At 74.1% G+C, this 57,671-nt stretch carries 46 protein-coding genes and 1 pseudogene (1 of these 47 cut by a window edge); 30 read left to right on the forward strand and 17 right to left on the reverse strand.

The features are described 5' to 3' along the window. The first annotated feature begins 4 nt into the window (after window positions 1-4). The 11 genes from O7599_RS23395 to O7599_RS23445 all read left to right on the forward strand — a co-directional run bounded on the left by O7599_RS23395 (window position 5) and on the right by O7599_RS23445 (window position 12,079). Window positions 5-1,435 (forward strand): extracellular solute-binding protein, encoded by a 1,431-nt coding sequence (locus O7599_RS23395; RefSeq protein WP_281617568.1) that lies wholly within the window; start codon window positions 5-7, stop codon window positions 1,433-1,435. Then, window positions 1,435-2,337, forward strand: a complete 903-nt coding sequence (locus tag O7599_RS23400) for a sugar ABC transporter permease (RefSeq protein ID WP_281617569.1) — start codon at window positions 1,435-1,437, stop codon at window positions 2,335-2,337. The genes O7599_RS23395 and O7599_RS23400 overlap by 1 nt, the downstream gene beginning before the upstream one ends. Next, window positions 2,334-3,158 carry a carbohydrate ABC transporter permease gene (locus tag O7599_RS23405; RefSeq protein WP_281617570.1) on the forward strand — a complete coding sequence of 275 codons (825 nt, stop codon included), beginning with the start codon at window positions 2,334-2,336 and terminating at the stop codon, window positions 3,156-3,158. The genes O7599_RS23400 and O7599_RS23405 overlap by 4 nt, the downstream gene beginning before the upstream one ends. A gap of 8 nt (window positions 3,159-3,166) precedes the next feature. Then, entirely contained in the window at window positions 3,167-4,138 is a 972-nt protein-coding gene (iolC, locus tag O7599_RS23410; RefSeq protein ID WP_281623486.1) for a 5-dehydro-2-deoxygluconokinase, read from the forward strand. A 149-nt stretch (window positions 4,139-4,287) separates the two neighbouring features. Continuing rightward, a complete protein-coding gene (locus O7599_RS23415) occupies window positions 4,288-5,175 on the forward strand; it encodes an aldolase (protein WP_281617571.1) in 888 nt (295 codons plus the stop codon). A gap of 14 nt (window positions 5,176-5,189) precedes the next feature. Continuing rightward, window positions 5,190-6,077: a 5-deoxy-glucuronate isomerase gene (gene iolB, locus O7599_RS23420; RefSeq protein ID WP_281617572.1), complete on the forward strand. Its 888-nt coding sequence runs from the start codon at window positions 5,190-5,192 to the stop codon at window positions 6,075-6,077. After that, window positions 6,074-7,999 carry a 3D-(3,5/4)-trihydroxycyclohexane-1,2-dione acylhydrolase (decyclizing) gene (iolD, locus tag O7599_RS23425; RefSeq protein ID WP_281617573.1) on the forward strand — a complete coding sequence of 642 codons (1,926 nt, stop codon included), beginning with the start codon at window positions 6,074-6,076 and terminating at the stop codon, window positions 7,997-7,999. Before iolB ends, iolD begins: the two co-directional genes overlap by 4 nt. A gap of 40 nt (window positions 8,000-8,039) precedes the next feature. After that, window positions 8,040-9,542: a CoA-acylating methylmalonate-semialdehyde dehydrogenase gene (locus tag O7599_RS23430; RefSeq protein ID WP_281617574.1), complete on the forward strand. Its 1,503-nt coding sequence runs from the start codon at window positions 8,040-8,042 to the stop codon at window positions 9,540-9,542. A gap of 59 nt (window positions 9,543-9,601) precedes the next feature. Continuing rightward, entirely contained in the window at window positions 9,602-10,543 is a 942-nt protein-coding gene (locus tag O7599_RS23435) for a TIM barrel protein (protein ID WP_281617575.1), read from the forward strand. 26 nt (window positions 10,544-10,569) lie between these two features. After that, window positions 10,570-11,586 (forward strand): Gfo/Idh/MocA family oxidoreductase, encoded by a 1,017-nt coding sequence (locus tag O7599_RS23440; RefSeq protein WP_281617576.1) that lies wholly within the window; start codon window positions 10,570-10,572, stop codon window positions 11,584-11,586. A gap of 106 nt (window positions 11,587-11,692) precedes the next feature. Next, window positions 11,693-12,079, forward strand: a complete 387-nt coding sequence (locus O7599_RS23445) for a hypothetical protein (RefSeq protein WP_281617577.1) — start codon at window positions 11,693-11,695, stop codon at window positions 12,077-12,079. Between the two features lie 64 nt (window positions 12,080-12,143). Here O7599_RS23445 and O7599_RS23450 read toward each other — a convergent pair whose 3' ends face one another. Both O7599_RS23450 and O7599_RS23455 read right to left on the reverse strand, forming a co-directional pair. Then, a complete protein-coding gene (locus tag O7599_RS23450; RefSeq protein ID WP_281617578.1) occupies window positions 12,144-13,802 on the reverse strand; it encodes a DNA repair helicase XPB in 1,659 nt (552 codons plus the stop codon). Between the two features lie 136 nt (window positions 13,803-13,938). After that, window positions 13,939-14,415, reverse strand: coding sequence for a DUF1801 domain-containing protein (locus O7599_RS23455; protein ID WP_281617579.1), 477 nt, complete (start codon window positions 14,413-14,415; stop codon window positions 13,939-13,941). A gap of 121 nt (window positions 14,416-14,536) precedes the next feature. Between O7599_RS23455 and O7599_RS23460 the strand changes: the two genes are divergently transcribed. Next, complete coding sequence (locus tag O7599_RS23460; protein WP_281617580.1) at window positions 14,537-15,016, forward strand: SRPBCC family protein; 480 nt, start codon at window positions 14,537-14,539, stop codon at window positions 15,014-15,016. Window positions 15,017-15,101: 85 nt separating this feature from the next. Here the strand turns inward: O7599_RS23460 and O7599_RS23465 are convergent, their stop codons facing one another. Both O7599_RS23465 and O7599_RS23470 read right to left on the reverse strand, forming a co-directional pair. Then, entirely contained in the window at window positions 15,102-18,032 is a 2,931-nt protein-coding gene (locus O7599_RS23465) for a helicase-associated domain-containing protein (protein WP_281617581.1), read from the reverse strand. Window positions 18,033-18,224: 192 nt separating this feature from the next. Continuing rightward, window positions 18,225-19,148: a DUF3027 domain-containing protein gene (locus tag O7599_RS23470; protein ID WP_281617582.1), complete on the reverse strand. Its 924-nt coding sequence runs from the start codon at window positions 19,146-19,148 to the stop codon at window positions 18,225-18,227. A gap of 242 nt (window positions 19,149-19,390) precedes the next feature. Between O7599_RS23470 and O7599_RS23475 the strand changes: the two genes are divergently transcribed. The 4 genes from O7599_RS23475 (at window position 19,391) to O7599_RS23490 (ending at window position 23,599) form a co-directional block, all read left to right on the forward strand. Further along, the gene (locus tag O7599_RS23475; RefSeq protein WP_281617583.1) at window positions 19,391-20,809 is read left to right on the forward strand and encodes an MFS transporter; all 1,419 of its coding nucleotides are present in this window, start codon (window positions 19,391-19,393) and stop codon (window positions 20,807-20,809) included. Window positions 20,810-20,835: 26 nt separating this feature from the next. Further along, window positions 20,836-21,372 carry a hypothetical protein gene (locus O7599_RS23480; protein WP_281617584.1) on the forward strand — a complete coding sequence of 179 codons (537 nt, stop codon included), beginning with the start codon at window positions 20,836-20,838 and terminating at the stop codon, window positions 21,370-21,372. 476 nt (window positions 21,373-21,848) lie between these two features. Beyond that, window positions 21,849-22,622, forward strand: a complete 774-nt coding sequence (locus O7599_RS23485) for a futalosine hydrolase (RefSeq protein WP_281617585.1) — start codon at window positions 21,849-21,851, stop codon at window positions 22,620-22,622. A gap of 89 nt (window positions 22,623-22,711) precedes the next feature. After that, complete coding sequence (locus tag O7599_RS23490) at window positions 22,712-23,599, forward strand: 1,4-dihydroxy-6-naphthoate synthase (RefSeq protein ID WP_281617586.1); 888 nt, start codon at window positions 22,712-22,714, stop codon at window positions 23,597-23,599. Between the two features lie 82 nt (window positions 23,600-23,681). Here the strand turns inward: O7599_RS23490 and O7599_RS23495 are convergent, their stop codons facing one another. After that, on the reverse strand, window positions 23,682-24,065 hold the full coding sequence (locus O7599_RS23495) for a cold-shock protein (RefSeq protein ID WP_027755166.1): 384 nt from the start codon (window positions 24,063-24,065) through the stop codon (window positions 23,682-23,684). 156 nt (window positions 24,066-24,221) lie between these two features. Between O7599_RS23495 and O7599_RS23500 the strand changes: the two genes are divergently transcribed. Then, on the forward strand, window positions 24,222-24,461 hold the full coding sequence (locus O7599_RS23500) for a hypothetical protein (protein ID WP_281617587.1): 240 nt from the start codon (window positions 24,222-24,224) through the stop codon (window positions 24,459-24,461). 5 nt (window positions 24,462-24,466) lie between these two features. Here the strand turns inward: O7599_RS23500 and O7599_RS23505 are convergent, their stop codons facing one another. The 3 genes from O7599_RS23505 to O7599_RS23515 all read right to left on the reverse strand — a co-directional run bounded on the left by O7599_RS23505 (window position 24,467) and on the right by O7599_RS23515 (window position 27,456). Then, the gene (locus tag O7599_RS23505) at window positions 24,467-25,105 is read right to left on the reverse strand and encodes a haloacid dehalogenase-like hydrolase (RefSeq protein ID WP_281617588.1); all 639 of its coding nucleotides are present in this window, start codon (window positions 25,103-25,105) and stop codon (window positions 24,467-24,469) included. Between the two features lie 28 nt (window positions 25,106-25,133). After that, window positions 25,134-26,084 (reverse strand): 2-oxoglutarate and iron-dependent oxygenase domain-containing protein, encoded by a 951-nt coding sequence (locus O7599_RS23510; RefSeq protein ID WP_281617589.1) that lies wholly within the window; start codon window positions 26,082-26,084, stop codon window positions 25,134-25,136. A gap of 130 nt (window positions 26,085-26,214) precedes the next feature. Continuing rightward, a complete protein-coding gene (locus O7599_RS23515; protein WP_281617590.1) occupies window positions 26,215-27,456 on the reverse strand; it encodes a hypothetical protein in 1,242 nt (413 codons plus the stop codon). Between the two features lie 182 nt (window positions 27,457-27,638). Between O7599_RS23515 and O7599_RS23520 the strand changes: the two genes are divergently transcribed. Further along, complete coding sequence (locus tag O7599_RS23520; protein ID WP_281617591.1) at window positions 27,639-30,962, forward strand: molecular chaperone Hsp90; 3,324 nt, start codon at window positions 27,639-27,641, stop codon at window positions 30,960-30,962. A gap of 69 nt (window positions 30,963-31,031) precedes the next feature. On the opposite strand, the gene O7599_RS23525 is transcribed toward O7599_RS23520, so the two are convergent. Together O7599_RS23525 and O7599_RS23530 are read right to left on the reverse strand one after the other, a co-directional pair. Beyond that, entirely contained in the window at window positions 31,032-32,390 is a 1,359-nt protein-coding gene (locus tag O7599_RS23525) for an MFS transporter (protein WP_281617592.1), read from the reverse strand. 27 nt (window positions 32,391-32,417) lie between these two features. Further along, entirely contained in the window at window positions 32,418-32,879 is a 462-nt protein-coding gene (locus O7599_RS23530; protein ID WP_281617593.1) for a MarR family transcriptional regulator, read from the reverse strand. 149 nt (window positions 32,880-33,028) lie between these two features. On the opposite strand from O7599_RS23530, the pseudogene O7599_RS23535 reads away from it, so the two are divergent. After that, window positions 33,029-33,193, forward strand: a pseudogene (locus tag O7599_RS23535) (CopG family antitoxin); the annotation flags it as partial. Window positions 33,194-33,338: 145 nt separating this feature from the next. Here O7599_RS23535 and O7599_RS23540 read toward each other — a convergent pair. The 3 genes from O7599_RS23540 to O7599_RS23550 all read right to left on the reverse strand — a co-directional run bounded on the left by O7599_RS23540 (window position 33,339) and on the right by O7599_RS23550 (window position 37,854). After that, a complete protein-coding gene (locus tag O7599_RS23540; RefSeq protein WP_281617594.1) occupies window positions 33,339-34,628 on the reverse strand; it encodes a hypothetical protein in 1,290 nt (429 codons plus the stop codon). Window positions 34,629-34,812: 184 nt separating this feature from the next. Beyond that, window positions 34,813-36,168: a ricin-type beta-trefoil lectin domain protein gene (locus O7599_RS23545; RefSeq protein ID WP_281617595.1), complete on the reverse strand. Its 1,356-nt coding sequence runs from the start codon at window positions 36,166-36,168 to the stop codon at window positions 34,813-34,815. 216 nt (window positions 36,169-36,384) lie between these two features. Next, window positions 36,385-37,854: an NCS2 family permease gene (locus tag O7599_RS23550; RefSeq protein ID WP_281617596.1), complete on the reverse strand. Its 1,470-nt coding sequence runs from the start codon at window positions 37,852-37,854 to the stop codon at window positions 36,385-36,387. A gap of 82 nt (window positions 37,855-37,936) precedes the next feature. Here O7599_RS23550 and O7599_RS23555 point away from each other — a divergent pair, with 82 nt between their 5' ends. The 3 genes from O7599_RS23555 to thpR all read left to right on the forward strand — a co-directional run bounded on the left by O7599_RS23555 (window position 37,937) and on the right by thpR (window position 41,446). Further along, window positions 37,937-38,203, forward strand: coding sequence for a DUF2530 domain-containing protein (locus O7599_RS23555; protein ID WP_281617597.1), 267 nt, complete (start codon window positions 37,937-37,939; stop codon window positions 38,201-38,203). Between the two features lie 10 nt (window positions 38,204-38,213). Beyond that, complete coding sequence (locus O7599_RS23560) at window positions 38,214-40,766, forward strand: cation-translocating P-type ATPase (protein ID WP_281617598.1); 2,553 nt, start codon at window positions 38,214-38,216, stop codon at window positions 40,764-40,766. 86 nt (window positions 40,767-40,852) lie between these two features. Further along, the gene (gene thpR, locus O7599_RS23565; protein WP_281617599.1) at window positions 40,853-41,446 is read left to right on the forward strand and encodes an RNA 2',3'-cyclic phosphodiesterase; all 594 of its coding nucleotides are present in this window, start codon (window positions 40,853-40,855) and stop codon (window positions 41,444-41,446) included. A gap of 8 nt (window positions 41,447-41,454) precedes the next feature. Here the strand turns inward: thpR and O7599_RS23570 are convergent, their stop codons facing one another. Beyond that, entirely contained in the window at window positions 41,455-42,045 is a 591-nt protein-coding gene (locus O7599_RS23570; protein ID WP_281617600.1) for a Uma2 family endonuclease, read from the reverse strand. Between the two features lie 462 nt (window positions 42,046-42,507). Between O7599_RS23570 and O7599_RS23575 the strand changes: the two genes are divergently transcribed. Continuing rightward, window positions 42,508-43,497, forward strand: coding sequence for an aldo/keto reductase (locus O7599_RS23575; protein WP_281617601.1), 990 nt, complete (start codon window positions 42,508-42,510; stop codon window positions 43,495-43,497). Between the two features lie 225 nt (window positions 43,498-43,722). Continuing rightward, on the forward strand, window positions 43,723-44,736 hold the full coding sequence (locus O7599_RS23580; protein ID WP_281617602.1) for a WD40 repeat domain-containing protein: 1,014 nt from the start codon (window positions 43,723-43,725) through the stop codon (window positions 44,734-44,736). A 27-nt stretch (window positions 44,737-44,763) separates the two neighbouring features. Here O7599_RS23580 and O7599_RS23585 read toward each other — a convergent pair whose 3' ends face one another. After that, window positions 44,764-45,618, reverse strand: a complete 855-nt coding sequence (locus O7599_RS23585) for a TetR/AcrR family transcriptional regulator (RefSeq protein ID WP_281617603.1) — start codon at window positions 45,616-45,618, stop codon at window positions 44,764-44,766. An 85-nt stretch (window positions 45,619-45,703) separates the two neighbouring features. On the opposite strand from O7599_RS23585, the gene O7599_RS23590 reads away from it, so the two are divergent. Together O7599_RS23590 and O7599_RS23595 are read left to right on the forward strand one after the other, a co-directional pair. Beyond that, window positions 45,704-46,753, forward strand: a complete 1,050-nt coding sequence (locus tag O7599_RS23590) for an ATP-binding cassette domain-containing protein (protein ID WP_281617604.1) — start codon at window positions 45,704-45,706, stop codon at window positions 46,751-46,753. Beyond that, window positions 46,750-47,610 carry an ABC transporter permease gene (locus O7599_RS23595; protein WP_281617605.1) on the forward strand — a complete coding sequence of 287 codons (861 nt, stop codon included), beginning with the start codon at window positions 46,750-46,752 and terminating at the stop codon, window positions 47,608-47,610. Before O7599_RS23590 ends, O7599_RS23595 begins: the two co-directional genes overlap by 4 nt. 90 nt (window positions 47,611-47,700) lie before the next feature. Here O7599_RS23595 and serC read toward each other — a convergent pair whose 3' ends face one another. Both serC and O7599_RS23605 read right to left on the reverse strand, forming a co-directional pair. Next, window positions 47,701-48,819, reverse strand: coding sequence for a phosphoserine transaminase (gene serC / locus O7599_RS23600; protein WP_281617606.1), 1,119 nt, complete (start codon window positions 48,817-48,819; stop codon window positions 47,701-47,703). Window positions 48,820-49,014: 195 nt separating this feature from the next. Then, window positions 49,015-50,376 carry an endo-1,4-beta-xylanase gene (locus O7599_RS23605; protein ID WP_281617607.1) on the reverse strand — a complete coding sequence of 454 codons (1,362 nt, stop codon included), beginning with the start codon at window positions 50,374-50,376 and terminating at the stop codon, window positions 49,015-49,017. A 184-nt stretch (window positions 50,377-50,560) separates the two neighbouring features. Between O7599_RS23605 and O7599_RS23610 the strand changes: the two genes are divergently transcribed. The 4 genes from O7599_RS23610 to O7599_RS23625 form a co-directional block, all read left to right on the forward strand. Continuing rightward, window positions 50,561-53,602, forward strand: coding sequence for an FAD-binding and (Fe-S)-binding domain-containing protein (locus O7599_RS23610; RefSeq protein WP_281617608.1), 3,042 nt, complete (start codon window positions 50,561-50,563; stop codon window positions 53,600-53,602). Between the two features lie 149 nt (window positions 53,603-53,751). Further along, the gene (locus tag O7599_RS23615) at window positions 53,752-54,624 is read left to right on the forward strand and encodes a TIGR03084 family metal-binding protein (RefSeq protein ID WP_281617609.1); all 873 of its coding nucleotides are present in this window, start codon (window positions 53,752-53,754) and stop codon (window positions 54,622-54,624) included. Continuing rightward, complete coding sequence (locus O7599_RS23620) at window positions 54,621-56,327, forward strand: acyclic terpene utilization AtuA family protein (RefSeq protein WP_281617610.1); 1,707 nt, start codon at window positions 54,621-54,623, stop codon at window positions 56,325-56,327. Before O7599_RS23615 ends, O7599_RS23620 begins: the two co-directional genes overlap by 4 nt. Beyond that, window positions 56,324-57,671, forward strand: partial view of a carboxyl transferase domain-containing protein gene (locus tag O7599_RS23625; RefSeq protein WP_281617611.1) — the 5' portion only. It continues 251 nt past the right edge of the window; the window shows 1,348 of its 1,599 coding nt (coding positions 1-1,348); it begins with the start codon at window positions 56,324-56,326; its stop codon lies beyond the right edge, outside the window. Before O7599_RS23620 ends, O7599_RS23625 begins: the two co-directional genes overlap by 4 nt.

The raw sequence follows: 57,671 nt of genomic DNA on the forward strand, positions 1-57,671 counted from the left end.
TCTGATGGGATTGCGCAACAAGGGCGGCGGCCGAGGGCGGACCAGGGCACTCGTGCCCGCCGCGCTCGCCGCGGGACTTGCCGTGATAGCGGCCGGCTGCGTGCCCGGCACCGACGGCTCCGGCGCCGTCGAGGGCGGGGGCGCCGGCGGCGCGGGCGGCGTACCGGACCCGTCGAAGGCGGGGAACGTGACGCTGACCGTCTGGGACCAGGAGGTCCGCGGCGGCACCAACGCCGAACTCGAGCAGCTCAACGAGGAGTTCGAGGAGAAGTACCCGAACGTCAAGATCAAGCGGGTCTCCCGGAGCTTCGACGACCTGAAGACGACGCTGAAGCTCGCGCTGTCCGGCAACAAGCCGCCCGACATCGTCCAGGCCAACCAGGGCTACCCCGACATGGTCGCCTTCGTGCAGGCCGGGCTGCTGATGCCGCTCGACAACTACGCGGGCATCTACGACTGGAACACGCGCTATCCCAACACCCTGCTGAACCTCAACCGGGTCTCCGCCGACGGCAAGCAGTTCGGCACCGGCAGGCTCTACGGCATCTCCCAGACCGGTGAGTTCATCGGCGTCTACTACAACAAGGAGAAGCTGGCCGACGCGGGCATCGAGCCGCCGAAGACCTGGAAGGAGTTCACGGACAGCCTCGCCACCCTCAAGGACGAGGGCGAACTGCCCATCCAGTTCGGCAACCTCGACCAGTGGCCCGCCATCCACAACTTCGGCGTGCTCCAGGACCAGCACGGCGCCGCCGAGGCGCGCGACACCGTCCTCGGCCGCGGCGACGGCTTCGACAACGCGTACACGAAGGACGCCGCCGCGGAACTCGCCGACTGGATCGACAAGGGCTACCTGCCCAAGGACGCCAACGGCCGCGGCTACGACGACGCCTACAAGCAGTTCGCCGACGGCCAGGGCGGGTACCTGATCGCCGGCACCTGGCTGCAGGCCGACCTGAAGAAGCCCATGGGCGACAACCTCGGCGTCATGGCGCCGCCGCCGGCCACCGCGGGCGGCAACCCGACCACCACCGGCGGCCAGGGACTCTCGTGGTCCGTCACGTCCAAGTCCGCGCACCCCGAGGTCGCCGCCGCCTACCTCGACTTCATCACGAACGAGCACGCCGCCGACGTGATGACCGAGAACGGCGTGCTGCCCGCCGTGCCCGGCAAGGCCGCCGACGCGGTCGACCCCGACAGCCCCGACGGCCAGATGATCGCCGCCTGGAAGCGGCTGAACGCGGACGACGGCCTGGTCCCGTACCTGGACTACGCCACGCCCACGTTCTACGACACCACCTCCGCGGGGCTCCAGGACCTCATCGCCGGCAAGACGTCGCCCGACGGCTTCGCGAAGAAGCTGCAGGACGACTACGGGGCGTTCATGGAGAAGCAGCGCGGCGACGACGCCGGCGCCGAGCCTGCGGGGTCGTGATGAAGTCCCTCACCGCCGGCTACGGCCGCCGCGCGCCGGGCGAACCGCGCGCGGTCGGATACCTGTACGTCCTGCCCGCGCTGGTCGTCTACGCGCTGTTCCTGCTCGTCCCGTTCGGGCAGTCGGTGTGGCTGTCGTTCCTGCACTGGGACGGCCTGACCCGGGCCACCTCCGCGGGCTTCTCCAACTACACCGACATCTTCACCGACCCGTCCCTGCGCGCCCCCTTCGGGCACGCGCTGGTGCTGCTGATCTTCTACTCGGCGCTCCCGGTCTGCATCGGCCTGCTGCTCGCGGCGGCCATGTCGCGGATACGGGTGCGGGGCATGACGTTCTTCCGCACCGTGCTGTTCCTGCCGCAGGTGCTGGCGATGGTCGTCGTCGGCGTCGCGTGGCAGTCGATACTCGCCCCCGACGGGCTGCTGAACGACGTGCTGCGCGGCGTGGGCCTGGACTCGCTGGCCCGGCCCTGGCTCGGCGACTACGACTGGGCGCTGCCCGCCGTCGGCATCGTCGGCACCTGGGTGATGACCGGTCTGTGTCTCGTGCTGTTCCTCGCCGGTGCCCAGCGCATCCCCAAGGAGCTGTACGAGGCCGCGCGGCTGGACGGCGCGGGCGCGTTCCGCGAGTTCTTCGCCGTCACGCTGCCGGCGCTGCGCGCCGAGATCGCGGTCGCGCTGACTCTGACGATCGTCGCCGGGCTGCGCAACTTCGACCTCATCTACGTCATGACGAGCGGCGGCCCCGGCGAGGCCACCTCCGTACCGGCGTACGAGGTCTACCACCGCGCCTTCGAGCTGAACCAGGTCGGTTCCGCGGCGGCCGTGGGCGTCGCGCTCACCGTGCTGATCTTCACCCTGACCGTCACGGTCTCCCGGCTCGTCGAAGGACGCCGCTCATGAGCACCAGGATCGAACGCACCTTCACCTACGGCATCCTGTCGATATTCGCCGTCATCTCGCTGACGCCGGTCATCGGCATCCTGTCGACCGCCTTCGGCGAGAAGGGCTCCCTCAACACCGGGTTCGCCCTGCCGGAAGGCGGGCTGAACTGGGGCAACTTCTCCGACGCCTGGAGCCAGGGCAACTTCGGCACGTACCTGGGGAACTCGATACTCGTGGCGGTCGTCGTGGTCACGGTCGCGACCGTGCTGTCGATCCTGGCGGCGTACGCCTTCGGCGTGATGCGCTTCCCCGGCTCGAACGTGCTGTTCTACGTGTTCGTCATCGGCCTGACGCTGCCGCAGGAGGCGCTGGTCGTACCGCTCTACTTCGACCTGCGGCACTACGAGATCACCGACACGTACTGGGCGCTGATCCTGCCGCAGACCGCGCAGTCGCTGGCGTTCGGCGTGTTCTGGATGCGGACGTACTTCCGCAACAGCGCGCAGTCGGTCATGGAGGCCGCGCGGGTCGACGGGGCGAACAGCTTCACGACGCTGTGGCGGATCCTCGTCCCGATGGGGCGGCCGGCGATCACCACGATGATCGTCATCACCTTCATGTGGACGTGGAACGAGTTCCTGATGGCGCTGGTGATGATCAGCGAGGAGGGGCTGCGCACCGTGCCGCTGGGGCTGGCCTTCTTCCAGGGGCAGCAGACCTCGGACACCTCGCTGCTCGCCGCGGCGGCCGTGCTGATCGCGCTGCCGGTGGTGGTCGTGTACATAGCGCTGCAGCGGCGGTTCATCGAGGGAATGCTCACCGGAGCGGTCAAGGAGTAGGAGTGCAGATGCCGTACGACGTGGTGACCATGGGGCGGGTCGGGGTGGACATCTATCCGCTGCAGACCGGCGTCGGCCTCGCGGAGGTCAGCACGTTCGGCAAGTACCTCGGCGGGAGCGCCACCAACGTCGCCGTCGCCGCCGCCCGTTACGGGCACGGCGCGGCGGTGATCACCAAGACGGGCGCCGACCCCTTCGGCACCTTCGTCCGCGCCGCGCTGCGCGGATACGGGGTCGGCACCGACTTCGTCGGCACCTCACCGGGGCTGCCCACGCCCGTGACGTTCTGCGAGATCTTCCCGCCGGACGACTTCCCGCTCTACTTCTACCGCTACCCCAAGGCGCCGGACCTGGACCTGGCGGTGGACGAGCTGGACATGGACGCGGTGCGCGCGGCGCGGGTGTTCTGGATGACGGGCACCGGGCTGAGCGAGGAGCCCTCGCGGACGGCGACGCTGGCGGCGCTGGAGGCCCGCGGCCGGGCGGCGCACACCGTCTTCGACCTGGACTGGCGGCCGATGTTCTGGCCCGAGGGCGCGGGGGCGTCGGCCGACGGCCTGGCGCGCGGGCTCTACCAGCGGGCGCTGGCGCACGCGACGGTGGCCGTCGGCAACCTGGAGGAGTGCGAAGTCGCGACGGGGGAGCGGGAACCGCGCGCCGCGGCGCGGGCGCTGCTGGCCACGGGGGTGGAACTGGCCGTCGTCAAGCAGGGCCCGCGGGGGGTGCTGGCCGTGCACCGCGACGGCGCCGAGGCGGAGGTGCCGCCGGTGCCGGTGGAGGTCGTCAACGGCCTCGGCGCGGGCGACGCCTTCGGCGGCGCGCTGATCCACGGGATGCTGGAGGGCTGGGAGCTGGACCGCACGATCGCCTTCGCCAACGCGGCGGGGGCGCACGTGGCGGGGGAGCTGGCGTGTTCGGACGCGATGCCGACGGCGGCGCAGGTGGAGGCCCGGCTGCGGGCGGCGGGAGCGGGGTCGTGACCCGTCCCCCGCGCACCCGCCCAAGGGTAGGCCCGCCCTGTGACAAGTCGCCTACGCGCGGACACAGGCCACCGGTGCGACGATCGAGGTTCGCACCGTGACCGCCGCGACCGCCCCCGCGTACGCGCCCACTCCCCGGAGACCCCCGCATGACCGTTGAGAAGATCGGCGACCTGACCGCCGCCCGCGTCCACAACCCCGAGGCCGTCGCCATCGCGGCGGCGGCCCGCCGTCCCGCCGCGTCGCCGCTCGGCGGCGGCGAGCCGGGCCGGGCCATGATCATCGCCGCCGACCACCCCGCCCGCGGCGCCAACGCCGTCGGCGGCGACGCCCACGCCATGGCCGACCGCGGACTGCTGCTGGAGCGGCTGTGCCTGGCCCTGGAACGGCCCGGCGTCACCGGCGTGCTGGCCACCGCCGACATCCTGGAGGACCTGCTCCTCCTCGGCGTCCTCGACGGCAAGTCCGTCTTCGGCTCCATGAACCGCGGCGGCCTCGCCGGCTCCGCGTTCGAGATAGACGACCGCTTCACCGGCTACGACGCCGAGACCATCGACGCCCTGGGCTTCGACGGCGGCAAGATGCTCACCCGCATCGCCCTCGACGACCCCGCCACCGCCGCCACCCTGGAGTCCAGCGCCCGCGCCGTCGACGCGCTCGCCGACCGGCGGCTCATCGCGATGGTCGAGCCGTTTCTGTCCCGCTGGGAGAACGGCCGGGTACGCAACGACCTCTCCCCGGACGCCGTCGTCACGTCCGTCTCCATCGCCTCCGGGCTCGGCCGGCGCAGCGCGTACACGTGGCTGAAGCTGCCCGTCGTCCCGGAGATGGAGCGCGTCGTCGCCGCCACCACGCTGCCCGTGCTGCTGCTCGGCGGCGACGCCGGCGGCGCGGACGACCAGCGCGCGGTGTTCGACGCCTGGCGCGGGGCGCTGCGGCTGCCCGGGGTACAAGGGCTGGTGGTGGGCCGTTCGCTGCTGTACCCGGCGGACGGCGACGTGAGCGGGGCAGTGGACCGGGCGGTGAGTTTGCTGTGAACGAGGTGAGCGACGTGAGCGACGGGAACGACAGGTTGTACGTACGCGCCGGGGAGTCGGCCGCCGGCCCGTACCGCACGGTCATCAGCCCGCAGTCCGCCGGCTGGGGCTACTCCGGCCTGCGCATCCTCGAACTCGCCCCCGGCGAGAGCCGCACCCTGGCCACCGGCGACGCCGAGCACCTGGTGCTGCCCCTCGCCGGCGGCTGCACCGTCGAGGCCGACGGCGAGCGCTTCGTCCTCGCCGGCCGCCCCGGCGTCTTCGGCGCCCCCACCGACTTCGCGTACGTGCCGCGCGACGCCGAGCTCCGCATCGCCAGCCCCGGCGGCGGCCGGTTCGCGCTGCCCTCCGCGCACTGCGAGCGGCGGCTGCCGGTGCGCTACGGGCCCGCCGCGGACGTGCCCGTGGAGCTGCGCGGCGCCGGCACGTGCAGCCGCGAGGTGCACAACTACTGCCTGCCGCAGACCTTCGACGCCGACCGGCTGCTGGTCTGCGAGGTGCTCACGCCCGGCGGCAACTGGTCCTCCTACCCGCCGCACAAGCACGACGAGGAGCGCGCGGGCGAGGAGAGCGAGCTGGAGGAGATCTACTACTTCGAGGTCGCCGAGGGCCCGGACGGCCGTCCCGGCATGGGCTACCAGCGCGTCTACGGCACGGCGGACCGGCCGCTGGAGGTGCTGGCCGAGGTGCGCAGCGGCGACACCGTGCTCATCCCGCACGGCTGGCACGGCCCGTCGATGGCCGTGCCGGGCTACGACCTGTACTACCTGAACGTCATGGCCGGACCCGGCGCCGAGCGGGCCTGGCTGATCTGCGACGACCCGGCGCACGGCTGGATCCGCAGCACCTGGGACGACCAGGAGACCGACCCGAGGCTGCCGTACGGAGGAGGCACGCGATGACCGACGCGACGAGTACGCGGCACGCGGAGACCGTCAGGCTGACGACCGCGCAGGCGCTGGTGCGCTTCCTGGCGAACCAGTACAGCGAGCGCGACGGAGTCGAACGGCGGCTGATCCCCGGCATGTGGGGCATCTTCGGCCACGGCAACGTGGCCGGCGTCGGCCAGGCGCTGCTCCAGGCGGCCCGGACCGGCGAGGCGGACCTCCCGTACCACCTCGCCCGCAACGAGCAGGCCATGGTCCACTCCGCCACCGCCTACGCCAAGACGGCGAACCGCCTCCAGACCTACGCCTGCACCTCCTCCATCGGCCCCGGCGCCACCAACATGGTCACCGGCGCCGCCCTCGCCACCACCAACCGCCTGCCCGTCCTGCTCCTGCCCGGCGACGTCTTCGCCACCCGCGCCGCCGACCCGGTGCTCCAGCAGCTCGAAGACCCGCGCAACGGCGACGTGTCCGTCAACGACGCGCTCCGTCCCGTCTCGGCCTACTTCGACCGCGTCGACCGCCCCGAGCAGCTCGTCCCCGCCGCGCTCGCCGCGATGCGGGTGCTCACCGACCCCGCCGAGACCGGCGCCGTCACCCTCGCGCTGCCGCAGGACGTGCAGGCCGAGGCGTACGACTGGCCGGTGGCGTTCCTGCGCCGCCGGGTGTGGCACGTGCCCCGCCCCGCGCCCGAGCCCGCGGCGCTGGCCCGCGCCGTCGCTCTGCTGCGCGGCGCCCGCCGGCCGCTGCTCGTCGCCGGCGGCGGCGCCGTGTACTCCGAGGCGTGGGAGGAGCTGCGGGCCTTCGCGCTACGGACCGGCATCCCGGTCGCCGACACCCACGCCGGCAAGGGCGCCGTGCCCTGGGACCATCCCGCGGCCGTCGGCGCGCTCGGCTCCACCGGCACCGCCGCCGCCAACGCGCTGGCCGCCGAGGCGGACGTGGTCCTCGGCGTCGGCACCCGCTACAGCGACTTCACCACCGCCAGCCGCACCGTCTTCGCCCGCCCCGACGTGGCGTTCGTCAACCTCAACGTCGCCCGCCTCGACGCCGTCAAGCACGCCGCGGAGCCGCTGGTCGCGGACGCCCGCGCGGGCCTCGAAGCCCTCGGCGCCGAACTCGCCGGCTGGCAGGTGGACGACGCCCACCGCGCGCGCGTACGCGAACTCGCCGACGCCTGGCGCCGCACCACCGACGCCGTCTACCGCCCCGAGCCCGGCCACGGCCCGCCGCCCGCGCAGACGGAGATCCTCGGCGCGCTCAACGAGCTGACCGACGGCCCCGGCTGCGTTGATGACGTAACCGTCATCAACGCCGCCGGCTCCATGCCCGGCGACCTCCAGGCGCTGTGGCGGACCCGCGACCCGAAGGCGTACCACGTCGAGTACGCCTACTCCACCATGGGCTACGAGATCGCCGCCGGGCTCGGCGTGAAGCTCGCCGCCCCGGACCGCGAGGTCGTCGTCCTCGTCGGCGACGGCTCGTACCTGATGCTCTCCCAGGAGATCGTCACCGCGGTCTCCGAGGGCCTGAAGATGATCGTCGTCCTGGTCGACAACGGCGGCTTCGCGTCCATCGGCGCCCTGTCGGAGTCGCTCGGCTCGCAGCGCTTCGGCACCCGCTACGCGCGCCGCAACCCCGACACCGGCGAACTGGACGGCGGGCCGCTGCCCGTCGACCTGGCCGCGAACGCCGCGAGCCTCGGCGCGGACGTGCTGCGGGCGACGACGGTCGCGGAGTTCCGGGACGCCTTCGTACGGGCCAGGGAGGCGGACCGCACCACCGTGGTGCACGTCGTCACCGACCTGACCGGCCCCAACCCGCCCGGCTCCGCGTGGTGGGACGTGCCCGTGAGCGAGGTCTCGGAGCTGGAGTCCACGCGCAAGGCGTACGAGGAGTACCGCGACGGCAAGCGCGCCCAACGCCCCTACCTCTGACAACTCCTGTTCGTTTCAGCAAGTTAAGCGAGACCCGCACATGCACACGATCGAGCACTGGATCGCCGGCGGCGCTACCGCCGCCGGCTCCACCCGCACCGCCCCCGTCTACGACCCCGCCACCGGCCGCGAGCAGGCCCGCGTCCTGCTCGCCGAGGCCGCCGACGTCGACGCCGCCGTCAGCGCCGCCGCCGAGGCGTTCGACACCTGGCGCGACAGCTCGCTGTCCCAGCGGATGCGCGTGATGTTCGCCTTCCGCGAGCTGCTCGTCCGGCACGAGGACGAGCTGGCCCGGATCATCTCCGCGCAGCACGGCAAGGTCGTCTCCGACGCGCGCGGCGAGATCGTCCGCGGCCGGGAGGTCGTCGAGTACGCCTGCGGGATAGCCGACGCCCTCCAGGGCGGCTACTCCGACCAGTACTCGCGCGGCGTCGACGTCCTGTCCTTCCGCGAGCCGCTGGGGGTGTGCGCGGGCATCACCCCGTTCAACTTCCCCGCGATGGTGCCGCTGTGGATGCACCCCCTCGCCATCGCCACCGGCAACAGCTTCGTGCTCAAGCCCAGCGAGCGCGACCCGTCGGCGTCGAACCTGATCGCCCGGCTCTACGCGGAGGCCGGGCTGCCCGACGGCGTGTTCAACGTCGTCCACGGCGACAGGACCGCCGTCGACGCGATCCTCGACCACCCCGGCATCGCCGCCGTCTCCTTCGTCGGCTCCACGCCCGTCGCCCGGCACGTGCACGAGCGCGCCACCGCCGCCGGCAAGCGGGTCCAGGCCCTCGGCGGCGCGAAGAACCACGCCGTCGTGCTGCCGGACGCGGACCTGGAGTACGCCGCCGACCAGCTCGTCGCCGCCGCCTACGGCTCCGCGGGCGAGCGCTGCATGGCGGTCTCCGTCGCCGTCGCCGTCGGGGACGCGGCGGAGCCGCTGGTCGAGGCGCTGGAGCGGAAGGCGCGCGCGGTGCGCGTCGGGCCCGGCGACGACCCGGCCAGCGAGATGGGGCCGCTCGTCACCCGCGCCGCGCAGGAGCGCGTCGAGGGGGCGGTCGCCTCGGCGGCGGCGCAGGGCGCGACGGTCGTGGTCGACGGCCGGGAGCTGAAGGTCGAGGGGCACGAGGAGGGCTTCTTCACCGGGCCGACGCTGCTCGACCACGTGAGCGCGACGATGGACGCGTACCGGACGGAGATCTTCGGCCCGGTGCTCGCGGTGATCCGCGTCGCCACCCTGGACGAGGCGATCGCGCTCATCAACGCCAACCCCTACGGCAACGGCACCGCGCTGTTCACCGGCGACGGCGGCGCCGCCCGGCGCTTCCAGCGCGGGGTGCGCGTCGGGATGATCGGCATCAACGTGCCCGTGCCGGTGCCGATGGCCGCGTACTCCTTCGGCGGCTGGAAGGACTCGCTCATCGGCGACAGCCCCGTGCACGGCCCGGAGGGCGTGCGCTTCTACACCCGCCCGAAGGTCGTCACCACCCGCTGGCCGGCCGGCGGCAACCCGGCGGCCCGCGGCGCGGCGTTCGCCTTCCCGACCGCCAACTGAGCCGTCTCACCGCCGCGTACACCCCGCTACGAGCCCCACCACCGAGAGGCCGCACCCTCATGACGAACGCACCCGGCGCCCCGCGCCCCGCCGCCGGCAATCTGTGCCTGGGCTCCGCCCCCTGCTCCTGGGGGGTGTGGTTCCCCGAGGAGGAGCACCAGGTCCCGTACACCCGCTTCCTCGACGAACTGGCCGAGACCGGCTACAAGTGGCTGGAGCTGGGCCCGTACGGCTATCTGCCCACCGACCCGCAGCGCCTCGCCGCAGAGCTGGGGGAGCGCGGGCTCCAGGTCTCCGGCGGCACGATCTTCGGAGCCCTGCACCGGCCCGCCGAGTGGGACGAGACGCTGGCGGCCGTCCGCCGCGTCGCCGAGCTGACCGCCGCCGCCGGCGCGCACCACCTCGTGCTCATCCCGCCGCTGTACCGCGACGAGAAGACCGGCGACTTCACCGAGCCGCCGGAGCTGACGGCCACGCAGTGGACGGCGCTCGGCAAGGCCGCCGACGACCTCGGCAAGATCCTCCTCGACGACTACGACGTCCGCCTCGTCGTCCACCCGCACGCCGACAGCCACATCCAGACGCAGCCGGAGATCGAGCGCTTCCTGAACGCCACCGACTCCCGGTACGCCAACCTCTGCCTGGACACCGGCCACGTCGCGTACGGCGGCGGCGACAACCTCGACCTCATCCGCCGCTACGCCGAGCGCATCGGCTACGTCCACATCAAGCAGATGGACCCGGTGATCATCGAGCAGGTCAGGGCCGAGAACCTGTCGTTCAGCGAGGCCGTCGCCCGCGGCGTGGCCGTCGAGCCGCCCGCGGGCGTGCCCAACCCGGGGGACGTCGTCGAGGCGCTGTCCGGCCTGGACGCGGAGCTGTTCGTGGTCGTGGAGCAGGACCTGTGGCCGTGCGAGCCCGAGGTCCCGCTGCCGATCGCGGTCCGTACCCGCGACTACCTGGCGGGCGTCGGCCTGAGCGGCACGCGCCGCCCCCGCTGAGACACGAACCCGAGGAGCAGACAGACATGACCGTACGCATCGGAGTCGTCGGCACCGGCGCCATCGGCCGCGAGCACATCGAGCGCATCAGCCGCGTCATCAGCGGCGCCCGCGTCAGCGCCGTCGCCGACATCGACGCGACGCTGGCCGAGAAGGCCGCGGCGGAGGCGGGCGGCGCGCGGGTCGCCGACGCCGCCGACATCCCGGGGTCGCTGGTCGCCGCCGACGACGTGGACGCCGTGCTCGTCTCGTCCTGGCACGCCGCCCACGCCGGGCACGTGCTCGCCGCCATCGCCGCGGGCAAGCCGGTGCTCTGCGAGAAGCCGCTGGCCACCACGGCGGAGGACGCGCTGCGCGTGCTGGCCGCGGAGGAGGCGTACGGGCGGCGGCTGGTGCAGGTCGGGTTCATGCGCCGCTACGACCCGGGCTACCGGGAGCTGAAGCGCGTCATCTCCGGCGGCGGCATCGGCCGGCCGCTGATGATGCACTGCGCCCACCGCAACAGGTCCGCGCCCGAGCGGTACACCACCGAGATGGCCGCGCAGGACACCGGCGTGCACGAGATCGACGCCGCCCGCTGGCTGCTCGACGACGAGATCGTCTCGGCGCAGGTCATCACGGGGCGCGCCACGGAACACCGCTTCCCGCACCTGAGGGACCCCCAGTTCATGCTCTTCGAGACGGCCGGCGGGGTCCGTATCGACCTGGAGGTCTTCGTCAACTGCCAGTACGGGTACGACATCCAGTGCGAGACGGTCGGCGAGACGGGCCTCGTCCGGCTGCCCGACCCGGCGCGCGCCGAGGTGCGCGCGGCGGCGCGGGTGGGCACGGAGATCGACCAGGAGTGGGGCGGGCGCTTCGCCGAGGCGTTCGACGCCGAGGTGCAGGCGTGGGTCGACTCGGTGGCCGCGGGCGCGGCCACCGGACCCAGCGCCTGGGACGGCTACGCCGCCACGGCCGTCGCGGCGGCGACGGTCGAGGCGCAGCGGACGGGCGCGGTGGTGGACGTGAACCTCGTGGCGCGCCCGGCGTTCTACGCCTGACGACCTCCCGCGGCCCGGCCCCCACCGCGGGGGGAGGGGCCGGGCCGCGGGAACCCCCGGCCCCCTCGGGCGCGTCCTGTCGAGCAGGTGTCCAAGGGGGGTACGGATGTCTCTGGGGGAGCCGCCGCTGCTGAGCCGTCCGCCGTGGGTCGGCGTGACGACGACGCTGGGGCAGATGGCGTACGCGCTGTCGGCGTTACCCGCGGCGCTGATGGCGCTGCTGATCCCGCTGTTCCGCGGCGAGCGGGAGTACTGCTCGCCGCCCGACCACGCCGGGCCGTGCGACCGCGTCCAGGAGATGAGCACCGGTGCCGCCGCCGGGCTGGGCCTGGGGGTCCTCACGCTGCTGGTGGCCGGGGCCCTCGCGCAGTCCGCGGGGCGGCGGATGGCCGAGACGGGACGCGAGCGGCGCGGGGTGGCGCTGGTGCTGGGGGCGCTGGCGGCGCCGGCGGTGACGTACGCGATGCTGGCGTACGGGTACACCGCGGCGTGAGCCCGGCGCCCGTACCCGAACGCCTACCGGACGGTGTGCGGCGGTCCGTCGGTGCGTCGGTCCGTCAGGCGTCGTCCAGGCGTTCGTCGCCGGCCAGGACGTCGTCCGCGTCCACGATCCGGTACGCGTACCCCTGCTCGGCGAGGAACCGCTGCCGGTGCGCGGCGAAGTCCTGGTCTATGGTGTCGCGGGCGACGAGCGAGTAGAACCGCGCCTCGTGCCCGTCCTCCTTCGGCCGCAGCACCCGGCCGAGCCGCTGCGCCTCCTCCTGCCGCGAGCCGAACGTGCCCGAGACCTGGATGGCGACCGTCGCCTCCGGCAGGTCGACCGAGAAGTTCGCGACCTTCGACACCACCAGGACGCCTATCTCGCCGCGCCGGAAGGCGTCGAACAGCTTCTCCCGGCGGGCGTTGGTCGTCTCGCCCTTGATGACGGGCGCGTCCAGATGCTCGCCCAGCTCGTCGAGCTGGTCGATGTACTGCCCGATGACGAGCGTCTGCTCGCCCGCGTGCCGCGCCACGAGCGCCTCGGCGACCTTGCGTTTGGTGTCGGTCGTGGCACAGAAGCGGTACTTCTCCTCCGCCTCCGCCGTGGCGTACGCGAGCCGCTCGGAGTCCGTCAGGTTCACGCGCACCTCGACGCAGTCCGCGGGCGCGATGTAGCCCTGCGCCTCGATCTCCTTCCACGGGGCGTCGAAGCGCTTGGGCCCGATGAGCGAGAACACGTCGGACTCGCGGCCGTCCTCCCGTACGAGCGTGGCCGTCAGCCCGAGCCGGCGGCGCGCCTGGAGGTCGGCGGTGAACTTGAAGACGGGCGCGGGCAGCAGGTGCACCTCGTCGTAGACGATCAGCCCCCAGTCGCGGGAGTCGAACAGCTCCAGGTGCGGGTAGACGCCTTTGCGGCGCGTCGTCAGCACCTGGTACGTGGCGATGGTGACCGGCCGGATCTCCTTGCGGGCGCCGCTGTACTCGCCGATCTCGTGCTCGGTCAGCGACGTCCGGCGCAGCAGCTCGCTCTTCCACTGCCGGGCCGCGACCGTGTTCGTCACGAGGATCAGCGTCGTCGCCTTCGCCTCGGCCATCGCCCCGGCGCCGACGAGCGTCTTGCCCGCGCCGCACGGCAGCACGACGACTCCGGAGCCGCCGTGCCAGAAGCCCTCGACGGCCTGTTTCTGGTACGGGCGCAGCCCCCAGCCGTCCTCGACCAGCGCGATCGGGTGCGCCTCCCCGTCCACGTACCCCGCGAGGTCCTCGGCGGGCCAGCCGAGCTTCAGCAGCGCCTGCTTGATCTGGCCGCGCTCCGACGGGTGCACGGCGACGGTGTCGTCGTCGAGCCGCGCGCCGACCAGCGGCTGGATCCGCTTCGAGCGCAGGATCTCCTCCAGCACCGGCCGGTCGGTGGTGGACAGCACGAGCCCGTGCGCGGGGTCCTTGGTGAGCGTGAGCCGCCCGTAGCGCGCCATGGTCTCGGCGACGTCCACGAGCAGCGCGTGCGGCACGGGATAGCGGGAGTAGGTCACGAGGGCGTCCACGACCTGCTCGGCGTCGTGCCCGGCGGCGCGCGCGTTCCACAGGCCGAGCGGCGTGACGCGGTAGGTGTGGATGTGCTCCGGCGCCCGCTCCAGCTCGGCGAACGGCGCGATGGCGCGCCGGCACTCCTCCGCCTGCTCGTGATCCACTTCCAGCAGGAGCGTCTTGTCCGACTGCACGATCAGACAGGACATGCGGACCTCCTCCCACTGCTGCGGCACCCGGATCGGGACACCCGGGAAAAACCCGGGAAACAGGGAAGTCTACCTCGGGGCGGCAGTGGCGTGGGACGAGCCGGCGGCCGGCGGCGTACGGCCTCGGCTCACGGCTTCAGGTCATGGCCTTCTTCACCAGCTCGGTGACCGTCTTCTCGTGGGCGGGCGTCAGCTCGGTGATCGCGAAGGCGGTCGGCCACATGGTGCCCTCGTCGAGCCTCGCCGCGTCGTTGAAGCCGAGGGTCAGGTACCGCGACTCGAACTTGGCCGCCGCCTGCACGAAACAGACGATCTTCCCGCCCTTGCCCTTCTTGGCGCCCGCGGCGTAGGCGGGCATCCCGTACCACAGCCGCGGCGACAGCTCGGGCGCCGCCTCGGTGATCAGAGTGTGCAGCCTGCCGGCGATGGTCCGGTCGGACTCCGGCATCTCGGCGATCTTCTCCAGCAACTCGGTCACCGGGTCCGTCTTGGCGCCGCCCTTGTCCCGCTTGATCTCCTTCGCGCGGTCCTTCATGGCGGCGACCTCCGCCTCGGAGAAGCCCTCGTAGGATTCGCCGCCGTCGGCCGTGGCTGCCTTCTTCGCGTCCGCCATCGCAGTACCTTTCTCGGGTCCGACCTGGTCCGGGTCTCAGACTACGAAGAATCGGCGGCGACGACTTCTCGAAAACTGACCGCTCGGACGCCCGCTGGAGCGACGTCGAAGGAGGCCCCCGGTGGCGCGCACCCGCCGTCTGATCCTGACCCCGCCCGAGAAGGTCTGGGACCTGCTGAGCGACGGCCACCGCTACGGGGAGTGGGTCACCGGCACCCGGCAGGTCCTCGCCGCCGACCCGCACTGGCCCGGGCTCGGCGCCCGGCTGCGGGTCCGCGTCGGCGTCGGGCCGATGACGCTGGACGACACCTGCGTCGTCCGCGTCTGCGAGCCGGGCCGGCGGCTCGAACTGGAGGCGAAGGCCGACCCGTTCGGGGCCGCCCGGATCGCGATGCGCCTGGAGCCGTGGGGCGGGCACACCCTGTTCTTCCTGGACTGGCACCCGCTGCGCGGACCGGGGACGCGGATGCACGGACTGCCGGTGGACTACCTGGTCACGGTGCGCAACGGGATGATGCTGACGAAGCTGGCGCGCATCGCGGTACGGGAGTACGGGGCCGGGTCCGGGGAGCGGGCGGGCGCGGGGGCCAGCCGCGGGTGACCGGCCCTGGGCGGGGCCTCGGGTGGGGGTGTCCGCCCCGGGTAGGGGTGCTTGTTCCGGTCGGGGCGCCGGTCCGGGCGGTGCCTCATGTGGGGTCGTCGGCGAGTTCCGCGGCGCCGGTGATGCGGTGCAGGGGGTAGGTGCGCACCTCGTCGGCGGTGTGGTCGTACGCGGTGACGTAGCCGCCCTCGACGCGGACGGGGGCGATGACGCGCTGGCTGGCGGCGCCGTCGGCGTTGACGTAGCCGATCCAGACGGCGGCGTTGCCGAGGACGGCGGCCTGGAGGACGGCGAGGGTCTCGGCGGAGGAGGTGCGGGGGAGGCCGCCGGGGGGCGGGGTGCCGGCTCCCGGGGCCGGCGGGGTGTCCGGGGCTTGCGCGGCTTCCCGGGCTTCTTCCCCGGCCTGCGGGGTGCCGGGGCCCGGGCGGAGGGGGGCGGTGGCGGCGCGGTCACCGGCCCGTACGGCGCGGACGGCCGCCGCGAGGAGGGTGGCGTCCGGAACGGGCGGGCCGTCGGGGACGGGCGCCGGCGCCGTCCGGGGCGGGGTGCGGTGCGCGGCGGCGCGGGCGACGAGGACGGCGCCGTCCGGCGACTCGGCCGCGGGGGCGTAGCCCATCTCGCGGAGCCGGGCCAGCAGCACGTCGGGCGGGGTGGGGGAGACGAGGACGGTGGGCGCGAGATGGCGCAGCCGCAGCTCGGCGGAGCGCCGGTCGGCGAGGATCTCGGCGAGGAGCGCGTCGTCGTCGCAGCGCAGGTACGCGCCGGCGGCGCCGATCCGCAGACGGCCGTGCTTGCGGGCGATGTCGTCGATGAGGTAGCTGAGCGGCTGCGGCACGGGGGTGCGGGAGTGGGCGGCGAGGAAGTCGTGCAGCTCGGCGGCTGACCGCCCGGTGTCGAGCGCGCGGCGTACGGAGCCTTGGGTGAAGCGGTAGACGGTGGCGCCGCCCTTCGACTCGACCTCGGCGAGGACGCCGAGCACGTCGGCGAGTTCGCGCTTGAGGGGGCCGGGCGCGATGGCGGTGAGGTCGGCCTGCAGCAGTACGTGGTCGACGGGCGGCGGCAGGTGCGGTGCGAGCGCGCCGGCGGCCCGGAGTGCGGCGGCGTGGGCCTCGGCGGGGGACCCGGCGTCGGCGCTGGTCAGGGGCGGTGGAGCGGCGTGCGTGTCAGTGGGGCGGCCTACCCTTGGGCGGGTGTGAGGGGGACGGGGGGTCGGGGCGTTCGTCGCCGGGGCTGCGGAGTCCGTCTCCGGTGCCTCGGCGGCCGTCTCCGGCGTTTCGGCATCGGTCTCCGGTGCTTTGGCACCGGCCTTCGGCGCTTCGGCGTCGGTCTCCCGTGCCCCTGCGTCCGTCCCTGGGGTCCCTGCGCCCGTCTCCGGGGCCTCTGCATCCGTCCCTGGGGCCCTTGCGCCCGTCTCCGGGGCCTCTGCGTCCGTCCCCCGTGCCCCCGCGCCCGCCTCCGCGGCCCCTGCGTCCGTCCCCCGTGCCCCCGCGCCCGCCTCCGCGGCCCCCGCGCCCGCCTCCGGCGCTTCGGCGTACGTCTTCGGCGGCGGCGTCAGCAGCGCGCGGCCGTGGGCGGCCAGCGCGCCGCGGCCCGTGACGCCCAGCGACTCCGCCTCCTCCAGCGTCCAGCGGGCCAGCCGCGTGCGCAGGTCCTCCTCCTCGCCCTCCGCCGGGCCGCCCCCGCGCGGCGGGCGCTCCCAGCGCAGCCGCGCCACCACCGAGTCCGCCGTCGCCGCCGTGCCCTCCGGCAGCCCCGCGAGGAGCCGCAGCACCGCGCGGCGTACCTCCGGTGCCGCGCCCCGGTCCAGTCCCTCGCCGAGCGCCGACAGCGCCCGGCCCTTACCGTCCCGGCCGCCGACCAGCCCCGCTGTCCGCGTCGCCGCCAGCCACGCCGCCGCCAGCGCCGCCCACCGCTCGGCCGCGGGCAGCGCCAGCCACTCGTCGTACGCCGGCGTCGGCGCGTAGCGCTCGTCCGTCTCCCCGTCCGAGGCCAGCAGGCCCGCCGCGTAGGCCAGTTCCACCCAGAACGCCGCCTGCGGCTCCGCGACGTCCAGCGCCGTCGCCGTCCGCTTCAGGTCCCGTACGGCCAGACCTCCCGCCCGCAGCACCGGCGGGCTCGCGGTCGCCCACTGGCCGAGGAGCTCCTCGACCGTCTCCACCGCCACCGCCGCCTGCCCCGCGGCCGTCGCGTCCACCACCCGCGTCCCGTACGACCCGGCCGCCACCGGCTCCGGCGGCACCGCCGCCACGCTCCGGTGCGCCCGCCCGTCGCGCAGGTACAGCGCGACCTCGCGCGGCAGCAGCACGCTCCCCGGCGCCGTCGGCAGCAACAGCCCCCGGTCCAGCAGCCACCGCACATGCGCCGGCGGCTGCGCCGAGACCGTCCCGTACGGCGGCCCCCACGTCAGCCGTCCCAGGACCGTGACCGCGTCCGGCGGCGCCTGGTCCAGCAGGTCCGCCATCCGCTTCGGGTCGCTGAACAGTGCGGTCAGGGACTCCACCGCGGAGACGGGGTCATGAGTTGCCGGCAGCCCCGCGTTCGCCAGTACTTGCTGCAGCCGCCCCGGCGACATCCCCATGGCCGCCTCCGCCGCGGCCGGCCCCAGGCCGGTCGGCGACCCGGACGCCTGCGGCGTCAGCAACTCCCGCGCCGTACGCACCAGCCGCAGCCGCTGCTCGTCCCCCCACACCAGCGCCTGCGTCCGCAGCTCCGCGACGGCGCGCGGCAGCGCGGCCGCGGTGTCGGGCTCGTCGCCCATCAGCCCGGCCAGCGCGTCGTACGGGCACGGGTCCGGCGCGACCGCGAGCGCCTGGGCGGTCTGCTGCGTGAACCGGTCGAGCCGTTCGAGCGCGCGGACGACGGAGGCGCGGGTGCCGGCGCGGGTGGCGAGCTGGGTGAGGTCACCCGGCACCGGGGTGAGCAGATCGGGCCGGGCGCGGAGCAGCCCGGCCAGGGCGGTGTCCGGTCGGGCGCGGAGTTCCTCGGCGAGGGTCCGGGCGGGGTTGCCGGTCGTCATCCGCTCCACAGTAGTCCTCGCCGGACGGGCGACGCCGTACGGGAGCCGGGCTTGGCGGCGACCGACCCGGTGCGGCCCGTCCCCCGGGCTGCCCGCCGGAGCGGGGGCGGGTGCGTGGACAAGAGGTGGTTCAGGCGCACCGCACGCCGCACCCCCGCGGACCCTCGTCCGGCAGGGACCGTCCGGCGAGGACTACGTCGGGTCCGCGCCCATCGTGTCCAGCACCGGCGGCGCCGGCTCCACCGGCTTCGGCATCAGCGCCGCCTCCGAGTGGGCCCCGCAGCCGTACGCGAGCGAGACCACGTGCCCGTCCGCCGGGGCGAACTCGTTCGCGCAGACGCCGAAGGCGCGGCGCAGCGAGCCCGCGAGCGGCATCAGGAAGCCGCAGCTCACGCACGACGCCGGCGCGGCCTGCGCCATCGGCGTCTTGGGCCCGAACTCGTCCTCCCAGCGGTCCGCGGCGGTGTGCAGCCCGTAGCGGGAGAGCACGCGGTGGCGGGTCATGCCCAGTTCGTCGGCGATGGCGGCGATCTCCGCGCGCCGCGGTACGCCGCCGGACGGCGCCGCCTCGGCGACCGCTTCGGCGTCGGGGCCCTCCGCGCCCTCGGCACGCTCGGCGCCTTCCGCGCCCTCGGTGGCAGCCGCCGCGGGGGCGCCGGGCACGGCCGGCTCCAGCTCCTCCTCGCCCACCGCGAGGCCCGGCTCCAGCCGCAGGTCCTCGTCCTCCGCGGGCAGCAGGTCGCCCGGGCCGAGGTCGCCGGGGCGCAGCCGCTCGTGCCACGGCACCCACTCCGGCGCCAGCAGCGCGTCCGGTCCCGGCAGCAGCACCGTTTCGTCCAGCGTCACCGTCCGCGCGCGGGACGCCCGCGCGACGGTCACCGCCCAGCGCCAGCCGCGGTAGCCGGGCAGCCGGCACTCGAAGAGGTGGGTCACCACACGGGTGTCGTCCGCGGTGACGCCGATGTGCTCGCCGATCTGCTCGGCGCCCGCGGCCTCCTCGGCCGCCGCGCGGGCGAGGCCGACGGCGTCGGCGCACTGCTGGTCGGGGGTGACGCGGCCGCGTACCGCGGCGCCGCGCACGGCGGTCGTCTGGGCGGGGCTGTTCGCAGGACTCATCTGGCTCACAGTCTTTCGGTACGGACGGCCGGGCGGGCGCGGGAGCCGAGGGAGCGGACCGGGGGGCCGCGTCAACGCTCGTCTCCTCGCGACACACTCAGAGGCGCGTCTTTCACCCTACCTGGCGCCGCGCCGCGATCGTGCCCCCTACCGTCCCCCGTACGAGCCCGGCCCGCCCGCGTGCCCCCGCCCGTGCTGCCGCGTGCCTCGTACGGACCACCCGCGGCACCCCGGATGACCGTATGCGCCCCGCGGGGTTCTCGCCCTACGGTCCCGCATGCGGGCACTATGGCGAGGTGGTCGAAGACCGGACGGCTCCCGTGACCGGTCCGCTGCAGCAGGCGGGCCGGGCGGTCGGGCGTGCGGTGCGCCGGCCGGTCGTCGGCGCGGGCCGGCGGATCCGCCGGGCCACGCACGCGCAGGGGGCGGGGGAGTCGGGCCTCGGGCGGCTGATGGAGCTGCACATGGTCAACGCCGCCGGGGACATGATGATCACCATCGCGCTGGCGTCGACGGTGTTCTTCTCCGTACCGACGGACGAGGCACGCGGCCGGGTCGCGCTCTACCTGGCCATAACGATGGCGCCGTTCGCCCTGCTCGCCCCCGTCGTCGGCCCGCTGCTGGACCGGATCCCGCACGGCCGGCGCGCGGCCATGGCCGGCACGATGCTGGCGCGTGCGCTGCTGGCGCTGGTGCTGTCGGGCGCGGTGAAGACCGGGGACCTGAGCCTGTATCCGGCGGCGCTCGGAGTGCTGGTGTGCTCCAAGTCGTACGGGGTGGTCCGCTCGGCCGTCGTGCCGCGGGTGCTGCCGCGGCGCATCTCGCTGGTGAAGGCCAACAGCCGGGTGACGCTCGCCGGCCTGCTCGCCACCGGCATCGCCGCGCCCGTCGGCGGGCTGCTGCACTTCATCGGCCCCGGCTTCCCGCTGTACGGGGCCATGGTCATCTTCGGCTTCGGCGTCATCCTGGCGTTCCGGATGCCGCCCGTCGTCGACTCCGCGCGCGGCGAGGGCAAGGCGCGGCTGGCGTCGGGCGACGACGGCCGGCTGCCGTCGTCGCCGAAGCCGGGGCTGCGCTCGGTCGGCCCCTCCGTGCTGTACGCGCTGCAGGCCAACTCCGCGCTGCGCGTGCTGTCGGGGCTGATGACGCTGTTCCTGGCCTTCCTGCTGCGCGACAACCCGCCGGGCGGCCTGCGGCCGGAGCTGACGCTCGGCATGGCGGCGGTCGCCGCCGGCACCGGCAACGCGCTGGGCTCGGTCATCGGCTCCTGGCTGCGTGCCCGCGGGCCGGAGAAGCTGATCGCCGTACTGCTGTCGCTCGCCCTGACCACGACGGTGCTGGCGGCGGTCTTCTACTCGCTGCCGGCGGTGATCTGCGTCGCGGCGATGGCGGGGTTCGCCCAGTCGCTGGCGAAGCTGTCGCTGGACGCGCTGATCCAGCGGGACGTACCGGAGTACGTGCGCACGTCGGCGTTCGCGCGCTCCGAGACCGTCATCCAGTTGTCGTGGGTCGCGGGCGGCGCGATCGGCATCCTGCTGCCGCTGAACGGGGTCGGCGGGATGGCCGCGTGCGCGGCCGTCGTCGCCGCGGGGCTGGCGGCGACCGTACGAGGGCTGCTCACCGCCGCCCGCCGCGGCACGCCGCACCCGCGCGTCGCCTGATCGGGGCCGGCAGGTAGCCTGCCCGCATGACCACAGCCCCCGCCACCACCGCGTTCTCCCGTGCCCGCGGCCTCCGCGGCGGCCCCCGCGGCCGCCGTGCCGCGGTGGCTCTCGGTGCCGTCGTCCTCCCCGCCCTCGCCCTGTCCGGGTGCGAGAAGCCGACGCCGCTGGCGCAGATCACGGTGGGCGACCGGACGGCGAGCGCGGAGGCGCAGTGCTACGACGACGGGGAGAACATCCCCGAGGCGGAGATCGAGACCTGCGTCTCGGAGCGCGCGGAGTCCTCGATCACGGCGGACGTGGGCGACCGGGTGCGGATCGGCGTGGAGCCGGACATCGCGGACGACGGGTGGGTGCTGTTCGTGGACGGCCGGCTGGTGAAGCCGCAGCCGAGCAAGCACACGTACGTGACGTACCTCGGGGAGCAGTTCTTCAGCGCGCAGTCGCAGCCGGGGCAGATCCCGGAGCTGAACGACAAGGCGAAGATCGGCATCGTGGAGATCGACGACGAGGGCAACTACAAGGGCGCGTGGAGCTTCGACCTGAAGCGGAAGGACGCCTGACGGGACCGCGGACGGCGGCGGGCGCCGTGCGCGCGGGGCGGGTTCTGTCAGCGGCTCGGCCTACCCTTGGGCGGGTGCGTGGGGGTGGTGTGGTGCCGGTCGGAGATGCGGTGTCCGCCGTGGGCGCGGGTCGCGTTGAGCCGGGCCGGGACGAGCAGCCGGGCAGGCACGAGCAGCCGGGGCTCGGTGAAGAGCCGGCTCGCGTCGAGGAGCCGGGCGGGGGCGAGGAGCCGGAGCCCGGCGAAGAGCTTGGGCGGGCCGAAGTGCCGGGGCTGGGCGCAGAACCTGGGCGCGGCGGGGAGCCGGGCCGGGGCGAGGAGCCGGAGCTGGGCGAAGAGTTCGGCCGGGCGGAAGTGCCGGGGCGCGGCGCAGATCCGGGGCGCGGCGGAGAACCTGGGCGCGGCGGAGAACCTGGGCGCGGCGGAGAACCTGGGCGGCGTGAAGAGCCGCGACCGGGTGCGGAGTTGGGCGCGGAGTTGGGTGGCGCTCGCGGGGCCGGGCCGGGGCCCGGGGCGCGGGTGCTGGTGATCGTCGCCGTCGCCGCCGAGGCCGAGGCCGTCGCGCGGGCCGACCGCGGCTACGACGTCGTGGTCGGCGGCGTGGGACCCGCTGCCGCCGCCGCGGGCGCCGCCACCGCGCTGGCCGCGGCCTCCGTGCCGTACGACCTCGTCATCGCCGCCGGGATCGGCGGCGGCTTCGCGGGCGTCGCGCCCGTGGGCGCGGTGGTCGTGGCGGACGAGATCGTGGCCGCGGACCTGGGGGCGGAGACGCCGGACGGGTTCGCGTCCGTCACGGAGCTGGGCTTCGGCACCGTCGCGTACCGCCCGCCGCCGGAGACCGCGCGGACGGCGGCGGAGGCGACCGGCGCGGTGCTGGGTACCGTGCTGACCGTGTCCACCGTCACGGGCTCCGCCGAGCGGGCCGCCGCGCTGCTGCTGCGCCATCCGGGCGCCGCGGCCGAGGCGATGGAGGGGTTCGGCGTCGCCGAGGCCGCCGCCCGGCACGGCGTCCCGGTCATGGAGATCCGCGCGGTGTCCAACGCCGTGGGCCCCCGCGACCGCGCCGCCTGGCGTATCCCGGAGGCACTGACAGCCCTGACGGCCGCCTTCACGGCCCTCCCCGGCTTCCCCCCGCGCCCGGCGACTTCCCCCGGCCCGTCCTCCGGCCCCCGAGCCGTCGCCCCCGTACATCCCCCGCACTCCCGCCCAAGGGTAGGCCGCCCCTCTGACAACGCCGCGCCGCCGCCGTAGGCGCGCGCCCCTCCACCGGGCCGTCTCCGCCCCCGGGACCGCCCACGCCATCCGCCGCCCGCCGCCCCACCCCACGGAGAGGAGCACCGATGACCTCGCCGAACACCCCCGCGAACCCGCTCCGGATCGCCTACTCCCCATGCCCCAACGACACCTTCGTCTTCCACGCCTGGGCCCACGGCCTCGTCCCCGGCGCCCCGCCCCTCGACGTCACCTTCGCCGACATCCACCTCACCAACGGCATGGCCGCACACGGCGAGCTCGACGTGCTCAAGATCTCGTACGCCGCCCTCCCCTACGTCCTCGACCGCTACGCCCTCCTCCCCTGCGGCGGCGCCCTCGGCCGGGCCTGCGGGCCGCTGGTGCTGACCGCCGGCGCGCGGAACCCCGGCGATCTCGCCGGCCGTACCGTCGCCGTCCCGAGCGAGCGGTCGACCGCCTACCTGCTCTTCCGCCTCTGGGCCGCGGCCGAGGTGCCGGGCGGGGTCGGCGAGGTCGTCGTCATGCCGTTCCACGAGATCATGCCCGCCGTCCGCGACGGCAAGGTCGACGCCGGGCTCGTCATCCACGAGGCCCGCTTCACCTATCAGGGTTACGGCCTGCACTGCCTCGCCGACATGGGCGAGCACTGGGAGGCCACCACCGGCCTGCCCATCCCCCTCGGCGCCATCGTCGCCCGCCGCGACCTGGGCGCGGAGACGCTGCACGCGCTCGCCGCCGCGACCCGTGCCTCGGTGCGGATGGCGTGGGAGGACCCGGAGGCTTCGCGCGCGTACGTGCGGGAGCACGCGCAGGAGATGGACCCCGCGGTGGCGGACCAGCACATCGGGCTGTACGTCAACGAGTTCACGGCCGACCTCGGCGAGGACGGCTACGCGGCCGTGCGCGGCCTGCTCACCCGGGCGGCGGCGGAGGGTCTGGTGCCGCCCGTCCCCCCGGACGCACTGGCGTTCCCCCAGCGGCCGGCGGCCCCGTAGCAAGCCCAGAGCAAACCCTGAGCAAGCCTGAGCAAGCCCTGAGCAACCCCTGCGACGGCCCTGCGGCGCCTCCCCCGGTCCCTCAGACGTCCAACTGGTCGGCGACGGCCCGGAGCATCCCGGCGATCTTGCGGCCGTGTGTCTTGTCCGGGTACCGGCCGCGTTCGAGCTGCTGCGTCACGCTCTCCAGCAGCGTGGTCAGGTCCTGCACGATCGACGCCAGCTCGTCCGGCTTGCGCCGCTGCGCGGCCGCGACCGACGGGGTGGGGTCCAGCAGCGTCACGGACAGCGCCTGGTCGCCGCGCTGCCCGGCCACCACGCCGAACTCGACGCGCTGACCCGGCCGGAGCGTCTCCACCCCGTCCGGCAGCACCGACGAGTGCACGAAGACGTCACCGCCGTCGTCGCGGGAGAGGAAGCCGAAGCCCTTCTCGCTGTTGAACCACTTGACTTTGCCGGTAGGCACGTGTCGTCGCCCTGTCTTCGTTTTCGTACTCGCTGCCGAAAGAGCAGGAGAGCGGGTCCAGTGACCCGCCACCTCAAGGCTAATGGTCCCCCGCCCGGTGACAAGATGTCGCCGGGTGCTTCCTCAGCGCATATCCCCGCCGCCTACGCTGGTGGCGTGAACACCGGAACCTCCCGCCCCGGGGATCTGCTCGTACGCGCCGGAGCCCTCGTCTTTCTCGTCGGCGCGCTCGGCACCTTCGTCACTTTCGTCCCGTTCTTCATCGGGGCGGATCCGCTGCCGACGGCCGCGTATCTCGTGTCGATGCTGATGGGCGTGGGCTTCGGGCTGGCGCTGGCCGGCCTGTTCCGCTCCGCGGCGGCGGCCCGGCGCGAGGCGCGGCAGGCGGCGCCGTAGGGGCCTCAGCCGCGCGCCCCCGCCCGGTGCTCCGCCAGCCACCCCGGGAACGCCGTCAGATCCGGCAGGACGACATCCGCCCCCGCCGCCCGCAGCTCCTCCGCCGGGCACGGCCCCGTGGCCACCGCCACCGACAGCACCCGCGCCGCCCGCGCCCCCGCGACGTCGCCGACGTGGTCGCCGACGTACGCCGACGCCCCGTACTCCGTCAGCGCCTCCGCCTTCGCGTCCGCCCACAGCCCGCCGACCACCGCGTCCGGGGCCAGGCCCAGGTGGTCGATGTGCAGCTTCGCCAGCGGCCGGCTCTTGGCCGTGACCACGAGGGCCCGGCCGCCCGCCGCCCGCACCGCCGCCAGGGCCGCGGCGGCGCCGGGCAGGGCGGTGGTGGGGGTGATGCCGTGGTCGGGGTAGAGGGCGCGGTACCGGTCGCCGAGGGCGGCCACGCGGTCCGCGGGGAACCAGTTAGCCAGCTCGCTCTCCACCGGCGGGCCGAGGCGGGACGTCACCAGGTCGGTGTCGACGTACACGCCGGTCTCGGCGACGAGCGCCTCGTACACCGCCTTGATCCCCGGCCGGGAGTCGATGAGGGTCATGTCCAGGTCGAAGCCGACCGTGAAAGACGGCGGCGCGGAGGGAGTAGGCACACGTCGATTCTGCCTGCCGCCGATTTCGTCAGGACAGGAGGATGGCCTGCAGCCGTTCGTCCAGGAACGCGCCCACGGTCGCGCTGCTCTCCCCCCGTGCCTCCGCGGCCGGCGGCATGGGCGTGTCCGGGCCGGGGTTGTAGAACCAGACCAGCGACATGAGCTGTTCCGCCGGCGCGTCCGCGGGCGGGGGCAGCACGCGGTGCCAGCCCGCCTGCCAGCGCCCGCCGCTCCACATGGCGCCCAGCTCGCCGAGGTTGACGGTCAGGGCGTCGGCCTCGGGGTGGTACGGGGCGTCCTCCCAGCCGTCCTCCGGGTCCGCGGCGTCCGCGGCGTCTGACGGGTCCGTGCGGACCTGGAGGCAGCCCTGCCCGTGCTGGCGGTCGAGCACGGCCATCAGGTCCCAGTCCTGGTGCGCGCCGAGGCGGAACTGCCCCGGGCGCGGGGTGCCGGTCTGCTGCCTGCTTCCGTACCAGTTGATGGTGCACTGCCAGGCGGCGTCCGTGTCGTAACGGGTGAGGAAGTCGGAAGGTTCGCCGAGCGCGGCGGCGAGGAGTTCGAGCAGTTCGCGCGACAGGCGCCGCATCTGGCGCAGATACTCCTCGACCGGCTCCCGCAGCGCGGGCACCTCGGCCGGCCACACGCCCGGGTGGTGCGGGTAGAAGCTCCACAGCTCCACGAGGTCCGGCGGGCTCTCGGCGTCCCGGACGGCGCCCGCGGAGATGCCGCCGGGGCGGGTCCAGCCGCCGTCGCCCTCGTTGGCGTAGCCGGCCTTGACGTCGGGCGGCAGCGCGAAGGCCGTACGGGCGGCGGCCCTGACGGCCGCGCGCAGGGCGGGGTCCACGCCGTGTCCCGTGACCATCACGAAGCCGGTCCCGCGCAGCGACGCGTCGAGCCGGTCGAGGAGTTGCCGCCGCTCGTCCGGGCCGCCGGACCGCCACGTGCCGAGGTCGACGAGGTCGACGGGAGAGTTGCTCATGCGGCTGCCTCTCTCTGTGGAGTGGTGGCCCATTGTGGCGGCGGGGGACGGCGCCGTACAGCGGATCCGCGGCCCGGGGCCGTACGCCCGCGGCCCCGCCTCCCCACGCCCGTACGCCCGCGGCCCCGCCCTAACCGCGCAGCCGCCGCCGGGCCCGCCACAGCAGGAAGAGCGTCGAGGCGACCGCCGCGAAGCGGACGAGGGTGGGAAGCATGTCCGAGAACTCCTGTCCCAGCGTGCCCTCCTTCAGCGGCTCGCCCCACCGCTCCTCGCTCCGCCCCCACAGCCACGCCAGCCCGGCGAACCCCACCGTGCCCGGCACGCCGAGCGAAGCAAACTTCTTCTCCGCCATCGACAGCCGGCGCGAGGTGTACACCAGCGCCCAGCCGACGACCGACGCCATCCACTGGCCGAGCGCGGCGCCCCCCAGCAGCGCGCCCATCGCCAGCACCTCCAGCAGGCCGGCGCTGCGCAGGAGTTCGCGGGTCGCGGCGCCGCGGCGGCTCGGGGCGGCGGGCTCGTCGTCGTACGCCTCGTCGTCCTCCTCCTCGGCCTCGGCCGCTTCGCGGCGGGCCTGCTTGGCCTTGGCGGCCCGGGCCGCGCGCGCCGCGTTCGCCTCCCTGGCCGCCTTCGCGGCGCGGGTGGCCCGCCCCATGGCACCCGCGCCGCCGCCCTTCTGCGCGCCCTTCTCCTCCTCGTCGCCGTCCTGGTGCTCCGGCCGCTCGAACAGCTCCGGCAGCTCGATGCCGCCGGTGAACCCGGGCACCTTGTCGGCGCCGCTGCCGGCGCCGGGCATCGGGCCGGCGAACGGCGCCGGCTCCACGTGCCACCAGTCGGGGTCGCCGTGCGCGGGGTCGAGTTCGTCCTCACCGGCGAGGTGGGGCGGTGCGGCGGCGGTGGGGGGCGGTTCCGCGGGCGGCGTGAAGTCCTCGGGCGCCGGCCGGGGGACCTCGGGGGCGGGGCCGCCCCGGGGCCGCTTCGGCTCCCGGCCGCCCTGCTCGCCGCCGGTGCGCGGCCGGGGCAGCCGCCCCAGCCACCCCTCGGACCCGCCCACCCGGGGCCGCGGCAGCCGCGACGCCAGCCCGCCGCCCGCGGCCGGCGGCTCCCCGGGCTGCACCGCGACCTCCGGCACCGCGGAGCCCGGGTCGCGCTTGGCCGCCTCGACGATGTCCCCGGGGCTGCCGAACCGGGCGAGCACCTGCTTCACCGCGGACACGCTGTGCGCGCCCTCGGCGGCGCGCACCTTGTCGATGCTGGCCCGCAGTTCGTTGACCAGCCGCATGCGCTGCCCGGAGGGCAGGGCACGCTGCTGCGCGATGTCTCCGACGCGGCTCAGGTAGTCGTACACGAGCTGGTCGCTCTCGATGCCCACCGAATCCCCTACGGCCGTGCGCTGTTGGCCTCTCGACCGTACCGCGCGCGCGGCCGCCCCCTCGCCCCCGCGCACGGCCGCCCGCCGCCGGTGACGGCCGGTGCGCCGCGCGTTCGGGGCGGGGGACCGAATACGCTGCGGCGGACCGGCACTCCGGCGACGACCCGTGACAAGGAGCCTCAGTGGACCCCTCGGACCCCCTGGACCCCGTGGCCGACCCCACCGCCCGGCTGCGCGCCGCGGCGCTCGACGCCTGGGCGGCCTCGGCCGCCCGCTTCCGGGAGGACGCCAACGCGGAGGAGGACCTGGCACTCGGCGGCTACCGCGACCGTCTGGTGGTCGAACTGGCCCAGAACGCGGCGGACGCGGCGGCCCGCGCGGGCGTCCCGGGGCGGCTGCGGCTGACGCTGGACGTCTCCGGCCGGCCCGGGGAGACGGCCGCGGAGCCGACGCCTGGCGGCGGGGCTGCGGATGACGGTGCCGGCGCCGGCGATGACGCCCGCGCCGCCGCCGGGGTGCTGGCCGTCGCCAACACCGGCGCTCCCCTCGACGCCGCCGGGGTCGAGTCGCTGTCCACCCTGCGGGCGTCCGCGAAGCGGGGCGAGGACACCGGCGAGGCCGTCGGGCGGTTCGGGGTCGGGTTCTCCGCGGTGCTGGCCGTCAGCGACGCGCCCGAGGTCGTCTCCCGGGGCGGGGCCGGGGTGCGGTGGTCGCTGGCGGAGGCGCGGGAGCTGGTCCGTACGACCGCGGCGCGCAATCCCGCGCTCGCCGACGAGGCCGCCCGCCGCGACGGCCACGTCCCCCTGCTCCGCCTCCCCCTGCCCCTCGCGGAAGCCGGCGCCCCGGCCGTGCCAGAGGGCTACGACACCGCCGTCCGCCTGCCGCTGCGCGACCCGGCCGCCGCCGCCCTCACCCGGCGCCTGCTCGCCGGCATCGACGACGCGCTCCTGCTCGCCCTGCCCGGCCTCGACGAGGTCGTCGTGGAGACCCCCGAGGGCGTCCGCACGCTGCGCCGCCGCGCGGACGGCCCGTACACGGTCATCGAGGACACCGGCCGTACGGACCGGCAGCCCCGCGCCCTGCCCGGCGACGAGGCCGCCGCCGAACCGGCCCCCGCCCCGCAGCCCCCCGCCGTCACCCGCTACCGCACCCGCACCGCCGCCGGCCGCCTCGACCCCCACCTCCTCGCCGACCGCCCCGTCGAGGAGCGCCTCCGCCCCACCTGGACCGTCACCTGGGCCGTCCCCGTGGCCGCCGACGGCACCCCCGTCGCGCCCGCCACCGCGCCCGTGCTGCACGCGCCCACCCCCACCGACGAACCCCTCGGCGTCCCCGCGCTCCTCATCGCCTCCTTCCCCCTCGAACCCACCCGCCGCCACCTCGCCCCCGGCCCCCTCACCGACTTCCTCGTCGCCCGGGCCGCCGACGCCTACGCCGGACTCCTCGCCGACTGGGACCCCCTGACTCCCGGCACCATCGACCTCGTGCCCGGCCCCCTCGGCCGCGGCGAGCTCGACGGCGCCCTGCGCGCCGGCATCCTGCGGCTTCTCCCGGAGATCGCGTTCCTGCCCCCCGCCACCCCCGAGGAAGGCGCCAAGCCGCAGCCGCTGCGCCCCCGCGACGCGCTCGTCGCGGAGGGCGCCGGCGCCGAGACGGTGCGCCGGCTCGGCGACGTCTTCCCGCATCTGCTCCCCGCCGGTCTGGAGCGCCGCGGCGAGCTGCGCACCCTCGGCGTCGCCCGCGTGCCGCTCGGCGAGCTCGTCGAGCGGCTGGCCGGTGCCGAGCGCCCCGCCGCGTGGTGGCACGGCCTCTACGACTCCCTCGCCGGCACCGATCCCGAGGAGCTGGGCGGCCTGCCGGTGCCGCTCGCCGACGGCCGCGTCGTCGTGGGCCCGCGGCAGGTCCTGCTGCCAGCCGGCGGCGACGCGGCCGACGGGACGCAGTCCGCCCGCCTGGCCCGCCTCGGGCTGCGCGTCGCCGACCCGGTCGCCGCGCACCCCGTGCTGGAGCAACTCGGCGCGGTGCCCGCCACGCCGCGCGCGGTGCTGACGACGCCGCAGGTGCGGGCGGCGGTGGCGGGGTCGCTGGACGCGGGGGAGGTGTGGTTCGACGAGGGGCCCGAGGAGGGCGCGCCGGGTCCCGAGGAGCTGGCGGACATCGTCCTCGGGCTGGTCCGCGACGCGCACCTGGAGCCGGGCGACGAGCCGTGGCTGGGTGCGCTCGCGCTGCCCGACGAGGACGGCGACCCGGCCCCGGCCGGCGAACTCGTCTACCCCGGCAGCCCGTTCGCCGCCGTCATCCGACCGGGTGAGCTGGCGGTCTGCGCCGCCGACCTGGTCGAGCGGTGGGGCGAGGAGCCGTTGACGGCGGTCGGGGTGCAGGCGGACTTCGTGCTCGTACGGGCCGAGGACGTCGTCCTCGACCCCGACGAGCTGGAGCCCCGTGACGCTGCTTATCCCGAGTATCCCGAGTCCGACGACGCCGGGCTGCTCGACGCGGTGGACGTGTGGTGCGAGGACGTCCTCGACCAACTGCCGGACACGCCCGTGCCGCCCGTGCTCACCGAGCTGGTGGGCGTACGGGACCTGGACCTGGTCGACGACGCGCACTGGCCGCAGGCGCTCGCGCTGCTCTCCCGCCCGCCGCTGCGCGAGGCGCTGACGCGCCCGGCGCGCGTGCTGCTGCCGGACGGCGAGGCGCATCCCGTCCGCCCGTACACCGCCTGGTGGCTGCGCGGTAACCCGGTCCTCGACGGCCGCCCGCCCGCCGGCCTGCGCGCCGCGGGCGGCGACCCGCTGCTGACCGGGCTGTACGAGCCGGCCGACGCCTCCGCGGTCGGCGACGAGCAGGTCCTGCGGGCCCTGGGCGTACGCACCTCGGCCGCGGCGCTCCTCGACGAGCCGGGCGGCGCGGCGGAGCTGCTCGCCCGCCTCGCCGACCCCGACCGCGACGTCACCCCGGGCCAACTGCACGCCCTCTACACCCTCCTCGCCGACCTCGACCCCGCCGACGTCACCCTCCCCGACGACCTCCGCGCGGTCCGCGACGGCACGACGGAGGTGGTACCGGCGGGTGAGGCCCTCGTCGCGGACGCTCCCGACCTCGTGCCCCTGGCGACCGACCGCCCCCTGCTCCCGGTCGCCCCGGCGCGGGCGGCGGCGCTGGGGGAGCTGCTCCAGGTCCGGCGGCTGACGGAGGCATACCAGGCGCCGGCAGCCCGGGTGCCGGCGGCCGGCGAGGTCCGCGAGGTCCCGCGGCCCGTACGGGACCTGCTGGGCCCGGACACCCCGGCGACGTACGAGGAGCACGGGCAACTGACGGTCGACGGCACCGAACTCGACTGGCGCCGGACCCCGGACGGCACGGTCCACGCGGCGACGATGGAGGGCCTGGCGGCGGGGCTGGCGTGGGCGACGGGGCAGTGGCAGCGGCGGTTCGAGGCGGCGGCGCTGCTGGAGGACCCGACGCGGACGCGGGAGCTGGGGGAGGCCCGCTGGTTCGACTGAGGGACGGCACGGAGCCAGGGGACGGGCGGCACGGAGGGGGCGGCGCTCAAGCGCCGGCCCCCGCCGGAACTACGCGGCCGGAGCCAGCTCCTCCGCCCGCCGGGCCGGCACGAACGCGACGTGCTTGCGCCCGCGCCGCAGGTCGATCCGCAGCCGCAGGCCCCCGACCCTGGCCAGCACCAGCCCCACCGTGACGGCCGCGAGCACGGATATCACCCCGCAGGTCAGGAACCCGATCCGGGCGCCGAACGTGTCGGTCGCCCAGCCGACGACCGGCCCGCCGATCGGCGTACCGCCGACGAACACCATCACGAACAGGCTCATCACCCGCCCGCGCATGGCCTCGTCCGTGGCGAGCTGCACGTTGGCGTTCGCGGTCGTGTTGAACAGCAGCCCGAACGCGCCCACCGGCACCAGCAGCGCCGCGAAGAGCCAGAACGCGGGCGACACCGCCGCGACGATCTCCAGCACCCCGAACGCCAGCGCCGCGAGCACCGTCAGCCGCATCCTGCTGACCCCGCGCCGCGCCGCGAACAGCGCGCCGCTCAGGGAGCCGGCGGCCATCAGCGAGTTCAGCAGGCCGTACGTGCCGGCGTCGCCGTGGAAGACCTCGTCCACGTACGCCGTGAGCCAGATCGGGAAGTTGTAGCCGAACGTGCCGATGAAGCCGACCAGCACGATCGGCCACAGCAGCTCGGGCCGGCCGGCGACGTACTTCAGGCCCTCGCGCAACTGCCCCTTGCCGCGCGGCGCGCGCTCGACGCGGTGCAGCTCCGCGGTGCGCATGAGCAGCAGCCCGGTGAGGGGGGCGAGGAAGGAGAGCCCGTTCAGCAGGAACGCCCAGCCGCTGCCGACGGCGGTGATGAGGACGCCGGCCACGGCGGGTCCGACGAGCCGGGCGGTCTGGAAGTTGGCGGCGTTGAGGCTGACGGCGTTCTGCATCTGGTCCTTGCCGACCAGTTCGGCGACGAACACCTGCCGCGCCGGGTTGTCGACGACCGTGGCGAGGCCGAGCAGGAACGCCATGAGGTAGACGTGCCAGACCGTCACGACTCCGCTCAGCGTGAGCGCCGCGAGCGCGAGGCCGATGAGGCCCATGGCGGCCTGGGTGGCGACGAGCAGCTTGCGCTTGGGCAGCCGGTCGGCGAGGACGCCGCCGTAGAGGCCGAACAGCAGCATGGGCAGGAACTGCAGCGCGGTCGTGATGCCGACGGCGGTGGCGGAGCCGGTGAGGCTGAGCACCAGCCAGTCCTGCGTGATGCGCTGCATCCAGGTGCCGGTGTTGGAGACCACCTGGCCGCCGGCGAAGAGGCGGTAGTTGCGGATCCTCAGCGAGCTGAAGGTGCCGCGCCTGCCGCGCTCCCCTGCTTCTTCGTCGTTATCGGGTGTGGGTGCGGGTGCGGAGTCTGCTCCGGGTCCCGTACTCAAGGTGTCCCCTCCCGTCCTCGTCCTTGATCAGCGTGGTGTGGCCTCCGGCATGGGCAGGTGCGCGAGCTTCTCGAGCACCGGCGCGGCGTCGCGCAGCGTGGCCCACTCCTCCTCGGACAGACCGCCGGCGAGCTCGGCCAGCCAGGCGTTGCGCCTGCGGCGGCTCTCCTCGAGCATCGCCTCGGCCTCCTCGGTCTGGCTCACGACCTTCTGCCGCCGGTCCTCCGGGTGCGGCTCCAGCCGGACCAGCCCCTTGGTCTCCAGCATGGTGACGATGCGGGTCATCGACGGCGGCTGGACGTGCTCCTTGCGCGCCAGCTCACCGGGGCCGAGCGGGCCGCAGCGGAAGAGCGTGCCGAGCACCGACATCTCGGTCGGGCTCAGCGACTCGTCCACGCGCTGGTGCCGCAGCCGGCGGGTGAGCCGCATGATCGCGGAGCGGAGCGAGTTCACCGCGGCGGCGTTCTCCTCCTGGGACAGGTCAGGCATAGTCATTAGGGTACCTCATTACTTTGGCTAAGTAAAGTCGGGGAGCCGAGACAGAGGAGGTTACGGCCTGGGCCACCTGGCCACCCGAAAGGATGACCGCGTACGGGAAGGCCCGCCCCCGGTATACGCGACCGGCGACCCTGAACGGCATGAGGACACACGTGCTCAGTCTGCGGATAGACGGCAGCCTCCTCGACCGCCTCCGCAGCCACGCGGCGAAGCGGGACATGCCGGTGCAGGACTACGTGCTGCAACTGCTGCAGCGCAACGACTTCGACGAACGCTTCCGGGCGGCCGTGGAGGAAACCGAACGCCTCACCCGCTGGCCCGCGGCCGGCCTCCGGACGTGCGGGAGTCCGGGCCGGTGGCCGCACACCGATCCCGGACTCCCTCTGCCTGCTCACGGACTGCCCGCGCACGGGCTGCCCGCTCAAGGACTACCCGTGCACGGGCCCGCCCCTACTTCGGATAGCGCCCGTCGTTCCGGCCCTTCTTGATCCACAGGATCGACGCGTGGATCATCGCGTTCTGCTTCGACCGCCCGTTGGCGGTGTTCGAGGCGGCGATGTTGTTGTAGACGCTCGGCGTGGTGGCCGCGAGGAACAGCCACTCGCCGTTCATCCAGTTCTGCGTGCCGCCGGTGCCGTCCACGTACTTCGTGTACAGGTGCGGCCCGGAGTTGATCACGATGTCCTCGGTGCGCCCGAAGGTGTCGAAGTGGGCCTTCGAGACGCCGTACTTGGAGCGGGTGTACGCCCGGTAGAGGCCGAGTATGTCGTACGCGCCGTGGCCGGTGTCCTCGCCCGTGCGGCTGAGGCCGTAGCCCCAGTCGTAAACCCGCTGACCCTGGACGGTCCTCGGGGTCACGTCGCTGAGGAACCACCGGATGTTCGACGCGACGATGTTGTCGTAGCGCGTCACCCGCGCCGGGTCGTCCCCGAGGATCTCGTGGCACTCGGCGAGCCGCTGGTAGGCCCCCGAGAGCATGGTCTGCTGGTTCCACGGCACCGCGAAGCCGCGGTCGTTCTCGTAGCGGGGGCCGAGGGCGCCCCAGGCGTCGGTGTCGGGGAAGTGCATGTGGTTGTTGGCTGTCCGGATGAAGTGCGGCGTGATGAACGTGTCCATGGTGCGGTCGAGTTCGCGCACGTACCGCTCGGCCCGCGCCCGGTAGGTCGCGCCGAAGCCCTTCGGGTTGCCGTCCGGGACCGTCGTGTTCCACAGCGCCGGCCGCTGGAGGATCAGCTTCGCGGCGTACGCGATGCGCGCCATCACGTCGCCGTTCTCCGTGCCGCTGTACTTCGCGTCCGCGGCCGTCGCGGCCTTGTTCGGCCAGGCGAGCTCGCGTTTGCCGGTGAACAGCACGCGGCCGGAGGACGGGTTGTTGCGGGCGGCGAGGAAGGTGTCCGTCCACTGCAGGAGCTTGTCGAGCACGCGGGTCTGGCCGCTGATCTCGTACATCATGCCGAGCGCTTCCGCCACTCTGCCGCCGGTGTTGCTGTAGGCCATCCTGTTGTCGAGGTTGCTGGTGGGCGGCGTCAGCGCGTTGACGTAGTTGTAGAAGGAGTTGATCTCGTTCGCGGTGACCGCGCCGCTCAGGCTGTCGATCACCATGTTGGGTGCCGCGGCGGCCTTCGCCGAGGCCCGCGGGGCGCGCTCGTTCTGCGGCTCCGCGGTGGCGATGGAGCCGACGGCGAGCGTGGCGCATACCGCCAGGGCGACAAGGGATGTGCTGCGGGTGGCCTTTCTCATGGGGGTGTCCTCTCCGGTCGGAGGTCCGGGCCCGCCGTCGTGTGCGGGCCCGGACCCGCAGGGGTGAGGGACCGCGCCCGTACGGTCAGGGTGCGCGGGCAGGTCCCGGGGGGCGGGCGTCAAGGGCGCACGCCCGCGGTGGTACGCGGCCGTCACCGGGGACGGCCGGTGCCGTACGGCGCGCTCAGGCGGGCAGGCGCCACGTCTGGTTGGCGCCGCCGTGGCAGGTCCAGATGACGAGCCTGGTGCCGTCGGCGGAGCTGCCGCCGTGGACGTCGAGACAGCGCCCGGACGCGGGGTTGCGCAGGGTGCCGTCCGCGCCGGCGGTCCAGTTCTGCGCCCCGGAGCCGTTGCAGTCCCACAACTGGATCTGCGTGCCGTCGGCCGTTCCGCTGGACGTCACGTCGAGGCACTTGCCGAGCGCCCTGAGGGTCTGCCCGGACCGCGTCCAGGACTGAGCGGAGGTGCCGTTGCAGGCCCAGAGCTGGACGGCGGTGCCGTTCGCGGGGTTGGAGCCGTTGACGTCCACGCACTTGCCGGCGAGCCCGACGATCGCGCCGGACGTACTGCTCCCGCCGCCGATGAGGTACTGGCTGTTGGCGGCGTTCCAGTGGGTCGCCAGGTAGCTGCCCGCGGGCGGACTGGTGTGGAAGTAGTCGTCGTTGTTGCAGTCGAGCTGGTTCTCCGGCGCGCCGGCGCAGACGTTCACCATGTCGCCCGGCGGGTTGGGCACGCCGCCGTCGTTGTAGCACATGATGTCCTGGTCGTCCCAGCAGTGCCCGTGCGCGGTGGCGTGCGGGGCGCTGCGCTGGACCGCGCCGATGGTGTGCAGCAGCTCGTGCGCGCTGGCCTGCCAGGTCCAGCAGCCGGTGCCCATCGCGGCGTAGTGCGGGCCGGCGTTGAACGGGTTGTCGGCGCCGGGCCGGTCGTCGCCGCCGCTGCCGAAGGCGACGCCGCAGCCGTTGTTCTCGTAGTAGAACAGGTACTTGCGGTCGGTCCGGTTGTAGCCGCGGGACTTCAGTGCGGCGGTGATGGTGTCGACGGTGGCCATCGACGCCTGGGGGACGACAACGTTATCGACGACGGCGCGGCAGGCGGAGTTGTGCACGAACCGCACGTGCCGCGTGCCGCCGGTGCGCTGGGCTCCCTCGACGAAGGCGGCGTCGATCTGGTCGGCGAACGACTGGAACGTGCCCGCGAACTGGTTGTACCGGTCCGGCTGGGCCTCACCGCGCACGTAGATGAGCTGGACGCGCTTGCCGCTGGTTCCGTTGCCGTCGCAGACGGTCGCCGCCGCGGCGAGCGGCGCGCCGTTGGGGGCGCCGGGCCGCAGCGACTCGCCGCCCTCGCCGGGCCGGTGCGCGGTGTCGTCGGGTATCGGTGCCGCGGTGTACGCGGTGTCCCCGCCCGCGCCGGCGGGTGAGCCGGCGGAGGGGTCGGGGGCGGCGCCGGCGGTGGGCTGGAAGAGGGACAGCGAGAGAGCCGTCCCGAGGACCGCCGCACACCTTAAGAGTGATCGTCTGGTTCTGGATCCGGTCACAGGATCGCCTTCCGTGGGGGTGGCGCCGGGACCCCCCTGACGGGAGGTCAGGGCGGAGCCCGGCCGAGTGAAGGTCTAGACCAAGGAAGGAGAGTAAGGGCTTTCGGGTGCCCTGTCACGGCTGCTCGCGGCGGAAATGCGGGACGGGCGGCGGAAGTCGGCGCCGGCCCGCGCCGCGGCCCCGGCGCCGAATCCGGCGGATCCGGACGAACCCGGCTAGTCGAGGCCCAGCCAGCGTTCGATGGGCTCCAGGGCGAAGTAGACGACGAACACCGCCGACGTCACCCACAGCGCCGGGCGGACGCTCGCCGGCCGGCCCACCGCCGCGCGCAGCAGCGTGTGCGCCAGGAAGCCCATGCCGATGCCGACCGTGATGCTGTAGCTGAAGGGCATCAGGATGATCGTCAGGAAGGCCGGGGCCGCGATCGTCAGGTCGGACCAGTCGATGCTGCGGACGTTGGCCGACATGATCAGGAAGCCGACCACCACCAGCGCCGGCGTCGCCGCCTGCGAGGGGACGATCGTCACCAGCGGGGTGAAGACCAGCGCCAGCAGGAACATGGCGCCCGTGACGACGTTCGCCAGCCCCGTACGCGCCCCCTCGCCGACGCCCGCCGTGGACTCTGCGAAGGCCGTGCTCGCCGAGACCGAGGCCGCGCCGCCGAGGGCGACGGCGGCGCCGTCGGCCATGAGGACGCGGTTCATCTCGGGGAGGCGGCCGTGTTCGTCCAGGAGGTGGGCCTCCTCGGTGACGCCGAGGATCGTGCCCATCGCGTCGAAGAAGCCGGACAGCAGCACGGTGAAGACGAAGAGGCAGCCCGTCAGGATCCCCGCCTCGCGGAAGCCGCCGAAGAGGCTCGCCTCGCCCAGCAGGCCGAAGTCGGGGGCCTCGACGACGCTGTCCGGGACCACGGGGGCGGTCAGGCCCCACGCCTCCTCCGGGAGGTCGCCGACCGCGTGGATGATCATCGCGACCAGCGTCATCGTCACGATGCTGACGAGGATCGCGCCGCGGAACCGGCGGGCCAGCAGCACGAAGGTCAGTCCCAGGCCCAGCAGGAAGACCAGCACCGGCCACCCTTCCAGGTGACCCGCCGTGCCCAGGGTGAGGGGGACGGTGGTGTGCGCGGAGTCCGGGTTGCGGGTGACGAAGCCCGCGTCGACCAGGCCGACCAGGGCGATGAACAGGCCGATGCCGATCGCGATGGCCTTGCGCAGCCCGTCGGGGATCGCGGACATCACCCGCTCCCGCAGCCCCGTGGCCACCAGCAGCATGATGATCAGCCCCGCCAGCACCACCATGCCCATCGCGTCCGCCCACGACATCTCCGGCGCGAGCTGGAGCGACACCACCGCGTTGATCCCGAGGCCCGCGGCGCAGGCGACGGGGACGTTGCCGATGACGCCCATGAGCAGCGTGGTCACCGCCGCGACCAGCACGGTGGCGGTGACCAGCTCGCCGTGGTCCAGTTTGTGGCCGAACTTGTCCGTGGCCGAGCCCAGGATGATCGGGTTCAGCACGATGATGTAAGCCATGGCGAAGAACGTCGCCAGCCCGCCCCGCAGCTCCTGCGTGACGGACGAGCCGCGGCGCGAGAGGTGGAAGAAGGCGTCGAGGCGGGAGGGGGGCGGGGGCGGCGGGCCGTCCCCGGGGTCCGTGCTGGCGGTCTTCGGAGCGGGGGGCATGCGTGACCTTCGTGCGGAACGGCGGCCGGGACTCCGGCGCCCACTCAGTATGCGGCCGGGGGACGGCCCGTACCCTGATGACATGGGCAAGAAGGCGTACAGGCATCCGGCGCCGGAGCCGTTCGAAGGCGACATCATGGCGGTGACCGCCGGCGGCACGGCGCTGTGGTTCGTGCTCTTCCTGATCCAGTTGCCGTTCGTCGGCTGGCTGGACGACCACGACCGCATGTGGTGGCTGTGGACCTGCCTCGCGGGCGCCGGCCTCGGGCTCGTCGGCATCTGGTACGTACGCCGCCGCGAGGCCGCCCTCGCCCGGGGCAGGCGCGCAGGCGCCGGCTCGAACACGTAACGTCGTACGCATGACGCAGCGGGTCGAGACAGCCTCCGACGGCGGCGAGGGGCCGGAGCCGGGCGGTGGGCCGGGTGGGGCGACAGCCGGGGTGACGGGCGGGGAACCGGGCGGGACGGACGGGAGACCGGACGGGACGGGCGGGAAACCGGGCGGACCAGGGGCAAACGGCGCGGCGGCGGCGGCCGTTGCGCGGCGGCACGACGGGCTCACGGCAGCCGAGGTCGCCGAGCGCGTCGCCCGCGGTGAGGTCAACGACGTACCCGTACGCTCCTCCCGCTCCACCGCCGACATCGTCCGCGCCAACGTCTTCACCCGCTTCAACGCCATCATCGGCGTCCTGTGGATCATCATGCTGGCCGTCGCGCCCATCCAGGACAGCCTCTTCGGCTTCGTGATCCTCGCGAACACCGGCATCGGCATCATCCAGGAGCTGCGCGCCAAGAAGACCCTGGACAGCCTCGCCGTCATCGGCGAGGCCAAGCCGCAGGTCCGCCGCGACGGCCGGACCCAGGAGATCCCCACCGCCGGGATCGTCCTCGGCGACCTCGTCGAGCTGGGCCCCGGCGACAAGGTCGTCGTCGACGGCGAGGTGCTGGAGTCCGACAGCCTGGAGATCGACGAGTCCCTGCTCACCGGCGAGGCCGACCCCGTCGTCAAGCAGCCGGGCGACAAGGTGCTCTCCGGCAGCTTCGTCGTCGCCGGCGGCGGCGCGTTCACGGCGACGAAGGTGGGGCGCGAGGCGTACGCCGTGCAACTGGCGGAGGAGGCGTCGCGCTTCACGCTCGTCCACTCCGAGCTGCGCAGCGGCATCAGCGAGATCCTCAAGTACGTGACGTACATGATGATCCCGGCCGCCATCGGCCTGGTCATCAGCCAGCTCGTGGTCGAGAACGAGGGCCCGCAGGACGCCATCCGGCGCATGGTCGGCGGCATCGTGCCGATGGTGCCCGAGGGGCTGGTGCTGCTCACCTCCATGGCGTTCGCGATAGGCGTCATCCGGCTCGGCCGCAAGCAGTGCCTCGTCCAGGAGCTGCCCGCGATCGAGGGCCTCGCGCGCGTCGACGTCGTCTGCCTCGACAAGACCGGCACCCTCACCGAGGGCGGCATGGACGTCACCGAGCTGCGGCCGCTGGGCGGCGCGGCGGAGGCGGACGTACGGCGGGTGCTGGGCGCGCTCGGCTCGTCCGACCCGCGGCCGAACGCCAGCCTCCAGGCCCTCATCGAGGCGTACCCGGACACCGAGGAGCTGCACTGCACGGCGTCGCTGCCGTTCTCCTCCGCGCGCAAGTACAGCGGGGCGGCGTTCGCCGACGCGGGCGGCGTGGGCAGTGACGGCGCGGGGCGTGACGGTGCCGGTACGTGGCTGCTGGGCGCCCCCGACGTGCTGTTCCCGGCCGGCGACCCCTCCCTCGCCGAGATCGACGACCTCAACGCGCAGGGCCTGCGCGTGCTGCTGCTCGCCCGCGCCGTACGGGAGCTGGACCACCCGGAGGTGGCCCGCGACGCCGAGCCGACCGCCCTGGTCGTCCTGGAGCAGCGGCTGCGGCCCGACGCCGCCGACACCCTCCGCTACTTCGCCGAGGAACAGGTCGAGACGAAGATCATCTCGGGCGACAACGCGGTGTCCGTGGGCGCGGTGGCCGCGAAGCTCGGCATGGCGCGCGCGGACCGTACGGTCGACGCGCGCACGCTGCCCGCGGACCGCGACGAGATGGCCGCCGTCCTCGACGACAACGCGGTCTTCGGTCGCGTCAACCCGCAGCAGAAGCGGGACATGGTCGGCGCGCTGAAGTCCCGCGGGCACGACGTCGCGATGACGGGCGACGGCGTCAACGACGTGCTGGCGCTGAAGGACGCGGACATCGGCGTGTCCATGGGCTCGGGCTCGGAGGCGTCGAAGGCCGTCGCGCAGATCGTCCTGCTGAACAACAGCTTCTCCACCCTCCCGTCGGTGGTCGCCGAGGGCCGCCGGGTCATCGGCAACATCGAGCGGGTCGCGAACCTGTTCCTGGTCAAGACGGTCTACTCGGTGCTGCTCGCGCTGCTCGTCGTCGCCACGCAGGTGCCGTACCCCTTCCTGCCGCGGCACCTGACGCTGCTGTCGACGCTGACGATCGGCGTGCCGGCGTTCTTCCTGGCGCTGGCGCCGAACAAGGAGCGGGCGCGGCCGCACTTCGTGCGCCGGGTGATGCGGTACGCCATCCCGGCGGGGCTGATCGCGGGGACGGCGACGTTCCTGACGTACATGCTGGCGCGGCAGCACTACACGGGGCGCGGGGCGCTGGACGCGGAGACGTCGGCGGCGACGCTGACGCTGTTCCTGATCGCGATGTGGGTGCTGGGGATCATCGCGCGGCCGTACACCTGGTGGCGTGTGGGGCTGGTCGCGGCGATGGCGCTGGGGTTCGTGATCGTGCTGGTCACGCCGTGGCTGCAGGAGTTCTTCGCGCTGAAGCTGGTGGGCACGCAGATGCCGTGGACCGCCGTGGGGATCGCGGTGGCCTCGGCGGCGCTGCTGGAGTTCGCGTGGCGCTGGGTGACGCGACGGTTCCCGGACTGAGGCGGCGGCGGTGTCCGGCGGGCGGTACGGGCGGGGCGTAACGGTGAGGCGGGTCTCGGCGAGGTGCTCCCCGTGAGGTGCTCCCCGTGAGGCTGTTCGCCGCCGTGATCCCGCCGGCGGAGGTGCTCGCGGAGCTGGCGGAGGCGGTGGGGCGGCTGCGCGGGCTGCCGGGCGCCGGGCGGCTGCGCTGGGTGCAGCCGGAGGGGTGGCACGTCACGGTGGCGTTCTACGGAGAGGTGCCGGCCGGCTCCGTCGGGGAACTCGGCGAACGGCTGGCGCGGGCGGCACGGCGCCGCGGGCCGGTCGGGCTGGGGCTGGCCGGGGGCGGGCGGTTCGCCGACACGGCGCTGTGGACGGGGGCGTCGGGCGACGTCGAGGAGCTGAGCCGGCTCGCGGCGGGCGCGGCGGCGGCGGGGCGCCGCACGCGGGGGATGCCGCCGGAGCTGCGCCGCGCCCCGGAGCGCCGCTACCACCCGCACCTGACCCTGGCCCGCCAGAACCACGGCGGCGGCACGGACCTGACCCCGTTCACGTACGCCCTGCGGGACTTCACCACCCCGCAGCACCCGGTCCCGTCCCTCACCCTGATCCGCAGCCATCCCCCACCCCCGGGCCATCCGGGCGCCCAGCCGGACTACGAACCCCTGGCCAGGTGGCCCCTGGGGGTGGGTGGGGCGTAGGCAGACGCTCAGTCGCGGGGGAACTCGTCGGTCGACAGCTTGAGCCCGACGGGGGTGTCGGTGAGATCGATCTGCTCACCGAAGTCGAGGGTGAGTTCGCTGCGGTACTCACCGTCCCTGGGCACCTTGTAGAGATGGCACTTGCCCGTGTACGGGTCGGCGATCAGATAGACCGGCACGCCGGCGGTGGCGTATGCCGCCTTCTTCGGGCCGTAGTCGTTGGTAGCGGTCGTCCTGGAGATCACCTCGGCCACGAACTCCACGTCCTGCGGGCGCCAGCGGCCCCTCCTCCCGCGCACGGCGTTCTCTGCCAGCGCGGTGACGTCGGAGGCGAAGCCGTTCAGGTAACCGGGGTAGTCGATGCGGACGTCGGAGGCGATGCGCTTCCGGGGGTACTGGCCGCGCAGTTGCTCGATGATGGCCAGCGTGATCTCCCAGTGCGTGTGCCGCTGCGGCGACATGCAGATCTTCCCCTCGACGATCTCAACCTTGTATCCCTCGGGGACGGGCATGCGCTCCAGCCACTCGAACATCATGTCGAGGGTGAGCTCTTCGCTCTGGTCGGCCATCTCGATCCTGTCGGTCTCCACGACGGTCATCGTGCCGCTCCTCCCCGCTGCAGCCCAACACCGCAGCCGGTAGTACAACGATACTCACGGTGAGTCGTCACGGCCCGTTACCGCCGCCCCGGGCCCGCCGCCCCGCGCGGAGCGGCGGGCCCGTAAGCTCGTACGCGTGAACGCCAAGACCCGCATCCGCGTCGTCAGCGCCACGCTCGTGCTGATCTTCGCCGTCGTCGCCGTCGCCGCCGCCTTCGGCGGCTGAGTCCTCCGGCTACGGGACGCTCACCAGGCGAACGCCTCCGGTGACGGACCCGTGCCCGGGAAGATCTCGTCGAGCGACGCCAGCAGCTCGTGCAAGGCGCGCCGAGGGCGAGAGCAGCACCATCGCCAGGGCCCTGTCCCGCGTGACCCTGTATCGGCGTCTCGCGGACAAGCCCCTGACGGCCCGCTCGTGGCGCTCTTGCTTGGAGCGCGCTCGAAGCAGTTGGCTTACGGCCTATGAAGTACACACAGCTCGGACGTGCCGGACTCAAGGTCAGCCGACTCGTGCTCGGCACGATGAACTTCGGCCCGCAGACAGACGAAGCAACCAGTCACGGCATCATGGATGCAGCCCTCGACGCAGGTCTGAACTTCGTCGACACGGCCAATGTCTATGGGTGGGGCGAGAACAAGGGGCGTACCGAGGAGATCATCGGTAGCTGGTTCGCCAAGGGTGGTGGGCGTCGCGACAAGACGGTCCTGGCCACCAAGGTCTTCGGGAACATGGCGGCCCACGGTGACGCCTGGCCCAACCACGACCGGCTCAGCGCGGTGAACATCCGCCGCGCTGTGGAAGCATCCCTGAAGCGGCTGCAGACCGACTACATCGACCTGTACCAGTTCCACCACATCGACCGGCCGACGCCCTTCGAGGAGATCTGGCAGGCCATCGAGGTACTGATCAAGCAGGGCAAGATCCTTTATGCGGGCTCCTCCAACTTTCCCGGCTACAAGATCGCCCAGGCCAACGAGATCGCCGGGCGCCATGGCGGCATGGGGCTGATCAGCGAGCAGTGTCTCTACAACCTGGCCGAGCGCCGTGCCGAGATGGAGGTCATCCCGGCTGCGCGGGACTACGGCCTTGGCGTCATCCCGTGGTCCCCGCTGCACGGCGGACTGCTCGGCGGCGTCCTCAAGAAGGATGCCGAGGGCAAGCGCCGCAGGGATGGCCGCAGTGCAAGCGCCCTGGAGAACACGAAGGTACGCGAGCAGGTCCAGGCCTACGAGGACCTCCTCGACAAGCACGGCCTGGAACCCGGAGAGACCGCGCTTGCCTGGCTGCTCACCCGCCCCGGCGTGACCGGCCCGATCGTCGGCCCACGCACGCAGGCACAACTGGACTCGGCGCTGCGCGCGGTCGAGCTGGAGTTGAGCGAGGAGCTGCTGGCGTCCCTTGACGAGATCTTCCCCGGTCCCGGCCCGTCTCCCGAGGCCTTCGCATGGTGAGGTAGCAGGTCGGAGTGAAGTGTCGGCGCCTTCTGCCTGCGCTCGAAGCGGGTCGGAGGCGGCGGCCCTCTCGTCTTCGCCGGGGTTCCGTAGGGGCGGTGAGTGTCAGCGATGGCCACCTTGTCGCCAGGCTTCAGGGCCGCTGTGTGGCGCAAGCGCAACGCGGCCGCCCCGCAGGCGCATCCGGCCCGTGTGCCGGCGCGGGCGCATGGCAGGCTTGGCGCCATGCGCGCCCACCGCCTGCCGACCGCAGCCGCCCTGTTCACCGCGGCGGCGGTGGCGACCTCCGCCGCGTACGCCCCGCCCGCCGCGGCGCAGGACGACGTGATCCTCACCGACCCGAGGATCACGGAGTCCAGCGGTCTGGCCGCCAGCCGGCAGCACGAGGACGTGTACTGGACGCACAACGACTCCGACGACGGCCCGTACGTCTACGCCGTGGACGGCGAGACCGGCGAGACGCTGGCGACGCTCACGCTGCGCGGCATAGGGGAACCGCGCGACGTCGAGGCGATCTCCCTCGGGCCGGACAACCAGCTCTACGTCGGCGACATCGGCGACAACATGAACGGCTCCTGGTCGTACGTGTGGGTCTACCGCTTCCCGGAGCCGAAGCGGCTCGCGGACGCGACCGTGGACGCCGTGCAGTACGAGGCGCAGTACGAGGACGGGCCGCGGGACGCGGAGGCGCTGATGGTGCACCCGAAGACGGGGCGGGTGTACGTGGTGAGCAAGAAGGAGGACGGGGGCGCGGCGCTGTACGCGGGTCCCGAGGAGCTGGCGACGGGGTCGATGAACATCTTCCGGCGGGTCGCGCCGGTCAACCTGTGGGTGACGGACGGGGCGTTCTCGCCGGACGGTACGCGGATGGCGCTGCGCAGTTACGTCGGCGGGCGGATGTACCGGTTCGAGGACGGCAGGCCGGAGGAGGACGGGCGGCTGGACGTGCCGCTGCAGACGCAGGGCGAGTCGATGACGTACACCGCGGACGGGTCGGCGATCGTGTTCGGGAGCGAGGGGGAGCAGAGCGACCTGGTCTGGCGGGAGGCCGAGGGGGGCGGGTCGTCGTCGGAGTCGGGGGGCACGGGTGCGTCGGGGGACGGGGCCGGGGACGACGGGAGCGGCGCGGGGGACGACGAGGAGCGCGGCACGGTGAAGACGGTGCTGCTGGTGGCCGGGGGTGTCGCCGTGGTGCTGGGGCTGCGCCGCGCGCTGTCGGGGCGCCCGCGACGGGACTGAGCGGGGGAGGTACGGGGGCGCGCCGCGTCAGGCCGATTCCTCCCGGGTCCCCTCGCGGCACTCCTCCCGCCTGTCCCGCTGGCCGAAGGCGCCGTCGGCGACCGGCGGCGGGGTCCACCCCGTCTCGCGGCGGTGTTCGAGCAGGGCCTCCAGGCCGTCGAGCATCCGGTCCGTCGCGAACACGAACGTCTCCTGGTCCAGGGCGGAGAAGGAGTCGTCGGCCAGCTTCGCGATCCTCGGATAGCGCCCGGACGTCATCGCGGACTCCAGCGCCGGAGACTGCGCCTCCCAGAACTCCTGGTCGCTGATCCCGGTCCGCTCCTCCGCCTGCTTGGCGTTGACGTGCACCCGGGCGAGGCCGGCGGCGGTGCAGTCCAGCGAGGTGACGAAGCCGACCTTCTCCTGGTCGGTGAGGAGCAGTCCGTCGAAGCCGCTGAGGGCCAGCTCGAAGGAGTCCAGCCCGTTGGGGCCGAGCACGGGCCGGCCCTGGTCGACGTGGAGCAGCCACGGGTGCTCCAGGTAGTGCTCCCAGAGGGAGTCGGCCAGTTCCCGCAGCCGGGCCCGCCAGGTCGGCCGGCTCCGGAAGCGTTCGACGTCCTCCGGCTCGACCGAGCCGACGGCGTCGAGCATCAGGTCGAGCAGCTCGGCCTTGCCGGGCACGTGCCGGTACAGCGACATGGTGCCCACGCCCAGTTGTCCGGCGATCTTGCGCATCGAGACCGCCTCCAGCCCTTCGGCGTCCGCTATGCGGATCGCCGCGAAGACGATCCGGTCCACGGAGATGCCGGGCTTCGGACCGCGCTTGCCGCGCTCGTCGATGCCCCAGAGCAGCGCCATGCTGCGGCTGAGGTCGCCGTCGCCGCTGTGTTCCCTTGCCGCCATGGAAACGAGTCTAGCTGCGCACTTGCCATCTGCGTACACCGTATGCGTAAATGAGTACGGCGTACTCAGATAGGGGAGGAAGAGCGTGAAGGCAAGCTCGGCCGACGCCGTCGTGGCGGACGGCGTGCAGAAGCGCTACGGAGAGAAGCGGGCCCTCGCCGGCTTCGACCTGACCGTGCCGTACGGGACGGTTTACGGCCTGCTGGGTCCCAACGGCGCCGGCAAGACCACGGCGGTGCGGATCCTGTCCACCCTCATCCGCCTGGACGGCGGCCAGGCCCGCGTCGGCGGGTTCGACGTGATGAAGGAGCCGGTCAAGGTGCGCCGGCGGATCGGCCTCGCCGGGCAGTACGCGGCGGTGGACGAGGTGCTGACCGGGCGGCAGAACCTGGAGATGTTCGCCCGGCTGTTCCACCTCGGCTCCCGGCGCGCCCGCGAGCGCGCGGCGGAGCTGCTGGAGCAGTTCGGGCTGACCGAGGCCGCGGACAAGGGCGCCAAGGAGTACAGCGGCGGCATGCGGCGCCGGCTCGACCTGGCGTCGAGCATGATCCTCGCGCCGGACGTGCTGTTCATGGACGAGCCGACGACCGGCCTCGACCCGCGCGGCCGCGGCGAGGTCTGGGAGGCGGTGCGGGACCTGGTGGCCGGCGGCACGACGGTGCTGCTGACGACGCAGTATCTGGACGAGGCCGACAAGCTCGCCGACCGCATCGCCGTCATCGACGAGGGCCGGACGATCGCGGACGACACCCCGGCCGCGCTCAAGAACAAGGTGGGCGGCGACCGTATCGAGGTCGTCGTCGGCTCCGCCGAGGAGATTCCGGACGCGGTGAAGGCCGTCGCCCGGGTCTCCGGCGCCGACCCGGCCATCGACCTGGAGGAGCTGCGGGTGCACGGCGCGGTCACCGACCGGGTCGCGGCGCTGACGGAGGTGGCGCGCACGCTGCAGGACGACGGGGTCGCGGTGGACGACATAGCGCTGCGGCGGCCCACGCTCGACGACGTGTTCCTGAGCCTGACCGGCCACACCGCGGCGGAGTCGGAGTCGGCGGAGAGCGCGGGCGGCAAGGAGAGCAGGAAGGCGAAGAAGGAGAGCGGGAAGGACGGCAGGAAAGAGGAGGCCCCGGTCGTATGAGCACCACCGTCACCGAAAGCGCCGCAGGGGAGAAGCGGCCCCGTCCCCCGGCCGGCGAGCAGGCCCCCGGCGGAGCGCTGAAGTGGGCGTTCGCCGACTGCTGGACCGTCGTACGCCGCGGTCTGCTGCACTACCGCCGGCAGCCGTCGAACATCGCCTGGCAGCTCGGCTTTCCCGTCGTCTCCGTGCTGCTGTTCGTGTACGTCTTCGGCAGCGCGATGGAGGGCGGCGCGGACGCCTACAAGTCGTACGCGATGCCCGGCATGTTCGCGATGACCATGGCCTTCGGGTTCATGAACACCGCCATGCTCATCGCCATCGACAAGGAACACGGCATCACCGACCGGTTCCGCTCCATGCCGATGTCCCCCTCCGCCGTCGTCAGCGGCCGGGGCGTCTCCGACCTCATCGGCGCCGCGCTCGACCTGGCGGTGATGGCGGCGATCGCGCTGGTCATCGGCTGGCGCTCGGACGGCACGGCGCTGGAGACCGTGGCGGCCTTCGCGCTGCTGCTGTGGCTGCGCTTCGCGCTGATCTGGGTCGGGGTGGTGCTCGGCCTGCTGACGCCCAACCAGGAGGCGGCGGGCAACCTCTTCGCGGTCGCGTTCCCGTTCGGCATGGTCTCCAGCGTCTTCGCGTCGCCCGCGGACATGCCGGACTGGCTGGGCGCGATAGCGATGTGGAACCCGGTGTCCTCCACCGCCAACGCGGTGCGTGAGCTGTTCGGCAACCCGGGTCGGCTGGGCGACTCGTGGATCGAGCAGCACGCGATGCTGATGGCGCTGGTGTGGCCGGTGCTGATCACCGCGGTGTTCCTGCCGCTGGCGGTGCGGAAGTACCAGCGGCTGTCGCACTGAGCGAGGCCCGGTTCGTACGGGAACGGGGCCCGCGGCACCGCCGCAGGCCCCGTTCCCCGGTCGGTCGGCGCTCGGGCCGTCAGCTGGGGCTCAGATCCGCTCGACGACGTAGTCGATGCAGCGGGTCAGGGCCTCGACGTCGGCGGGGTCGACGGCGGGGTACATCGCGACGCGGAGCTGGTTGCGCCCGAGCTTGCGGTACGGCTCGGTGTCCACGATGCCGTTGGCGCGCAGCGCCTTGGCGACGGCGGCGGCGTCCACGTCGTCGGAGAAGTCGATCGTGCCGACGACCTGCGAGCGCTGCGCCGGGTCGGCGACGAACGGCGTGGTGGCCTTCGCCTCCTCGGCCCAGTTGTAGAGCGTGCGGGCGGAGGCGGCGGTGCGGCGCACGGCCCAGTCCAGGCCGCCCTGCCCGTTCAGCCAGTCGAGCTGGTCGGCGAGGAGGAAGAGGGTGGCGAGGGCGGGGGTGTTGTACGTCTGGTTCTTGCGGGAGTTGTCGATCGCCGTGGGCAGCGAGAAGAACTCCGGCACGTGCCGCCCGGAGGCGTGCACCCGCGCGGCCCGCTCCAGCGCGGCCGGTGAGAACGCGGCGACCCACAGCCCGCCGTCGGAGGCGAACGACTTCTGCGGCGCGAAGTAGTACACGTCGGTCTCCGCCACGTCCACCGGCAGCCCGCCGGCCCCGGACGTCGCGTCGACGAGCACGAGCGCCCCGTCGTCGGCCCCGTCGACCCGGCGCAGCGGCATGGCGACGCCGGTGGAGGTCTCGTTGTGCGTCAGCGCGTACACGTCGGTGCCGGCCTCGGCCCGCGCCTCGGGGTGCGTGCCGGGCTCGGACGTGACGACGGTCGGCTCGTCCAGCCACGGGGCGAGCTTCGCGGCCTTGGCGAACTTCGAGGAGAACTCGCCGAAGGACAGGTGCTGCGACTTGCGCTCGATCAGCCCGTGGGTGGCGATGTCCCAGAACGCGGTGGACCCGCCGTTGCCGAGGATCACCTCGTACCCCTCGGGCAGCGAGAACAGCTCGCGCACGCCCTCACGCACCCGGCCGACGAGGTTCCGCACGGGAGCCTGCCGGTGGGACGTGCCGAGGAGGGAGGAACCGGTGGCGGCCAGGGCCTCGAGCGCCTCGGTGCGCACCTTGGACGGGCCCGACCCGAAGCGTCCGTCGGCGGGCTTGATGTCTGCGGGAATCTCGATCTCAGCCACGCCCGAAGCCTAAGGCCCCCCGAGGGCGCGACGGCGGTCCGTCCCACGCTCTGAGACACGAATCCCCACGTACCGGACCGGGTGCAGGCCGCCGCTTTCGGGCGGGATGTCGCCCGCGCGAGTGACGGTCACCGGCCGCGTCCGCCGGGGCCCGCCGGCGACGGCGGCCCCGGCGGACGCGGGTGTCAGCGGGTGTCAGCCGAGGGTCAGGGTGGCCGGGACCGGGTTGGTGCCCGTCCAGGTGCCGTTGAAGCCGAAGGTGACCGAGCCGCCGTCCGGCACGGTGCCGTTGTGGGTGGCGTTGGTGCACGTCACGCGGGTGCCGCTCTGCCGGCACGTCGCGTTCCAGGCGTGGTCGAGGCGTTGGCCCGCCGCGTAGTCCCAGGCGACCGACCAGCCGGTCAGCGAGTCCCCCTCGCAGCGGATGGTCACCGCCGCGGTGAAGCCGCCGTTCCACTCCTGGGGTACGGCGTAGCTCGCGTCGCAGCCCTCACCGGGGCCGGGGCCCGGCCCCGGGTCGCCGCCCAGGGCCTCGACCACCGCGTTGTACGCGACCTTCGGCTGGTAGTTGTCGTTCCAGAGGGTCGCCGAGCCCTCGCCGTCGAAGACTCCCGGCACCCAGGAGTACTTGTCGGGGAAGCCCCACACCGTGACCCCCACGCACCGGCTGACCGCCAGGCAGGCGTCGATGACGTTCGCGTAGTACTGCGACTGGGTGGCCTCCTTCGCCGCGCTGACCGGGAGCTGCATCCGCACGTCCAGCTCCGTGATCGCCACGTCGACCCCCAGGTCGGCGAAGCGCTGCATGTTCTGCCGCAGGTCGCTCGGGAAGCCGTACTGGATCGCCAGGTGGCCCTGGATGCCGACGCAGTCGATCGGTACGCCCTGGGCCTTCAGGTCGCGCACCAGGTTGTACATCGCGGTGCTCTTCGCGTTGACGCCCTCGATGTTGTAGTCGTTGATGCACAGCTTCGCGCCCGGGTCCGCCGCCTTCGCGGCGCGCAGCGCGTGGGCGACGAAGTCCTTGCCCATGGCGTTGTAGAAGGGGCTGGTGCGGAAGGTGCCGTCCTCGTTGAACGGCTCGTTGACCACGTCCCAGGCGTAGATGTCGCCCGCGTAGTGCCCGGCGACCTGCGTGACGTGGTTCTCCATCACCGACCGCACCTCGCCGCTCGGCAGGCCGGAGACCCAGCCGGGGAGCTGGCTGTGCCAGACGAGGGTGTGGCCGCGGACCGACTGGCCGTTCTGCCGCGCGAAGTCGACGACCCGGTCGCCGGGGCCGTGGTTGAACTGGCCGCGGGACGGCTGGACGGTGTCCCACTTCATCTCGTTCTCCGCCGTGACCTGGCCGAACTCGCTGCCCAGGATCCCGGTGTACTGGCTGTCGGAGAAGTGCGACGTCGCGGCGGCGGAGCCGATGAACTTGCCGTGCTGCTGGGCGAGCTGGTTCAGCGAGTCGGCGGCCTGCGCGGGCGTGGCGGTGCCGAGGCCGTACAGGCAGAGGGCGCCGGCGAGCGCGGCGAGCAGGGCCCTGGGCCTGCTGCGGAGTGTTCGCATGTTCCCCTTCTTCCCCCGCGGGCGGGCGCGGGCGGTGGTGGAGTGTGGGCGCCGGATCCGTGCGTGTGGTGCGTATCGAAACATTCGGGACTAGTTTCGAATCTTTCTGGGGTCGGACGTTAGAGGCGCGAGTGGGGCACGTCAATACGCGCGACGGGGCGGGGGTGTCCGGCACGCTGGGGCCATGGATACGCAGACGGGCGCGGACGCGGGTACGGACACCGGTGTGGATGCTGTGGCGCTGGAGCGGCGGCTGCGGGACGCGGTCCGCGGCGACGTGGGGTTCCGGACCCGGGACCGGGCCCTCGTCACCATGGACGCCTCCAACTACCGCGGCGTCCCCCTCGGCGTCGTCGCCCCCCGCGACGCCGACGACGTCGCCGCCGCGCTGGCCGTGTGCCGGGAGTACGGCGCGCCCGTCGTCGCCCGCGGCGGCGGTACGTCCATCGCGGGCAACGCCGTGGGCACCGGCGTCGTCCTCGACTTCACCCGGCACCTGAACCGGCTCGTCGGCCTCGACCCCGCGGCGCGCACCGCCGTCGTGCAGCCGGGGCTCGTGCTCGACCGGCTGCGGAGCGCGGCGGCGGAACACGGGCTGACGTTCGGGCCGGACCCGTCGACGCACAGCCGGTGCACCATCGGCGGGATGGTCGGCAACAACTCCTGCGGCTCGCACAGCGTCGCGTGGGGGACGACGGCCGACAACGTGCGGGCGCTGGACGTGGTGACGTACCGGGGGCGGGCGCTGCGGCTGGAGCGGGACCCGGGGGTGTTGCCGGGTCTTGAGGAGTTCGTGGCGGAGCACCTGGCGACGCTGCGCACGGGCGGGCGCACCGGCGGGTCCGCAGGCGGGAGTGCGGGCGGGCGTACGGACGGGCCGGCGCGCGGAGGCGCCGAAGGGCCCGACGCGGGCGCCGTACGGGACGGGGCCACCGGCGCCCTCGGTCCGTACCCCCGCGACCTCCCCGGCTGGCCCGACCTCCCCCGCCGCATCTCCGGCTACGCCCTCGACGCCCTCCTCCCCGAGCGCGGCGCCGACCTCGCCCGCGCCTTCACCGGCAGCGAGGGCACCCTCGCCGTCCTCACCGAGGCCACCGTCCGCCTCGTCGAGGCCCCCGCCGCCCGCGCCCTGGCCGTCCTCGGCTACGCCGACGAGTCCGCCGCCGCAGAAGCCGCCGCCGGGCTGCTGCCGCTGCGCCCGCTGACCGTCGAGGGCATGGCCGCCGACCTCGTGCCCGACGCGCACGCGCTGCCCCGCGGCGGCGCCTGGCTGTTCGTCGAGACCGGCGGCGACAGCCCCGCCGCCGCGCGGGCCGCCGCCGACGCGGTGTGCCGCGCCGCCGACGCCGTCGACCACGCCGTCGTCGCCGACCCCGCCGCGCAGCGCACCCTGTGGCGCATCCGCGAGGACGCCTCCGGCACGGCCACCCGCATGCGCGACGGCAGCGAGGCCTGGCCCGGCTGGGAGGACTGCGCGGTGCCGCCCGCGAGGCTGGGCGCGTACCTGCGCGACTTCCGCGCGCTGCTCGCCGCGCACGGGCTGCGCGGGCTGCCGTACGGGCACTTCGGCGACGGCTGCATCCACGTGCGCATCGACTTCGACCTGCTGACCGCGGGCGGCGTCGCCCGCTTCCGGGAGTTCTCGGGGGAACTGGCGGACCTCGTCGTCGCCCACGGCGGCTCGCTGTCGGGCGAGCACGGCGACGGGCGGGCGCGCTCGGAGCTGCTGCCCGCGATGTACGGGGACGAACTCGTCCGCCTCTTCGGCGGCTTCAAGGACCTCTGGGACCCCGACGGCGCCCTCAACCCCGGCGTGATCGCCCGCCCCGCCCCCCTCGACGCCGGCCTGCGCTTCGCGCCGCTGCCGCGGGGTCCGGTGCCGGTGGCGTTCGGGTACCCGCACGACGGGCCGGAGGGCGGCGACTTCGCGGCGGCGGTGCGGCGGTGCGTCGGGGTCGCCAAGTGCCGCAACCCGGCGGGGAGTCCGGGGGTGATGTGCCCGTCTTTCCGGGCCACGGGCGAGGAGCGGCACTCCACGCGCGGGCGCGCGCGGCTGCTGCACGAGATGCTGGCGGGCGAGGTCATCACGGACGGGTGGCGCTCGGAGGAGGTGCGCGAGGCGCTCGACCTGTGCCTGGCGTGCAAGGGCTGCCGCAGCGACTGCCCGGTGGACGTCGACATGGCCACGTACAAGGCCGAGTTCCTGCACCACCACTACGCCGGGCGGCGGCGGCCGATGGCGCACTACGCGATGGGCCGGCTGCCGCAGTGGCTGCGGCTGACGGCGGTGCTGCGCGCGGCGGGGGTGGCGAACGCGCTGGCCGGTGTACGGCCGCTGGCGGCGGTGGCGAAGCGGGTGGCGGGGCTGGCGGGGGAGCGGCCGATCCCGCCGATCGCGCGGGTGCCGCTGACGCGGGCGCTGGGCCGGGGCGGCGACGGGGGTGCCCGGGGCGCTGGCCGGGGCACCGATCGGGATCCGGACGTGCTGCTGTGGCCGGACACGTTCACGAACTACCTGTCGCCGGAGGCGGGTTCCGCGGCGCTACGGGTGCTGCGGGCGGCGGGGCTGCGGGTGGGGCTGCCGCGGGGGGCGGGGAAGGTGTGCTGCGGGCTGACGTACGTCTCCACGGGCCAACTGGACCTGGCCCGCAAGGCGATGCGGCGCACGCTGGACGCGCTGGAACCGGAGGGCGGAGCCGGGGGCGGCGGTACGGGCGGGGACGAAGCCGGCCCGCCGCTCGTCGTCCTCGAACCGCCCTGCGCCGCCACGCTCAGGACCGACCTCGTGGAACTGCTCCCCGACGACGCCCGCGCCCCGCGCCTGGCCGCCCGCGTCCGCACCCTCGCCGAAGCCCTCGAAACCGCCGCCCCCGACTGGACCCCGCCCCGCCTCGACCGCCCGGTCACCGGCCAGACGCACTGCCACCAGCACGCGATCCTCGGCGACGCCGCCGAACGCCGCCTGATGGCGAAGGCCGGCCTCGACGGGCAACTGGCCGCCGGCTGCTGCGGCCTGGCGGGCAACTTCGGCTTCGAACGCGGCCACTTCGAGGTCTCCGCGGCCTGCGCGGAGGACCAGTTGCTCCCGGCGGTACGCAGCGCACCCGAGAACGCCGCGGTCGTGGCGGACGGCTACTCGTGCCGCACCCAGCTCGACCAACTCGCCGGCATCCGCGCCCGCCACCTGGCGGAACTCCTGGCGGAAGGCCTGCCGGAGGAGGGGTGATCAGCCGGAGGGGAACCCGTCGGTGCAGGTGAGGCCCGAGAGGCGTCCGTGCCCCGGGTGATCACCGGTGAAATAATCCGGCAAGCACGCTTGCTTGTTTTTCCGGCCGCTGCCACCCTACTGCGCAGTAGTCACGAGGGGAGCGCACCATGGCGGGGCCGGAGATCATCTCCCTGCTCGACGACCTCCGCGACGAGAGCGCCGCGCTGGACGCCCTCGTCGCCGGGCTGCCGCCCGAGCGGTGGGCGCTCGACACCCCCGCCGCCGGCTGGACCGTCGCGCATCAGATCGCCCACCTGGCCTGGACCGACCGCGCCGCGCTCGCCGCGGCCGTCGACCCCGCGGAGTTCGAAGGGCTGCTGGCGCGCGCGCAGGAGGCACCGTACGACTTCGTCGACGAGGGCGCCGCGCGGGGTGCCGCGCAGGCGCCCGAGGTGCTGCTCGACCGGTGGCGGCAGGGGCGCGAGGAGTTGCGGCGGGTGCTGCTGGCGCAGCCGGCCGGCGTGCGGATGCCCTGGTTCGGGCCCGCGATGAGCGTGGGGGGCGTCGCCTCCGGGCGGTTGATGGAGACCTGGGCGCACGGGCAGGACGTCGCCGACGCGCTCGGTGTACGGCGCGAGCCCACCGCCCGGCTGCGGCACGTGGCCCGTATCGGCGTACGGGCGCGGGACTTCGCGTACGCGGTCAACCGGCTCGCGCCGCCCGCCGCCGAGTTCCGCGTCGAGCTGACCGCGCCCGGCGGCGGCGAGGTCTGGGCGTACGGGCCCGAGGACGCCGCCGAGCGCGTCACCGGGCCCGCCCTCGACTTCTGCCTCCTCGCCACCCAGCGCGTGCACCGCGCCGACACCGCGCTCGTCGCCGAGGGCGCGGAGGCGGAGCGCTGGCTCGGCATCGCCCAGGCGTTCGCCGGCCCGCCGGGCGGCGGGCGACGGCCGGCGGAGTCCGGCGCGGAGTCCGGCGCTGCCGCCCGTACCGCCCGTACCGACGGCACCGCCCGCACCGACCCGGAGGCCCGCCCGTGACCCTGCGAGTCGGCAACGCCTCCGGCTTCTACGGCGACCGCTTCGACGCCCTCCGCGAGATGCTCACCGGCGGCGAGCTCGACGTCCTCACCGGCGACTACCTCGCCGAGCTGACCATGCTCATCCTCGCCCGCGACCGCCTCAAGGACCCCTCCGCCGGCTACGCCAGAACCTTCCTCCGCCAGCTCGAAGAGGGCCTCGGCCTCGCCCACGACCGCGGCGTCGCCCTCGTCGTCAACGCCGGCGGCCTCAACCCCGCCGGCCTGGCCGAAGCCGTCCGCGAGCTGGCCGGGCGCGTCGGCGTGCCCGCCCGCGTCGCGCACGTCGAGGGCGACGACCTCACCGCGCGCGGCACCTGGCCGGGCGCCCTCGCCGCCCACGCCTACCTCGGCGGCGCCGGCATCGCCGCCTGCCTGCGGGCCGGCGCCGACGTCGTCGTCACCGGCCGCGTCACCGACGCCGCACTCGTCACCGGCGCCGCCCAGGCCCGTTACGGCTGGGCAACCGCGGACCCCGGCGACCCCACCAAGCCGGACGCCGCCGACCTCGACGCCCTCGCCGGCGCCGTCGTCGCCGGCCACGTGCTGGAGTGCGGCCCTCAGGCCACCGGCGGCAACTACGCCTTCTTCACCGAGCACGACGTCCGCCACCCCGGCTTCCCGCTCGCCGAGATCGAGCCCGACGGCAGCGCCGTCATCACCAAGCACCCGGGCACCGGCGGCGCCGTCACCGTCGAGACCGTCACCGCGCAGCTCCTCTACGAGACCGCGGGCGCCCGCTACGCCGGGCCCGACGTCACCGCCCGCCTCGACTCCGTACGCCTCGACCCCGACGGGCCCGACCGCGTGCGCATCACCGGTGTACGCGGCGAGGCACCGCCGCCCGCCCTCAAGGTCGGCCTCTCCCGCCTCGGCGGCCACCGCAACGAGGTCGTCTTCGTCCTCACCGGCCTCGACATCGACGCCAAAGCCGCCCTCGTCCGCGCCCAGATGGCCCCCGTGCTCGCCGGTGTCGCCGACGTCCGCTGGACCCTCGCCCGCACCGACCGCGCCGACGCGGACGTGCAGGAGGAGGCGTCCGCCCTGCTCCGCCTCGCCGTCCGGGACCCCGACGAGGCCGCCGTCGGCCGCGCCGTCAGCTCCGCCGCGATCGAACTGGCCCTCGCCAGCATCCCCGGCTTCCACGTCACCGCCCCGCCCGGCAGGGCGCAGCCGTACGGCGTCTTCGAGGCCGCCTACGTCCCCGCCGCCGACGTCCCCCACACCGCCGTGCTGCCCGACGGCACCCGCGTCCCCGTCGCCCCGCCGCAGCGCACCCGCGCGCTGGAGCCCGTACCGGAGCCGCCCCTTCCGCCGCCCCCTCCGCCGGGGCCGACGCGCCGCGCGCCGCTCGGCGCCGTGGCGGGCGCGCGCAGCGGCGACAAGGGCGGCAGCGCCAACGTCGGCGTCTGGGCCCGGAACGACGCCGCATGGCGCTGGCTGGCCCACACCCTCACCGTCGACCGCTTCCGCGCGCTCCTCCCCGAGACCGCCCCCTTCCCCGTCGTACGGCACGTCCTGCCGAACCTCCGCGCGCTCAACTTCACCGTCGACGGCCTCCTCGGCGAAGGCGTCGCCTCCCAGGCCCGCTTCGACCCGCAGGCCAAGGCGCTCGGCGAGTGGCTGCGCGCCCGGCACGCCGACATCCCCGAGGAGCTGCTGTGACCGTCCTGGCCTCGTCGCTGGACACCGCGGGCCCCGACTACGCGGCGCACCGCGGCGCGATGCTCGACAAGCTCGCCGCCCTCGACGCCGAGCACGCCAAGGCCGTGGCGGGCGGCGGCGAGAAGTACGTCGCCCGGCACCGCGCCCGCGGCAAGCTGCTCGTCCGCGAGCGGATCGAGCTGCTGCTCGACCCCGACACCCCGTTCCTGGAGCTGAGCCCGCTGGCCGGCTGGGGCTCCGACTACGCGGTCGGCGCCTCGCTCGTCACCGGCATCGGCGTCGTCTCCGGCGTCGAGTGCCTGATCACCGCCAACGACCCGACCGTACGCGGCGGGGCGTCCAACCCGTGGACGCTCAGGAAGGCGTTCCGCGCGCATGAGATCAGCCTCGCCAACCGGCTGCCGTCGATCCACCTCGTGGAGTCCGGCGGCGCCGACCTGCCGTCGCAGAAGGAGATCTTCATCCCGGGCGGGGCGCTGTTCAAGCACCTCACCCGCTCGTCCGCGGCGGGCATCCCCACGGTCGCCGTCGTCTTCGGCAACTCCACGGCGGGCGGGGCGTACGTGCCGGGTATGAGCGACCACGTGATCATGGTCAAGGAGCGCGCGAAGGTGTTCCTCGGCGGCCCGCCCCTGGTGAAGATGGCCACCGGCGAGGAGAGCGACGACGAGTCGCTGGGCGGCGCCGACATGCACGCCCGTACCTCGGGACTCGCCGACTACTTCGCCGTCGACGAGCCGGACGCCCTGCACACCGCCCGCCGCGTGGTCGCCCGCCTCGACTGGCGCAAGGCGCACCCCGACCCGCCGCCGGCCGCCCCGCCCGCCTACCCGGAGGACGAGCTGCTGGGCATCGTGCCGGGGGACCTGAAGGTGCCGTTCGACCCGCGGGAGGTGATCGCGCGGGTGGTGGACGGCTCGGACTTCGACGAGTTCAAGCCGCTGTACGGGACGAGCCTGGCCACCGGCTGGGCCCGGCTGCACGGCTATCCCGTCGGGATCCTCGCCAACGCGCGCGGCGTGCTGTTCAGCGAGGAGTCGCAGAAGGCGGCGCAGTTCATCCAGCTCGCCAACCAGCGCGACATCCCGCTGGTCTTCCTCCACAACACCACCGGCTACATGGTCGGCAAGGACTACGAGCAGGGCGGCATCATCAAGCACGGCGCCCAGATGATCAACGCCGTCTCCAACTCCCGCGTACCGCACCTGTCGGTGCTCATGGGCGCCAGCTACGGCGCCGGCCACTACGGCATGTGCGGCCGCGCCTACGACCCGCGGTTCCTCTTCGCCTGGCCCAGCGCCAAGTCGGCGGTCATGGGCCCGCAGCAGCTCGCGGGCGTGCTGT

This window comes from Streptomyces sp. WMMC500 (genome assembly GCF_027497195.1).
GTDB lineage: Bacteria > Actinomycetota > Actinomycetes > Streptomycetales > Streptomycetaceae > Streptomyces.

Bases quoted from the DNA above. Each gene is read 5' to 3' on its own strand.
- O7599_RS23595 (WP_281617605.1), top strand. From the start codon at position 46,750: ATGAGCACCACCGTCACCGAAAGCGCCGCAGGGGAGAAGCGGCCCCGT.
- iolD (WP_281617573.1), top strand. From the start codon at position 6,074: ATGACCGACGCGACGAGTACGCGGCACGCGGAGACCGTCAGGCTGACG.
- O7599_RS23570 (WP_281617600.1), bottom strand. From the start codon at position 42,045: ATGACCGTCGTGGAGACCGACAGGATCGAGATGGCCGACCAGAGCGAA.
- O7599_RS23480 (WP_281617584.1), top strand. From the start codon at position 20,836: ATGACCACAGCCCCCGCCACCACCGCGTTCTCCCGTGCCCGCGGCCTC.
- O7599_RS23560 (WP_281617598.1), top strand. From the start codon at position 38,214: ATGACGCAGCGGGTCGAGACAGCCTCCGACGGCGGCGAGGGGCCGGAG.
- iolC (WP_281623486.1), top strand. From the start codon at position 3,167: ATGCCGTACGACGTGGTGACCATGGGGCGGGTCGGGGTGGACATCTAT.
- O7599_RS23470 (WP_281617582.1), bottom strand. From the start codon at position 19,148: ATGAGTCCTGCGAACAGCCCCGCCCAGACGACCGCCGTGCGCGGCGCC.
- O7599_RS23405 (WP_281617570.1), top strand. From the start codon at position 2,334: ATGAGCACCAGGATCGAACGCACCTTCACCTACGGCATCCTGTCGATA.
- O7599_RS23585 (WP_281617603.1), bottom strand. From the start codon at position 45,618: ATGGCGGCAAGGGAACACAGCGGCGACGGCGACCTCAGCCGCAGCATG.
- O7599_RS23430 (WP_281617574.1), top strand. From the start codon at position 8,040: ATGCACACGATCGAGCACTGGATCGCCGGCGGCGCTACCGCCGCCGGC.
- O7599_RS23415 (WP_281617571.1), top strand. From the start codon at position 4,288: ATGACCGTTGAGAAGATCGGCGACCTGACCGCCGCCCGCGTCCACAAC.
- O7599_RS23465 (WP_281617581.1), bottom strand. From the start codon at position 18,032: ATGACGACCGGCAACCCCGCCCGGACCCTCGCCGAGGAACTCCGCGCC.
- O7599_RS23445 (WP_281617577.1), top strand. From the start codon at position 11,693: ATGTCTCTGGGGGAGCCGCCGCTGCTGAGCCGTCCGCCGTGGGTCGGC.
- O7599_RS23615 (WP_281617609.1), top strand. From the start codon at position 53,752: ATGGCGGGGCCGGAGATCATCTCCCTGCTCGACGACCTCCGCGACGAG.
- O7599_RS23455 (WP_281617579.1), bottom strand. From the start codon at position 14,415: ATGGCGGACGCGAAGAAGGCAGCCACGGCCGACGGCGGCGAATCCTAC.
- O7599_RS23440 (WP_281617576.1), top strand. From the start codon at position 10,570: ATGACCGTACGCATCGGAGTCGTCGGCACCGGCGCCATCGGCCGCGAG.
- O7599_RS23605 (WP_281617607.1), bottom strand. From the start codon at position 50,376: ATGCGAACACTCCGCAGCAGGCCCAGGGCCCTGCTCGCCGCGCTCGCC.
- O7599_RS23510 (WP_281617589.1), bottom strand. From the start codon at position 26,084: ATGAGCAACTCTCCCGTCGACCTCGTCGACCTCGGCACGTGGCGGTCC.
- O7599_RS23555 (WP_281617597.1), top strand. From the start codon at position 37,937: ATGGGCAAGAAGGCGTACAGGCATCCGGCGCCGGAGCCGTTCGAAGGC.
- O7599_RS23580 (WP_281617602.1), top strand. From the start codon at position 43,723: ATGCGCGCCCACCGCCTGCCGACCGCAGCCGCCCTGTTCACCGCGGCG.
- O7599_RS23450 (WP_281617578.1), bottom strand. From the start codon at position 13,802: ATGTCCTGTCTGATCGTGCAGTCGGACAAGACGCTCCTGCTGGAAGTG.
- O7599_RS23400 (WP_281617569.1), top strand. From the start codon at position 1,435: ATGAAGTCCCTCACCGCCGGCTACGGCCGCCGCGCGCCGGGCGAACCG.
- O7599_RS23550 (WP_281617596.1), bottom strand. From the start codon at position 37,854: ATGCCCCCCGCTCCGAAGACCGCCAGCACGGACCCCGGGGACGGCCCG.
- O7599_RS23475 (WP_281617583.1), top strand. From the start codon at position 19,391: ATGCGCCCCGCGGGGTTCTCGCCCTACGGTCCCGCATGCGGGCACTAT.
- O7599_RS23540 (WP_281617594.1), bottom strand. From the start codon at position 34,628: ATGAGAAAGGCCACCCGCAGCACATCCCTTGTCGCCCTGGCGGTATGC.
- O7599_RS23530 (WP_281617593.1), bottom strand. From the start codon at position 32,879: ATGCCTGACCTGTCCCAGGAGGAGAACGCCGCCGCGGTGAACTCGCTC.
- O7599_RS23575 (WP_281617601.1), top strand. From the start codon at position 42,508: ATGAAGTACACACAGCTCGGACGTGCCGGACTCAAGGTCAGCCGACTC.
- O7599_RS23435 (WP_281617575.1), top strand. From the start codon at position 9,602: ATGACGAACGCACCCGGCGCCCCGCGCCCCGCCGCCGGCAATCTGTGC.
- O7599_RS23490 (WP_281617586.1), top strand. From the start codon at position 22,712: ATGACCTCGCCGAACACCCCCGCGAACCCGCTCCGGATCGCCTACTCC.
- O7599_RS23395 (WP_281617568.1), top strand. From the start codon at position 5: ATGGGATTGCGCAACAAGGGCGGCGGCCGAGGGCGGACCAGGGCACTC.
- O7599_RS23610 (WP_281617608.1), top strand. From the start codon at position 50,561: ATGGATACGCAGACGGGCGCGGACGCGGGTACGGACACCGGTGTGGAT.